Here is a 57671-nt window from a genome sequence, read left to right as displayed (position 1 = left end):
GTCTTACGCATGATGGTGTTCATGGGGGTGTTCCTTTCGTTCCGGGGGGTGCGGCGCCTGTCCTGTCACACGCGGGGGTGCGTGCGCGGGGGCCGCGAACGAGAACAGAGGAAAGAAGAAGGGGGAGCATCCCGGTGTCGTCGTGGCGACTGCTCGGGTGTCCCGGGGGTGTAACGGTCCCGGCCGGGCGGGCATTCCGCCGCGCCGTCGGTGATCTGCCGGGGGGCAGCCGCCGGTGGAGGGGGATGGTGCTGCGGGGGGCTGCTCGGCCGTACGCGATGTACAACCATCGGCGGCGGGCGTGGATTCCGCGGATCCGGGCATCCCGGCGGGTTGATCATGGGGATTCAAGTGACGAACAACCCGAAACCGGACAAATCTTCGGCTACGCGGGTGCTTGTGCCGGCCGGACCCAATGTTCCGGGCAGCCGGTCGAGCTGAGTCGTCCCGGTTGTCACCCCTGCGCATCCACGTGTCGGCTGGTCGGAACCATCGCCGGTGTCTGGCTTCCTTGCCCATTCAGGCGACCACCGCCTCGGTGCGGTGCGGCCCTGACACACCGTGGCTTTTGCACTATCCTTCCGGCAGACCAAACCGGGGATGATTCACCTTCACCTACGTGTCTGTCTGGGTCAGCTCGCTTTCCTACCTGGGGCCACTCTGTGACTGCAAACGGACCGCGGTCTGCGATGCCGGATGAACCGGTGACCACACCCAATGAGCAAACTGTCGTTCCTTACCGCGAAGTGCCCGGTACGGAAATGCCCACGGCGTCGCTGGCCGTACCCGAGGACCATCGGCGGGCGCAGCTCGGCCGCTATGCCGGGTCGATGCGTAATGCGGCAGGCAATGGGGTAGCGGCGGTTCGGCGTACCACGCAGCGGCACAACGTACTTGCCATCGTGGCACTCGGACTGGTGGCGTTCTCGCCGTTGACCGTGGGCATACTCGCTCCGGTCGGCGCGATCCTCGGTCACCTCTCGCTCCGCCAGATCCGGAAGAACACCTCGCAGACCGGTCGCGGGATGGCTCGGGCGGCCGTCATCATCGGCTGGTCGCTCACCTTCATGGCACCCTGCCTGGTTCTCCTCGGCGGGTTGGGAGCGGCCGTGGGCCTGCTCAGCGGCATCCTCCACATCATCGGGTTCTTTCTCTAGCCGTCGTAGCAAAGAGGTCGTCCGGGTTGGAGCAGCAATCAACCCAGGACGGTGCGTACGGCGTGCGCCAGCCGCCCGGCCGCCTCGACCAGCTGTTCCGGTGTCAGGAAGGAGAAGGCCAGTCGGAGATGGTCGTCGCCCTGCTGGCCGGTCGCGTAGAAACGACCACCTTCGACGAACGAGACGCCCAGTTGCTCGGCGGCGGGGCGGAGGGTGCTGGCGCGTACCCCCTGGTCGAGTGGCAACCACACGAACCATCCGCCGGCCGGCGACGGTACGTCGAAATCGGGGAGAGCCGCGCGTAACGTGTCCACCAACACGTCACGACTCCGCAGGTAATGCCCGCGGACCTCGGCGACATGTCGGTGATAGGCCCCGGAAGCGCCGAAGGTCGCCATGGTGAGGGCGGCGTGATGGTTGACTCCGCCCCCACTGTCGACGTAGCCCAGACCGGTGAGCGTACGGACGATCTCGGGTGCCGCGTTGAGCCAACCCAGCCGGAGGCCTGGGGCGACGGTCTTGGAGAAGGACCCGATCCGGACGACGGCTCTCCCGTCGGCGATGCTCCAGAGCGACTGCGGCGCGACCGGCTCATAGGACAGCTCCCGGTACGTGTCGTCCTCCACGATCGTCAGCCCGGACCGCTGGGCCAGCTGTACGAGTTCGTGCCTGCGCCGATCCGGAAGGCTGCGCCCGGTGGGATTGCCGTAGGTGGCAACCAGGTAGAGCAGGGGGATCCGCCGGCCCTGGCTACGCAGTGACGTCATCAGGTCGTCCAGCGCTGCCGGGTCGATGCCCGCACTGTCGACCGGTGCCGGGACCAGCTGCACACCTCGATCGCGGAGGATACGCAGGGCGAAATGGTAGGTCGGCGAGTCGACGAGCACGACGTCACCGGGATCGGTGAGGATCGTGCTCACCAGGGCCAGCGCATGTGATGCGCCGCCGGTCACGAAGAACTGCGACGTCCGGACGCGGACCCGTTCGGTACGGGACAGATGTTCGGCGAGCCACTCGATGAGCGGGCCGGGACCCGCCGCGTACCCGTAGGTCAGGGCCCGCCAGCCGAAGGTCCGCGCCGCCGCCTGCGATGCAGCCGACCACTGTTCGACCGGAAGTAACGACGGGAGTGGGTGACCCCAACCGAGGTCGAGGATGCCGGGTCGCTCCTCGAACTGGATGATCGGTGCCGGTCGCTCCATCAACGAAGGATAGTTGCGCCGGTCCGGATCGGTCAGTCTCGATTCTGTCGGGCCAGGAAGTCCGCCAGCACCTCGGTGTGGGTGGAGAAGGCGAGTTCGGCCGGTTCGGTGAGAACGAGCCATTCGGTGGCCTCGTCGGTGGGGGCCGAGGCGGGCAGTTGGTCGGCCGTCTGGGCCGGGAGGACGCCGAAGATCAGGATGGTATGACCGCTGGGCGCACTGTGTACCGCGAACAGTTGCACCGCTGCGGCATCGCCGATCAGGCCGGTCTCCTCGCGGAGTTCGCGTACCAGGGCATCGCGCCAGTCCTCACCGTGCTCGATGAAGCCGCCCGGTAGGGCCAGCAAACCTCTGCCCGGCTCGATGTCACGCCGCTGTACGACCACACCGATCCCGGTGGGCGTCAGCACCGGAAGTATCGCCACCGCCACCGGCAACGGATTACGCCAGGTGGTCTGGCCGCAGCCGGTGCACAACCGGGGCCATTCGACCTCCGGGTAGGCGTTACCGCAGTATGAGCAGTGGGAGTACGGAGCACCGGTCACGCCGCAGGACGATACCGGTACGGCGCTCCGGAGGTTCGGCAGGCACCGGTGGCACGCTCACTGATACACATTTCGGATGTCGTGATCTGGACAGTGCACCGGCCCGCAGGACCATTTCACCGCTTCCGGCCGTGAACTACGTTGTCCCTACGAAAACTCCCGTCGATGTCTGCGTGGAGCCGAGTGAAGCCTCCGAAAGTGGTAGTTGCGATCGACTTCGGTACCCACGGCACCGGGTACGCGTACGTGGCGGTGAGCCGTGACAACGACGATCCCGAGGTCCGTGACGCGCGGATCGCCTTCCGACCGTCCTGGCCGGACGCGCCGCCCCGGGGTCAGTCGGGGAAGGAGTTGACGGCGATCGCGGTCGACGCCAAGGGCAGGGCCGTCGACTGGGGGTTCACCGCGAAGCTCCGGTGGGCCGACACGTCGCCTGAGCGACGGGCTGCGCTGGGGCTGGGCGGGTTCGCCTACGCCTTCAAGATGGCGCTCAGTCCGATACCGGAAACCCGGTCGGTCGCCCAGGCCGAGGGCACGATCGACCTGACCGACGAGGCGGTGCTGCGTACGCTGATCGCCTCCACCCTGGCCAGGATGCGGGCCGGCGCGTTGGCCGACATCCGTCGGGACATGGGGGAGATCCGGGAACGGGACATCCGGTGGTGCGTCACCGTACCGGCGATCTGGTCGTCGGCCCAGAAACAGTTCATGCGCGAGGCGATCGAAGCCAGCGGCTTCGTCGAGCCGGCACACGTCCTGATCGGGATCGAGCCGGAGGCGGCTGCGCTCTACTGCCTGACCACCCCCGGCCGTGCCCTCGACGGACGCGGCCGGGGCACCCGGCCGCGTACCGACACCGACACCAGGGTGGTGGTGGTCGACTGCGGCGGCGGGACGGTGGACATCTCGGCCTACGAGGCACGTCCGGCCGAGGACGGCCGGCTCGCCCTCGCCGAGATCGGCGAGGGCAGCATCGGTGACGCGCTCGGCTCGCAGTACGTCAACCACGCCCTGCGTCGTCAGGTGCTGGCCGACCGGTTCGGTGCAGAGTTGCTGACGCGGTTGGAGAGCGGCGCACTGCGCGAGTCGATCAACAGCATCGAGGACGAGTGGGAGGGCTGGAAACACCATGTCTCGGTCAACGCCGAGGCCGGCTGCGCCCCGGTGGTCGCCGCCCCGGCGACGCTGACCGTCCCGCAGGAACTGTGGGCGGCGCTGCCCCTACCGGTCTGTGAGCGGTTGACCGAGTTGGCCGACGGCGAGGAGCGCACCATCGTACTGCCGGCCGGTGAGGTCCAGAGGCTGTTCGACACCGTGATCGACCCGATCCTCGACCTGATCGCCGGGAAGCTGGCCGAGGTACGCCGGGAGGTCGGGCCGGCACCGGTGACCATGGTCCTGGTCGGGGGATTCGTCCACAACGAGTACCTGCGCCGACGGATTCGGCACCGGTTCGACGGCGAGGCGGTCGTACTGCGGCCGAACGATCCACGCAAGGCGGTGCTGCGGGGCGGGGTGCACTTCTGCTACGCACCCGAGCAGATCTGGGAGCGGCGCTCGGCCCGTACCTATGGCATCCGGCAGAGCCTGAAGTTCCGGCACGGCGTGGACGACCCACGGCGGATGCACGTCGACCACAGTGGTGAGGGCTGGCGCTGCGCAGACCGGTTCCTCGTGGTGGTGACCCGGGGCCGGGCGGTCAAGGTCGATCAGAGTTTCGTGCACCGGACCCGCCCGACCCTGCGTGACCAGGCCGTACTCGATCTGGAGTTCTTCTGGACCGACCAGCTCGATCCGCAGTACGTCGACGAGCCGGACGTCTTTCCGTTGCAGCGGATGAAGGTGGACATCTCGGCCACCGTCGGCCTGCCGGTGAAGCAGCGTTACGTGCGGGTCGAGATGTTCTTCGGCGAGACGACCATCCGCGCGGTGGCGGTCAACGAAAGGACCGGCAGCCGCGCCGAGGTCGAGATGCAGTTCGACCCGCTGTTCGCCGCGTTGCGGCGTCCGCCCACGAGTCCATCACCCACGAGTCCATCGCCCGCGAGTCCATCGCCCGCGAGTCCATCACCCACGAGTCCATCGCCCGCGAGTCCATCGCCCGCGAGTCCATCACCCACGAGTCCATCGCCCGCGAATCCGTCGACCAGGGAGCGGCAGTGATCAGGTTCATCCGTCGGATCGCCGGGGTCGAACCGCTGGCCCGGGAGGTGTTCCAACTCCGTCGCCAGTTGGCGGCGTTGCAGAGCCGATCCGCTGGCGGAGCGCCGGCCGACCCCGGTACGGCGCAACCCGTGGCCGTCCGTGGTCCCGGCGTGCCGGCTGTGAGCGCGTCCGCACCGGGTGGGGAGGCGGGTCAGGACGACCTGAGGTCCGAGCTGGCGGGCGTACGGGCCGAGCTGGCCGGGGTACGGGCCGAGTTGGCCGGCGTCCGGGGCGAGAACGGGCAGTTGCGGTCCAGGGTTGCCGAGCAGGCGACCGATCTGGCCAACCTCCGCGCTGCCCAGGCGGCCCTGGCCGGCGCCCCCCGCACCGATGCGTTGACCCACGAGCCGTTGGCCGAGATGTACCACGCCCTGGTGACCCAGCAGCTCACCGAGTTGGCCCGGCTGCGGCTGCGTCGTACGCCCGGTGCCGACCAGTTGCCCGACCGGGGCCGGGTGCAGGCCCGGATGGTCCGCGACCTGGTCCGCCTGCTGATCACTTCCGGGCCGGCGGACGAGGATGATGTCGCAGCCTGGCTGGTCGGGGACCAGCCAGCGGCGCGGCTCGACGCACTGGAACAGCAGACCGTGGCCGGCACCTGTGGTCAGGCCCGCCGCCTGCTGGCGGAGCTGGCCCATTCCCGGCAGCAGGTTCGGTTCGTGGACGAGGTGCCGAGGGGCGAGCCGCTCGACGGCAACGGACAGCTGCCGTGGCGTACCTGCCCGCCGGACGGGTTGGCCGAATTCGTGGTCGCCCCGGGCTATCTGGTGGACGGTCGGACGTACGCTCCGGCGCTGGTCCACACCGTGGCCGCCGGCACCGGGCAGGACGGGCTGTGATGACCGAGCCGGTCGTTCCGCGCCGGGCGGACAACGAGGTGGACATCGCCGAGCTGGCCCAACGCGTACCGGTCGTGCAGAGCCAGATGTTCGTCGAGTTGGTCAGCAACATCGGCAAGGTGCAGGCGGTGGTGGCGTCCCGGCGGAGCGAGACCTTCTTCAGCTGGCTGGTCGACCAGATGACCGGGCGGGCCCGGGCGCAGGACCTCGACACCGTACGGTCCCTCGCCCTGACCCAGGCGAACACCCTGGCCTGGGTGAACGAGCTGGCTGCCCGTAGTGCCATCACCGATCTCGCGTTGCGGGAGACAGCGGTCCGCCTGCGGGTGTTGCAGTACGACCTGGCGGCGACCCGCGACGAGGCCCGGTACGCCAGCGAGGTCGCCGAGCGGACCGCAGCCGAGGTCAGTGGCCTGGCCAGGTTGCTCGGTGAAATGGCGACCGTGGTCCATGGCGAACTCGACCGTCAGGAACGGCGGCTCGACCTCCAGCAGCGCCGACTCGACCTCCAGGAGAAGCGGATGGCGCTGTTGGAGGCCCGCCTGGACGACCAGGACCTGTTCCTACAGGCGGTCGCCGACGAACTCGACGGCCAGCGCCGGGTGCTCACGCATCTGCGGCTACGACAGTACGCGTGGGAGGCGTTCAGCCGGTCGATGTCCCGTTACCGGGCCGGCGCGTACCGGTCGTTGCCGTGGATGTACCAGGTGGCGCTGTTGGCACGGGAGGTGGCGGCCGGCGCCTGCGGGTTGCACGAGTTCGTGACCGGTGATCGGATCCACCGGGACTGGCTGGTCGAGTCGATCCTGGACGATCCCGACTCGGTGGTCGCCTGGTCCGGCACCCGGTCGCTGGTCGGGCTGCTCGACGAGGCCTGCGCGGCGCTGCCCGACCGGGACGATCGGCAGATGGTCGCCGAGCTGCTGGGGGCGGGCCCGGACGCTGACGACGGGAGCGCCGCCCGGCCGCTGTCCGCGGTGTTGGCCAGGACGATGCGGTACGCGGCCGGAGTCGACCGGTCCGGGGCGGCCCGCAGTCCGGCGGCCGACGCGTTGGACGAGGTGCGATCGACCGCTGACGGGCTGCTGGAGACCAGCCTGACCGTTCCGGAGTTCGTGCACCGTACCGTCGACGAACAGGCCGACGCGGGTGCCGAGGCGCGGGCCCGGCTGGGCGACGCGGATCGGACGCGGTGATGACCGGGGAGTCGCCACCTCCGGCGGACCGCCTCCTGGGCATCGCCGGGCAGGCGGCCGAACTGGCCGGGCGGCCCATGCCGGTACCGCCGGCTCCCCGGCCCCGGCCACCGGAACCACCCCGGTCCGCCTCGGTGGATCCGCCGCGCCTGCCCCGGCTCGGGCTGCTGCTGGCCGGCGGGGCGGCCAAGGGCGGGTACGAGGTCGGGGTCGTCGAGGCGCTGGCGGCGCACGGGGTCGAGATCGAGGCGATCGCCGGTACCAGCATCGGTGCGCTCAACGGTGTGGTTCTGGCCTGTGCACCGGATCTGACCACCGGGGCGCAGCGCCTCGCCGACCTGTGGAACGACTTCACCGAGCGGCTCGGCACCGGGCCGTTCGGGAAGAACGAGTCAGTCACCGACCAGCACGGTGACGTGTACGAGTCGCTGAATGCCGGGGTCAGCAACCTGTTGCCCCGGATCAGCCGGCTCATTCTCAACCGGGACCACCTGGAGTGGCTGGTCACCCGGGCGATCGACATCGACGCGTTGCGGACCGGCCCACCGATGTGGGTCGCGGCCTTTCCCGTACCGAAGCCACCGGACAACCTGGTCGGCCGGCAGGTACGGCACGCCTTGGACTGGCTCCGCGCCCGGGTGCACAACCGGGCGTCGTTGATGCGGCTCAACGACATGCCGGGCGACGAGGTACGCGACACGGTGCTGGCCAGCGCGGCGCTGCCGTTCCTGTTCCATGCCCGCAGCGTGGGGGGACGACACTTCATCGACGGCGGGCTCGGCGCGGACCGGGTGCCGGTACGGGCGTTCGCCAACCAGGGCTGTGAGGCGATCGTGGTGGTCCACCTCAACGCCCGGGACGTGTTGCACGAGCGGGACCGCGACGGCCTGCGGCTGCTGGAGGTCCGGCCGAGCCGGTCGTTGACCGCAGCCGGGCTGGTCGGCGGGTGGAACGGACTGCTCGACTTCTCGCCGGAGCGCTACCAGCTTCTGCGGGAGCTGGGCTTCCGGGACGCGACCGAGGTGCTGCGCTCGTACGCCGAACTGGTGGGGGTCAGGTGGGTCCGCCGTGAGACACAGCGGCAGATGATCGAGGCGGTGGGCGAGCTCGGCCGACCGGTTCCGCAGGAGAATGACTGACCGTAGGCGATTCGTTCCATCGAGTGTCGCCGGTTCTCGGTTTCGGTTCTGGGCAGGTGCTTTTCGCGCCGTTCGGAACTGCTTTCGCATCTTTCGGGGCGACCCGCTAGAGTCCCCGGCGACATGACGTCCGAGCTGATACCCCCCGGTCCACTGCCCGATGCCGCGAACCCCGCTGTCCATCGTGGACAGGCGGTGACCTCGGTCACCACTACCCCGCCTCGTCAGCGGTCTGCCCTGGAAGGCCCGCCGACCACCTCCGGTGTCGGTCAGGCCCGCCCCAGTAAACTGCCGTCCCTGACCGGTCTGCGGTGGATCGCGGCGATGCTGGTCTTCGGCTTCCACGTCGGGACGATGGGGGTCATCGCCGATCCCGACTACAAGGCGGTGGTCGACCGGCTGTTCACGCTCGGTCTCTCCGGGGTGCAGTTCTTCTTCATCCTCAGCGGGTTCGTGCTGGTCTGGTCGGCCCGGCCGGGCGAGCCCCGGCATGTGTTCTGGCGTCGGCGGATCGCGAAGATCTTCCCGAACCACGTGGTGCTGTGGGCCGCCGTGCTGCTGCTCGGGATCTTCTACTTCGCCGACCCACAGAACCCGAAGGTGGTGCTGACCAACCTGTTCCTGGTGCAGGCCTGGAACCCGACACCGGGTTGGTTCTACAGCGTCAACACGGTGAGCTGGTCGCTCTCCTGCGAGCTGTTCTTCTACCTCTGCCTGCCCCTGGTACTGCCGCTGGTCCGCCGGGCACGGCCGTGGATGCTCTATGCCGTCGTCTTTGCGATGCCGCTGCTCATCCTGTCGATGTGGCCCGCCCAGGCACTGGTGCCGGAGGCCGACCGCTGGTGGTTCACGCAGGTGTTCCCGCTGGTCCGCTCGCTCGAGTTCTGGCTTGGGGTGGCCGCCGCCGAACTGATGCTGCGGGGCAGGTGGCGCGGCCCGAGCCTGCCGGTCGCCAGCGTGATCTTCGTCGTCACCTGGTTCGTCGCTGCGCAGTGGATCCCCGCCCAGTTGTGGACCACACTGCTGGCGATCGCGTACGTACTGGTGATCGCCGCCGCCGCCGACGCGGACGTGCGCGGCACCTGGTCACCGTGGCGCTCCCGACCGATGGTCTGGCTCGGCGAAGTGTCGTTCGCCTACTACCTGGTGCACGTGTTCGTGGTGACCAGCGTGCTACGGGCCACCGACAACATCGGAGGGTTCCCCGGCTGGCAGGGCCCAGCGGCGGCAATCGGCTTTCTCCTGCTCAACCTGCTGCTGGCCGGGCTGCTGTTCCGGTTCGTCGAGACGCCGATGATGCGACTGCTGGCGCCCCGCCGTCGGACGACGCCAGTACCTGCTCCGGCGGCACCGGTCTCTGGCGGCGGCTGACCCGCTTCTCTGGCGGCGGCTGACCCGCGCCCCACCTGGTTCCGGGGATCACCGCCTGCGCCGTCACCGGTACCTCGGTCGACCAGTCCCAGCCCCGGGCGTCGCGGTCGAGCACTGAGAGCCGGCGGTCCAGTTGTGAGAGCCGGCGGTCCAGCTCTGAGAGCCGGCGGTCCGACGCTGGTCTGATCCGTGTCCCCTTCCGTCGTCACGGCGGGAGGGGACACGGTCGGATACTGCGATGGTTGTAGGAACCCCGACAGGTACGGCAAGGGTTTACCTGGATCTCATAACAGCGCGAGACGACGATCCCCGGTCGGTTGAGTAGCGTCGCCGTCGATTCGGGCACCGGCTCCATGTCGGTTACCGGCGTCAATGCGAATTCCGGTGGGCTTTCAGCTTCGCGCGGTTCCGGTCTCGACGGCGAGCACGTCAACCGGTGCCGAGAGGATGTGATGAGATGACGGACCCGTCGCGTGGCACCCCGTGGCCGGGCGAGTCTGCCGAATCGTTGCGACAGTCGGCCCGGGCGGAGCAGATGCCCGAGCCGGACCGGTTGCGGCAGACGCGGACCGGCTGGGACATGACCTTCCCACCTGAGTTCGCCCCCATTACCCGAGCGGCTCTGCCGACGTCTGCCGGGTCGACCAGGCCCGGTCAGCCGCTGGAGCAGCCTGAGCCGGCGTCCACCCGGGCGCAGCGGGGTGCGGTCGTCCGGCGTCGTGCGGCACTGGTCGCCGTAGCCGGCCTTGTCCTGGCCGTAGCTGCGCTGGTGATAGCACCCGTGACCGGCGGCGGCCAGCGGGACGACGTCAGGGCCAGTTCCGATCGGGAGGTGCAGGACAGCCCGGACGATGCGGGGCTGCCCCTGACCGACGACGAGGCGGATGACGGCGACGAGACCGGTCCGGGGGACGGGACCGGAAGCGAAGGCGGAGATGGTTCCGGCGATCAGCCCGGACTGGGGGAGGACACCGCCCCGGACGACGAGGCCGACGCGGGTGACGACACCACGCCGAGCCCCGAGCCGGCCGACCGGGACCGGGACCGGCCCGGACTGGTGGAAGATCCGCCCACCACCCCGGCCGCCCGTAAGCCGACCCCGGAGACGGGCGGGACCAGGCCGGCCGCCCCGGTCGCGTCGCCGACGCAGACTCCGGCACCGCAACGGCTGATCTCGTACAACGTCGTGAACCTGTCCTCCGGTAGGTGCGTCGGGGTGACGGGTGACCCCAGGCGCAAGGGCGCCGACGTGACCCAACAGGCGTGTACGGCGACCGCCAGCCGGTGGATCATCCAACCGACCAGGGACGGCTACTTCCGCCTCACGAACCGGGTCAGCGGCCAGGTGTTGGATCTGGGCGCCTGCCGGGCTGCCAACGGTGCCAACGTCCAGACCTGGCCGTGGCTGGCCAACAACTGCCAACAGTGGAAACTGATCCGTACCAGCGACGGATACTTCCGGCTGATGAACAGGAGCAGCAGCAAGGCGCTGGATGTGGCCGCCTGCGGTGCCGCTGTCGGGGTCGACATCCAACAGTGGGAATGGTTGAACAACAGATGCCAGCAGTTCCGACTGCGCCCGGTCGGCAAGATTGCCATTCTCAACGTACACACCGGCAAGGCGGTCGACGTCGCGGCCTGTCGGACCGGACTCGGGGCGACCGTGCAGCAGTGGAAGTGGCTGGGCAGCAAGTGTCAGAAGTGGATGTTCACCCACGTCAACAGTGGCTACTACCGGATCCATCCGACTTCGGCTCCGGACAAGTGCCTGGTCATCAAGGGCAACGCCAAGGCCGACGGCGGGGTCGCCCAGCAGGGGGCGTGCACCGGCACGAACTCGCAGTGGCGACTCGAGCCGCGCCCGCAGGGCGGGGTACGGCTCGTCGCCCGGCACAGCGGAAAGTCGTTCGACCTGAACGGGTGTCAGGGCGCGAACGGGGCCAGACTCCAGCAGTGGCGCTGGCTGAGCAACCCGTGTCAGCGCTTCTACCTCCGGTACGCCTGAGGCGCTAGACCGGTACCGTGAGCACGACCTCGAATCCGCCGTCGATGCGTTGCCCCGCGGTGAGCGTGCCGCCGTAGAGCATGGCGCGTTCGCGCATGCCGTTGATGCCCTGGCCACCCGATGGGGAGCGGGGTTCCGGGAGGGGCGTGCCGTCGTCGGTGATCCGGGCGGTCAACCTGCCCGCCTCGAAGTGCAGGGCGACGGTCACGTTGGCAGCGGCGGAATGCTTCAACACGTTGGTCAGCCCCTCCTGGATCATCCGGTAGACACAGGTGTCGAGTCCGGGGGCCAGCGGTTGCCGTTCGCCGGTGACGGTCAGCTCAACGGGTACGCCGGCGGTGCGGACCCGGGCCGCCAGGTCGTCGAGCCGGTCCAGGCCCGGTGCGGGTACGGGGGAACCGGACTGCGTCGCCGCCGTACCCGATGCGTCGCTGTCCGATCCCGGCCGGAGCACCGACAGCAGCCGGCGCATCTCGTCGAGGCCCTCGCTGCTGGCCGCCATGACCGTGCTGAGCGCCGCCCGGGCGGTGTCCCGGTCGTCGTCAAGGACATACTGCGCCAGTCCGGCCTGTACTGATATCACCGACATGTGATGGGCGACGACATCGTGCAACTCCCGGGCGATCCGCAGCCGTTCGTCGACCACCGCACGTCGCGCCCGCTCGTCCTGTTCGATCGCCAACCGTTCGGCGAGGTGTGCCAGTTGCGTGTTGCGGGTGGCCAACTGCTGGGCACCGTAACCGAGGCGGCTGACGACGGACATCCAGACGACGCCCTGAGCGGTGGCGACCACGATGGCCTCGGGAGCTGCGTATATCCAGACCGCGCAGCCGAGAACCGCGGTGACCACCGTCACCCGGACGGGTTTCAGCGCGGCGACGGTGTAGAGAGCCAGCAGGAATCCCGGACTGTTCACCACAGCCGAATAGTCGAGCGAGATGTAGGCGATCCAGATGGCGCAGTAGTAGACCATCACCGACACCGGTGACCGCTGTCGGGCCATGAGGGCCAGGTTGGCGAGGCAGGTGAGGGCGAAGCCCAACCCGTCGAAGTCCCGGTCCCCGGCCGGGGTCGGACTGTACACGCCCAGTAACAGGCTGACCGTCATCGTCGCCACGGCCACCACCAGGTCTGTCAGCAGTGGATGGCGTAGCCCCAGCTGCCGAAGCTCCACCAGCGCCCGTACGCGCATCAGTCGCCCGTGGGCCGGTGCATCGACGGCCGGGACGTGTGTTGACGCATGGCGGCACGGTAGCTCACACGGCCGCCAGGTGACCCGCCAGTAGGGGTGCTGCGACCGGGACCACAGCGGGTGGCCGCCGACCAGCCCATGGCGCACCCGTCCAGAGAAATGTCGGCCGCAGCGGCTAACGTACGCGAGCTGTCTGAGGCTGGAGGTCGAGAGTGGTGGACGCGGACAAGGCCGCGTGGGAACAGCGCAGCACGGCGCGGGTGATACCCCCCGTACAGCCGCGCAAACTGGCTAAGGTGCCCTTCGTCGAGCTGGCCGACGGGCGGCTACAGGGCGTCGTATCGAGTGGTTCGGACATCGAGCGGGTCTACGTGTCGTCCATCGCCGCCGCATCCCACGCATACAGTTGCAGCACCAACAACAACCGGCCGTGCGGCGGGGTGAACTACGGGCCGTGCAAGCACCTGGACGCGCTCGTCGTGGAGGCCGTCGTGCAGTACGGCGTCGAGCGGGTCGCCCGCTACCTGCACGTCGAGATCGACGATGAGGTCGAGTCCGGTGCCGATCTGATGAGAAGGCTGCGCGGCCACCGTGAGTCGGCGCCGGCAGCGGTCGTGTTCAGCCGCTTCCTGCGCCACCTGGCCTACCTGGAGCTGCCCGAGACCACCGAACCCGTCGCAGAACTGCACTGGTTCCCGGCCACGAGGGCGGTCCGTTGATGAACGGGGCACAACTCACCGAACTGTTCGAACACGGCATGCCGGGGGTGCGCGAGGCGCTCGACCTGGTGGCCGGCTTCGACGACAGTCTCGTACCCGGCTTCGCCCGCCTCAGCGAGGAACACGCGTCGTCCCTGGCCGCCCTGGCCGCGGCCGTCGGGATCACGCCGCTCGGCGAACGGGTTTCCGAGGCGGTCGAGAAGATCGTCGCCGGTTCCGTCACCGACGAGCGACTGTCCATGCTGGCCGGTGCGCGGGCCGCCCTGCTCGGTGCCGTACACGATGCCCTGCTGGCCGGCTTCGACGCCGCGTCGGGGCGGACCCGGGCGGTGTGGGAACCCTCGCCGGCCACATCCGTGACCGGGGGATCGGACAACCTGCTTGCAGGGTGCCGGTCCTGGCTCAGTGAGGTGGCCCTCGCCGGGTGGCGAGGGGTCGACCACGACCTGGTCGCCGCCTCCGGCCAGATGCTCGAAGCACTACTTGCCGCCCCCGACCATCGGCGGCTGGCGGTCCTCGTCGACGGCCTGACCGCCGAGTTGCGGGCGTCCTGTCCGGTCGGAACGATGCCGCAACTGCCGGTTCGTCGCTGGGCCGACCTGTGGACACGGGCCCTGCTGCTGTCGCAGCCGGGTGGCTGGGCCGGCCGCTCCGGGGCGGTCACGCCGGTCTCCGGGCGGCTGTTGATCCTCGGTGTCGACGTGCACGAGCACAGCACCGCGGTACAGATCCAGGTGCACGGCATCCTCGAACCCGCCGGTGGCGAACCGGCTCGGCTGGTACGCGCCAGCGTCGCCGCCGCGAAGGTGGACACCATCGTCGGGCCCGCGCTGTGGCGGCTGCTGTCGGGTTACCCGGTGCTGCTCGGGGCGTTGGCCGAGCGGCGCAGTGTGACCATCACCGACATGTCCCTGCACAGCAGCGGCGATCTTGTCTGGCGGGAGGAGCAGGCCCGTCCGGACGAGCCGGCCGACCCGTTCACGACCGCCCGGGTCCAGTTGGCCGGTGCGCTCGCGCCGCCGGTGCCGCCCCTGGACCGGCATACGGTGCGCATCGCCGAACCGGTGCTGGTGGAGGGCTACCGGGTGACCACCGTCGGCGACGATCCGGCGACGATCGGGTTCGACCTGGGTGGGAGCAGCCTCGCGGTCGATGTCGACCGGCTGCCCGGTTGCGGCCCGCTCACGTCCGAACTGGTGGCCGCCTCCACGGCCTGCCTCGGCCTGATCCGTTGGGACGGCGGTCGATGGTCGTTGCAGCCGATGGCGGTGCAGGCCACCGTCAAGCGCAAGCCGGTCGTGGTGCACACCGGAGACTGGGCGCTCGGTCCCACGGACCCCAAGGTCGTGAAGGCCGAGGCCAAGGCGGGAGACGCGGTGGCCGTGCTGCGTGAGCGGGCCGGACGGTTGCTGCGGAAATGAGCGATCCCCAGATCAATGCAGACGAGAACCGGCGTCAGGTCCTCTACTGGCGGCTGCTGGCGCGGGTGTTCGACGGTGAGGAACAGCCGTCGTTGGAGGCGGCCAGCATGGCCATCGTCGACGATCTCGGCCTGCCTTCGGCGTTGCTCGACCCGTCGGTCTCGGTGGACACGATCGTGCAGCGGTTCCCCGAGCTGGCCACCGAGTTGCAGGGCCTGCTGACGGCGGACGAGACCGGCGACCGCGAGCCACCACCCTCGCCGGACGGGCACGACACGACGCCGGACGGGCCGGCCGAGACGCCGGCCGAGCATGACACGACCCCGGACGACGATGCCGCGTTGCCGGCCGACCATCGCGCGACACCGGCCGGCAGCGCCGAGGTACGTCGGGCGGCCCTGGTGTCGAAACTCCTGCTCAACGTCTTCTCCACCGGATCGGGCAACGTCACCGCCAGTCAGTTGGCCTGCTGGCAGGCCGACGCCGGCTGGTTCGAGCAGGCGCTCGGGGCACGGCCGGGTGAGCTGCGGTCGCGCCCCGGCGCGAGTGAGATCGGCGGCGTACTGGCCGGTCTGGAGGGGGACCTGGTCAGCCGCATGCGGTTGCGTGAGGTGCTGGCCGATCCCGCGTTGGCCCGCCAGTTGACGCCGAGCATGTCCCTCATCGAGCAACTGTTGCGGGACAAGGACAACCTGTCGGGTGTCGCGTTGGCCAACGCCAAGGCACTGATCCGCCGGTACGTCGACGAGGTCGCCCAGGTGCTGCGTACCCAGGTGGAGAAGACCAGCGTGGGCACCATCGACCGGTCGGTTCCGCCGAAGCGGGTGTTCCGCAACCTCGACATCGAGCGGACCATCTGGAAGAACCTGCCCAACTGGAGCCCGGAGGACCAGCGGCTGTACGTGGACCGGCTCTACTACCGGCACACGGCCCGGCGTACCACCCCGGCCCGGATGATCGTGGTCGTCGACCAGTCCGGCTCGATGGTCGACGCGATGGTGAACTGCACGATCCTCGCATCGATCTTCGCCGGCCTGCCGAAGGTCGACGTACACCTGATCGCGTACGACACCCGCGCCATCGACCTGACCCCGTGGGTGCACGACCCGTTCGAGGTGCTGCTGCGTACGAAACTCGGTGGCGGCACCGACGGCACCGTGGCACTGGCCCTGGCCCAGCCGAAGATCGCCGACCCCGACAACACCGTCGTCGTCTGGATCTCCGACTTCGACGAGTGGCACATGCAGCAGGTCTACGACGGTCTGGCGGCGATCCACCGCTCCGGCGTGCGCCTGATCCCGGTCGGCTCGGTGAACAGCGGCGGCCAGGCGTACGTCAACGCATGGTTCCGCCAGAAATTCAAGGACCTCGGGACACCCGTGCTCTCGGGACACATCCGCAAACTCGTCTTCGAGCTCAAGAACTTCCTCACCTAGGAGACCCGCGAAATGACCAATGAAATGCTGCGTGCCCCCGCTGAGGTCAAGTACGCCGAGGAACTCGACTGGCTGGAGTCCATCGACGACGGCCCCAAGCCGTTCTCGTGGCGGCTGAGCCCACGGATGGTACGGCTCTTCGTGCTCGGCTCCGAGCGCTCGGACGGACTCGACCGGGAGGTCGCCCAGAAGTGGTTCGGTGACCGTAGCTTCGTCGAGCGCAGCATCGTGACGCTGGCGTCGGACCGGGGGCTGCTGCTGATCGGGGATCCGGGCACCGGCAAGAGCTGGCTGGCCGAGTTGCTGGCGGCGGCCATCTGCCGTAACTCGACCCTGGTCGTCCAGGGCACGGCCGGCACCACCGAGGACCACATCAAGTACTCGTGGAACGTCTCCATGGTGATCGGTAAGGGGCAGTCCCGGGAGTCGATGATCCCCTCGCCGATCATGACGGCGATGGAGCAGGGCGTGATCGGCCGGTTCGAGGAGCTGACCCGCTCGACCAGCGACGTGCAGGACGCCCTGATCTCCATCCTCTCCGAGAAGTACGTCTCCATCCCCGAACTCGACGACGACAACATCGTGTTCGCGAAGCCCGGATTCTCGATCATTGCCACGGCCAACAGCCGGGACCGGGGGGTGAACGACCTCTCGTCGGCGCTCAAGCGGCGGTTCAACTTCGTCAAGATTCCCGTGGTGACGAACAAGCGCAGCGAGGCGGAGATCGTCCGGTTCCGTACCACGGAACTGCTGCGCCGGCACCAGATCGAACTGGACGTGCCGCCGACGCTGCTGGACATCCTGTTGCAGAGCTTCGCCGACCTGCGGGCCGCTGCCGCGTCAGCCAAGAGTGACGACGAGAAGCTCGAGTCGGCGCTCTCCACCGCCGAGCAGATCGGTGTGCTGGAGGACGCGATCCTGCACAGCCAGTTCTTCGGCGACCGTACGCTGCGGGCCGAGACACTGGCCAACTCGCTGGTGGGCTCGCTGGCCCGCCGTACCCCGGAGGACCTGGCGATCCTGAACAAGTACTGGCACGGTGTCATCGAGCCCCGCAGCAAGGCCGATGGCGGATCGTGGCCGGCCTTCCTCGAAGGTGGCCGTGAGGCCATCGCCACGCTCTCATGAGTGTGCACACCGGCAACTCGCGGTTGGCGGAGTCCCAGGGCCCGTTCGCTGCCCTTCGCCAGCAGTTGCTCGACGCAGCGGACGCCTTCGTCGACGGGCCCAGCGCCCTGACCGACATCCTGTCGGGCATCGTCGACGACGTCGACCGGGCGTTGCGTGAGGAGCTCGAGGTCTTCCCGGTCTGCCACCACTCGCCGGCTTCCGCGCTGGCCATGGTCCGTCGCCTTCAGGAGAAGCAACCCAAGGTCATCTACCTGGAGCTGTGCGAGGACCTGCAGCCGTTGCTGGACGAGTTGCGCAACTGCCGCCTCCCGGTGGCGTTGCAGGCGTTCGCGACCGAACTGGACGGCTTCCCGTCCAGTTGGGGGCCGCTCAGCGTGGTTGCCCCCATCACCGAGGCGTCAGCTGAATACCAGGCCATCGCCTATGCCCTGGAGACCCCGGGTGTCGAGTTGGTGCTGGTGGACCGGTCGTCGGACCATGTCTTCCAGTGGCACCCCCGGGAGCCGGCGCAGCCGGCGGCGACCGACGACGAGGCCGTCGAACACAGCGACGACACCGTGGACCGTGGTGAGGACGCCGCCCTGCACGGCGACGCGGTGGGCATCGAGATCGGCGATCTCCGTCCCCGCTTCGCCGAACTGGAGGAGCACCTGCTGCACCACGGCAAGGTGCGGCACTGGTCCGAGTGGTGGGACCTGTACGTGGAACAGCCCCTGTCCGGGGCCGACTACGACACCTACCGACAGGTCATGGTGCTGATCGGCAGCCTGTTCCGGCGGCTGAACCCGGGTGACGGTGCGCGGCTGGCCCGGGACGAGGACCGCGAACGCTACATGTGGACCCGGATGCGTCAGCACCTCGCCACCTCCGGTGTCGACCGGTCGGAGTGCCTGTACGTCTGCGGTGCCTTCCACGCGGCCAGCCGGGTCGAGCAGTTCGGGTGGGCCGGGACGGACGACTTCGAGATCACGGCCCGTACCGGCACCCAGTGGTTGTACGGGCTGATCCCGTCCAGCCACTCCGCCATCGAGGCCCAGTTCGGGCTGGCCTCGGGCTCGGTGTCGATCGCCGAGGCCACCTGGAACAAGGCGGTGGCCCGGTGGGGCGTCACGCCATTCCAACTGGCCGGCCAGAAGGGCAGCCGCAAACGGTCGAAGCGGACCAGGGCGGTGGCGGCCGTGCCCCAGGCGCCGGTGGCCGACCGGTTGTCCGGCTTCCTGTCGAACCCGCCCGCCCTGGACGGCCTCGACGAGGCCGAGTTGCTCGGCTGGTCCGTCGACATCGTCCGGCTGGCCCGCCGTAACGGCTACCTGTCCAGCACGGCGGACGCCATCGCGGTGTTCGAGACGTCGATCCTGTTGGCCGGCATGCGCAACCGGGGACGTCCCACGCCGTACGACTTCCAGGACGCCGCGGTCACGTGCATCGAGAAGGACGTGGTGCCCGGCCGGCGGGACGTACGCCGGCTGTGCGAGATCCTGATGGGCGGCGACCGGGTCGGCCAGGTCGGCTACGAGGCGCTGCCGCCGCTGGCCCGTGACGTGTACGACCGGCTGGCCCCGCTCGGGCTCGACCTGGAGAAACGTACGATCCATCGGGCGCTGCTGAACCTCGACGCGAACCCGGAGCTGGTGCCCTGCTCACGTCTGCTCTGGATGCTGCGCTACCTGCTGCCGGACGACGCGGTCCGTCCGATCATGGGCAGCCGGCAGCTGGGCGAGCGGTCGATCCAGGAGAGCTGGGATCTCGCGATCGGCCGCCACCAGCGGTCGATCATCGAGCTGGGCTACGAGGGCGTCACCGTCGAACAGGTGCTGGAACAGCGTCTACGCCGTACCGTCTGGGGCCCACAGGCGACCGCTGCGGTGGCGCTGGCGGCCGTCGAGGACTCGCTGCTGTATCTGGGCAGTCGACGACTCACCGACGACCTCGGTGCCCGAGCCGTGGAGTTGCTGGCCGCCGAGCGGACCGTCGACGACGCACCCGAGGTGCTGCGTAGGATCCGCCGGTTGCTGGCGTACTACCGGGCCGCCGAGCCGGAGTTGCCGGCGTGGTGCGCCTCCTTCGTGACCGTCGGGTACGCGCACTACTGCACCCTGCTGCCGACCGCCTTCGTGGCTGAGGACACCGGTGTGCACCAGGTGGCGGCAATGCTCGGGTTCCTGTTCTCCATGGAGAGTTTCGCGCTGTCACTCGGCTGTGACCGCGCCCAGCTCGAGTTGGCCGTACGGCAGTCGCACCCCGAAGCGCCGGCCAAGGTGGCGTTGTTGTGGGCGGCCCGGTTGCCCCTCGGCCTGTCGTCCCTGGCCGAGTTGCGGTCGAGGTGCGACGAACTGTTGACGAATCCGCTCGTCGTCCCGGCGTTCCCGCAGTATCTGAGTGGGTTCGTCCAGGCCCTGGAGCCGGTGCCGACGTTGACGCCGTTCGTGGTCGAGACGATGTCGAAGGCCTTCGCCTGGTTGCCCGACCCGGTCCTGCTTCCGTGGCTGCCGACGCTGATCACGACGCTGCGTCAGCAGGCGGGTGGCATGGTGCCGGTGCTGGTACGCGAGGCGGGCCGTACGTTCCCGGCCAACCTGACCGCCCTCGACAACTGGACGCCGCCCTGGCAGGCACGGGCGGTACCGGCCGCGCCTGCCAGCCCGGTGCCGGCGATGGCCGGTCCGGTGGCCGAACTGCTGGCCAGCCAGCCGGCGACCTGCGACGCGGTTGCCGCGCTGCTCGGCTGCGAGGCCGGGTGGCAGTCGACGGTCGGTCAGGACGGACCGGACCATCGGGAGGTGGGGGAGTTGCTGGTGGGACATCCGCTGGCTGCTGAGGCGGTTGCCGAACTGCTGGCCGTCTAGGGACCCGGGACCGGCGCCGAGGGGGCCACCGGCCCGGGCCCATCCCCAGGGCTGCCGGGTCCGACCGGTCTACTTGAGTCCGGTCGGGCCCGGCTGGGCGGGCATGCCCGGGAACCGGGGGCCAGAGACGGCGGATCCGGTGAGAATGGGCAGGTGGTAACCCGGTCGAGGAGGTGAGACAGGGTGGCTGAGCGAGCCTCGGGCCATCGCAGTGTCCCGCATACCGCAGACGTACGCATCGAGGCGTGGGCACCGACCCGCGAGCGCTGCGTGGTGGAGGCGGTCGCGGCCATGGTCGACAGCTTCGCTGACCTGTCGGACCGCAGGCCGTCGGCGACGGCCTGCTTCCGGGTCGATCCGGGTACGGATCCGGACATGCTGGTCTCGGTCCTCGACGAAGTGATCTATCTGATGGACACCACGAGCCAGCTCCCGGCAGAGGTGGACGTGACGACCGTGGACGACGGGTTCGATGTGTGGATGCGGATGCTCGACACGGATCAGGTCGAGCTGGTAGGAGCGGTACCGAAGGCGGTGTCACTACACGAGTTGCGTTTCGAGCCGGGGGCCGGGGACTGGTCGTGCAGCGTGACGCTCGACGTGTGACCGTCAACCCTTGACCACGCCGACCGGAACCATGCGGGCCACCCGCCGACACAACCCGGCGCCCTCGGCCGCCTCGACCACCTCCGAGATGTCCTTGTACGCCTCGGGGACCTCCTCGGCCAGGCCACGGCGTGACGCCCCACGTACGGCGATGTCGCGGGCTTCCAGTTGGCGGCGCGGGTCCTGGCCCTGCACCGACTTGGCTGCCTGTTTGCGGCTCTGTGCCCGACCGGCACCGTGACAGGTCGAGGCGAAGGCCGGAGCGCCCGGCACCCCGGTCAACACGTAGGACGGCGCGCCCATCGAGCCCGGGATGAGCACCGGCTGACCCACCCCGGCGAGATCGGCCGGTAGATCCGGGTGGCCAGGAGGCAGCGCCCGGGTCGCACCCTTACGGTGCACGCACAGCTGCCGCTGCTGGCCGTCCACCGCGTGGGTCTCGATCTTTGCGAGGTTGTGCGAGATGTCGTACACCAGATCCAGTCCTCGCCGGGTGACCCGCTCGAAGACCCGCCGGACGGCCTCACCGAGCACCTGACGGTTGGCGCGGGCATAGTTCGCGGCGGCGGCCATCGCCGCGAGATAGGCCTGCCCCTCCGGCGACGACACCGGGGCGCAGGCAAGCTGCCGATCCGGCACCCGGATGTGGTGCTCGACCATGGCACCTTCCATCATCCGGATGTAGTCGGTGCAGATCTGGTGCCCCAATCCGCGTGACCCGCAATGGATCATCACGCAGATCTGGCCGGTCCGGAGCCCGAACGCCTCGGCCGTACGCTCGTCGTACACGTGGTCGACGGCCTGCACCTCGAGGAAGTGGTTGCCGGAGCCGAGGCTGCCGAGTTGACCGCCGCGCTCTATCGCACGGTCGCTGACCCGGTCCGGGTCGGCGTCCCCGACCGCGCCGTAGTCCTCGCAGCGTTCCAGGTCGCGCGCGACGCCATGGCCCTGCTCGACCGCGTACCGGGAGCCGCCCGTCAACACCGCCGCCAGGCCCGAGCGGCCGGACACGTGCCAGAGCCCACCCTTGCCCATGCCGCGTGGCGTGGACATGTCCAACCCGTCCATGAGTTTGTCCAGCACCGGCTGTAGCTCCGAGCGGTCCAGGTCGGCGGCCAGCAGTCGTACCCCGCAGGAAATGTCGAAACCCACCCCACCCGGCGACACCACCCCGCCCGTGTCGATGTCGGTGGCGGCGACACCGCCGATGGGGAATCCGTAGCCCCAGTGCACGTCTGGCATGGCGTACGAAGCGTCGACGATGCCGGGCAGCGTGGCCACGTTCACCACCTGCTCCAGGGACTTGTCCGCGTGGACGTCGGGCAGCAGTGACCGGGATGCGAACACCACGCCCGGTACCCGCATCTCGTCATGTTGATCGATGCGGAAGCGGTACGGCGACTCCTCGACCAACTCCATGGCCACCACCTCTGCTGCCCGCCTCGACCCAGCAAGGCCCGGTGCGAGTGCCATGGCTACCCGTACGGCCGCCGGCTACACCTCTGCCCTCGTTTGATCGTTGACGGTTGAGTGACATGACACGCCGGCAAGAACGCTACCGAGCGGCAAACGCTCCTCGATTGATCTCCGTAGCACATCAGGCTGGCCCCGCGTACGTTGTCCACAACTGGGTTGGTTGTCCACAGCGTTGAGGCGCTGGGGTTGTTGGCTTATGTCATCTCGGGACACGGTCGGCAACGTGAATCCCGTGCTTCGATCACTCGTTGACAGCGGTGGCGGCTTGGTAACCCGGGCGTCGGCCATCCAGGTAGTACCCGCATGGACGTTGTACGCGGCGCACCGGACCGGTGCGCTGCTACGGGTGTTGCCCGAGGTCTACGTAGACGCGGCGCTCATCAACAAGCGTTCCGTTGGGGCCGCTGCCAATCCGTTCACGGCGCTACCGCCGGAGCTTCGCCGTCGGGCCGCGATGGCGTACGCGGATGGACGTGCTGCGCTGAGCCACCTCAGTGCACTCGATGTCTGGGGCCTACGTCAGCAGCCAGCCGATGAGCCGATGCATCTGAGCGTCCCCACCGGAGCTGGGATGCGTACCCGTCCGCACCTGACCGTGCACCAGCGGCGAGCTTTCGTGGTACAGCCGCCGCAGGTCGTGGTACGTCGCGGCATTCCGGTCACCCGACTGGAACTATCGCTGGTCGACGGGTGGCCGCTGCTGTCTGCCGGAGAACGGCGGGCATCGGTGATCCGGGCGGTCAACGATCGGCTCACTACGCCTCAGCGGGTCGGTACGTTGCTGGCAACCATGCCGAACTTGCCCGAGCGGGCCGAATTCTTCGTGCTGCTAAACCGGCTCGACGCCGGCTGCCATAGCCCGTTGGAGATCTGGGGGCACGATCACATATTCAACTGTCCAGGAATGCCGACGTTCCAGCGCCAGGTACGTGTCCAGGTAGGCGGCAGAACCATGTACCTGGACGTCTATGCCGAGCCGGAGCGGGTCAACATCGAACTCGACGGGGCCACCACCCACGGCGATCCACGTCAGCGCGAGATCGACATTCGACGGGACGCGCTGCTGGCCACACTTGGCATCCTGGTGGTCCGGTTCGCGCATCGCCGACTGGTGCACGAACCAACCGAGGTACGCCGCGAGATCCTTGCCATCCTGGCCAACCGTCGTACGGACGGTTGAGATCTAACGGCTGGTGAGGTTCTGGCGCTTGCTACCAGTGACCCTCGTTGGGACGGCGATCCGAGGTCGGCTCGCACTGGCGCTCGTGCATGGCCTGCCAGTCGTGCAGCGTTCGCTTGAGTCGGTCGTCGTCCCGGAGAGCCAGGGACAGTTCCCGTTGCAGGGTTCCAGCTCGTCGGCCATCCGGCGCTGGACGTCACGTGCCTGTTCGGTGTCCACGCCACGTCGTCGGGGGGCGAACTCGTAGGCACGCACCTCGTGCGGAGTCAGACGGTACGGCTGGTCGGACCCGTAGGGCTGACCACTTGAACCGCTGGTTCTGGCGGCTCAACCCCGCAGGCAAGTCATGCCGGACCGGCGTTGAGGTTACGGAGGAAGGCACGTACGTCCGGCTGGTCGCCCCAGCCAGCGGCCAGCCGGGACTGTAGACCCCGCAACTCCTGACTGATGATCGCGGTAGGTTGGGTGACCGCCGCAGTCAGGACCGGCTCGGCAACCGTGAGCGCGGCCTGCGGCTCGCCGGCACAGGCGTATCCGTCGGCCAGCCGGAGGGTGAACAGCACCCTGGCCGGATGCATGAACTCGGGGAGCCGATCGAGGGACCGCTCCACGGCCGCCACCGCCAGCCGTGCCGTCGCCCGGTCGGCCGTACGCGCCGCGATGTCCCGTAACGCGGCACTGGCCCCGGTCTCCACGTACACCTGCCCGGCGCTGCCGAACAGCCACGGCGCTTCCGCGTCGTCGCGCGGCCCCAGGTGTTCCGACAACTTCCGGGCGCTGTCGATGTGGTGCCGTACCTGCGCCGCGTCACCGGTCAGGGCGTGACCGCGCGCTTCGTAGATGTCGGCCAGCATGGCCACCCAGGTACGGTCGGCATCCACCGACCGCAGCGCCCGGGCATAGCCGAGCGTCGAGGCCGCATCGTGTTCGAGGCGCGCCAGCGTGCTCATGTCGCACAACAGCGCCACCCGCATTCCGATGTCGTCGGTCTCGACCGCCCACCGCAGCCCCATGGTGAACCAGGCCATCGCCAACCCGTTCTGTCCCTGCTGTAGCCGCAGCTCACCGGCGAGTTCGGCGTAACTGGCAGCCAGTCGTAACACCGCCCGCCGGGGCCGTCCGGTGAGCACCTCCAGCCAACGGGTCATTCCGTGCAACGCGTGCTCCACCGCTGCGGTGAGCCCTACCGACACCTGCTCCACGCCGGCCCGGTTGTACACCGCCAGCAGTGCGGTGAGGACATGGATGGTGTCCGGGTCCGCATGCGGGGACAGTTGCGCGGTGGGATCGGCGCCGCTCATTGCCTGGTACGTCAGGAGGGCATCCCCGACCGCAGGCACCGAACAGCCCAGCGTGCCGTGCAACGGGCAGTCCAGCCCGTGACTGGGTAGTGACCTGGGCCAGTTCGTGATGCTGACGATCGGCAGGTCCGTCCGGTGATTCTGCCCGTCGCCGGGAAGCGGGGTGAGCCGGATGCCGTCCGAGCGACTGGCGGCGACCTCCGGTGGCAGATACTGCCCGGGGGTCTCCGTACAGGCCGCCAGCAGCTCACCACCGGTTTGCAGCAGCTCGTCCAGGCGGCGTACCAGCCGGGATGGCGGCTCCCGACGCCCACTTTCCAGCTTGCTGATGACCGTGTGGTCGTATCCGACCTGGCGGGCGACCTGCGCCTGGGTCAGGCCCGCCCGTCGCCGCCAGCCACGTAGCCGTCGCCCGAACTCGGCCCAGAGCGTCGGCGCCGACGCATCCGGTTCCCGCTTCCAGCCGTTGAATGCAGCCACCAGAACCTCCCGCCCGCCGCGGACGCCGGCTGTTCTGACGTACGACTTGCCGGGCGGCAGGATGCTAACACGCGTCGATGTCCTGGTTCGGGTGCCGGTGGATCTTGACTGTGATCGTGGAGTTCGTCGAGCGTGCCGTTACCCTCTCCGCTACCGAGCCGGCCAGGACACACCTGGGCTCTGGTCACCGGTCCACCTCGGGTAGTTGTTCCATGGCGTCGGGCGGTCGCGGTTTCCCGCTTCGGCCCACGTCGCCACGGAGTAGGTAGCCGGCTTGGATGGCGTGACTCCGTACCGGCACTTGAGCTTCTGATTTGCTGCGGAGAACCTGATGGAGCACTTTCTCAGGGTCTGGTCTGCCCGGAAACCCTCACGCGCGGTCAGCCAGACGAAGACCGTTGCCGTGTCCACCGGTGCAAGTGCGGTGATGTAGACGTTCATCACGAGCCGATTGCCGTCGACTGTCACGCACGGCGTCAGCCGGATGGCCCCGTCCACCCGGATGATCTGGGTGCTGTCCGAGCACTGTTCCTGACGCCCGGCAGGCACCGGCGGCCACAACTCCGCGGCGCTCTGGGTGCCGGTCCGTTGCGGGTAGCTCTCCCAGGGCGTCGAGTGCTTGAGGCTGCTCGGTTCCGCGTGCGTTGCCGTGACGTAGGTGGCTGGCTTCACCGGACGAACCTCGTAGCTGCAGGTCTTCTTCTGGTTCGCCGCTGAGAAACTGACCACGCACTTTCTCAGCGTCTCCTCCACCCGGAAGCCCTCCTCTGCGACCAGCCACATGAACACCGTCACGTCGCTCACCGGCTTGACGGAGTCGATGTACACGGTCATCACTGCGGTGTCCCGGGTGACTCCGATGCAGGGCTCGATCTTGATGGCCCCATCGAGGTACGGCAGGGCCCCCGATCGGCAGAACTCCTTGGGCTTGGGCGCCTGTGGGGTGTTTGCCGTCGGCTTCGCGGTGGGTGTTGGTGTCGTACGCGGACCGGCTGTGGGGGTGCCGCCAGTGGGGGCGTGGGTGACCAGCGATGCGCTCAGATTCGGCTGCCTGCTGCCCGGGTCACCGTCCTTCGGCCAGAGCACGATGCTGGCCGGCACGATGGCCAACACCACGGCCACGACCGCGCCAGTGATGATCCACCGTCGGCGGCCCGACTTCCGGGCCGGCGGTTGTGCCGGTGGCGTGGGCAGGGCCGGCAGACTGCCGGTCGGGCTGGCGAGGTTGCCGACATGCGCCAGGGCCGACGGGGCCAGCAGGGCGGGCTCGACCGGTGCGGGGCCGGCGGAGGTTGCCGAGTCCGATCGACCGGGGGTAGCCGGTGCTGATGGCCCGCCGTGGGTGCCCGCGACCCGTACCGCGTTGCCGGTCGCGGACTGGAGGGCGTTGCGGACCTGCGTGAGCGCGTCGCGTACCGACTTCGCGTCCGCGAAGCGTTCGGCCGGGTTGTTCTGTAGGCAGCGGTCGATGATCTGACGCAACTCGTCGGGGATGTCGGTACGGCGGATCTGACGGGGACTGCCGTGGATGACCCGGAGGGCATAGCTCGTGTCGTTGTCGGTGGAACCAGGCTCGATCCTGGCGAACGGCGGGGCACCGTCGAGGAGGGTGAACAGGGTGGCGCCGAGTGACCAGATGTCATCGGTGGTGTGTGGGGCAGCTTCCTGAAGTTGCTGTGGCGAGGCGTACGCCCAGGTGCCCTCCCGTACGGACCTGGTCACCTCGGCGTTCAACGGTCGGGCGGTGCCGAAGTCCGCGACGACGTAGGACGTGCTGTCGTCGCCGGCCTCACCACGCACCAGGATGTTGGCCGGCTTGATGTCACGGTGGACCACCTGTCGGCCGTGTGCGTACGCCAGCGCGTTGGCCACGGCGATGCCTGCGGCCAGCACCTCGACGACCGGTGTCGTGCCGACCGGTGCCTCGGCGGTACCCGTTTTGAGGTGGGGTAACCGGTCGGCCAGTGAGCCGTGGGCGCAGTACTCCATGATGATGGATACCGGCTCGTCAGGTGCCGACCGGATGTCGTACACGGTGACGATGTTCGCGTGTTGCCCGAGACTGACGGTCAGTTCGAGTTCGCGACGGGCCCGGGCAGCGTCCACGCCGTTGAGCACCTTGACCGCCACGTCCCGCCGGACTCCGGTATCGAGGATCTGTTGCGCCTTGTACACCTGGACTCCGGTGTGGCCGTTACGCGCGATCTCCGTGAAGTCACTCAGATTTCCCGGAACAGATGTGCCGGGGGACTTTCCCGGATCCGGTGCCCCGTCTTCCTCCCCGACCGGGAACCAGTCGGCCATCGCCGCCTCCTCGATGTGGTCCAAAATGGATCCGGGATTGACCGCGACAGGTTATCGGGAGAGCGGGACGTATGCGAGTGACGGTAAGGACACTGAGTGCGGAGCCCGTTCTGCTCGGGGTCGGTGACACCCTCCTGTTCGGTAGGGCGCCCTCCGAGATGCTCTCCGACGATCTGAAATTCGAGTTGTCCGTCACCACCCTGACACTGGCGCGCTGCGGGACACATGTGTCACGGCTGCTCGGTGAACTCAGTGTCGGGGAGGAGGCCGTCCGGTTGCGCTGGCGGGGCAAGCCCCAGGCGACGCTGTCCAGCCTCTTCGATGCCCCCGGAGGTGCCCGCCGGGGCACCCTGGCCGAGGGAATGACTGCCGTACTGGACACCGGAGAGAACCAGTTGCTCATCCTCCGGGGAGGAACGGACCTGACCGGATACGTCGACATCATGCTGAACGTCGACGTCGCGTTCGACGACACCGGTTCGTCGCCGTACGTGGCTCCGGCTGCCTTCGGCCCGGATTGGGGACTGCTGCCCACCGCCGTCCCGACCGACCTGGAGCCGGACAGCGATACCTGGTTCGTGGCGCTGGCGCTCGCCGAGCCCTGGCTGGCTGGCGCCGACGACTATCCGAGGCCGCCGACCAACCGGGAGATCTCGGAACGGATCAGGACTTGGCGCGGTGACTCCGGGCGGCTCGCCGCGCCCCAGCGGGTACACGACGCGATCCAGCAGATCGCGCGACTGGCGTTCGGATCGGGGGGACACCCGTTCCGGCTGGAGGACGGGCGACGCGTGGAGAACGTTCGCTATGCCGTCGGGCGGCGGGCGGCCGAGGTCGGCCTGGTCACCGAAGACCAGTTGAAGCGGGTCGAGCGGCAGTCCTGGGAGCGTCGGCAGCGTTCCAAGCCCTGACGGCGCGGGCGGTCCGGAACGTTCTGTGGTGGCGGGATCGGCCGGAGAGTTCCGCCCGGCCCACCGTGCCGTCATCTGTCGGCCGCCAGGGGGTCGTCAGCGCGAAGTGTTGGCGGCGGCGTAGTCCTCGCCCGGGGATCGGGATCCGGGCACCGTCAGGGACCTGTTCAGGGAAGCACAGAACAGGTTCTTCCGGTAACGGGGATCCCGGTATCACGCATCAACTGGTGAATACCGGTGCGAGGACCACCGGGCAGGGAAACGGGATCACGCCGTACGACTCTTCGTCAAGGACAGCTGAGGCGGCGACGGAAGTTTCCGGCGATTCTCTCTTCGGAAGCTTCCAGTTGCCGGTCCGCCGCCCCGGTTCGTAGCGTCATTTCCAACGCGGCTCCGGGGGAACGGAACTTCGTCAATCAATTCAAACGCGGAGGGATTGTCATGAGCGCAGGCTTCGTCGGTATGGATCCGGCCCAGGCGCAGGCCCTGGCCACCAAGATGAACAACGCCGTCTCGGCCATCAACCAGCAGATCCAGGCACTCACCACCGCCGTCAACGGAGTGCAGTGGAAGGGTTCCGACGCCGAGCGGTTCAAGCAGAACTGGAGCGGTACCTGCGTACCGTCGCTGAAGAAGGTCGCGGAGACCTTGCGGACGGCCTCCACCAACCTCAAGAAGGAAGCCGCACAGCAGCTGGCGACGAGCAAGTAGTTCCAGACCGGCAGTTACGGGCAGGGCAGGATTGCCCTGCCCGTTCCATTGGAGGCGGGTGCGTCATGTGGACATTGAGTATCCAGGGATCGCAGAACAGCGGCCTTGAACCGGTGGACGTGGTCGTGCAGGCGAAACCGGATGCGACCGTACGCGACTTCGCCGAGGCGCTCGCTGGACATCTCGCCGTACGCCATCCGGAGATCACCCATGTCGCGCCGGTGACCGCCGGGGTGCCTTGGCCAGCCGGGCAGCTGCTGGCCCAGTGCGGTCTGCGCAATGGCGACCTGCTCAGTGTGACTCCGGTACCGCCCGGATGGGCGCACCTGCCGGGCCGGCCGTTGCGGTCCCGGGCGGTGCTGCGGGTGGTCTCCGGCCCAGGCACCGGCCGTACGGTCACCCTGGCTGGCGAGGCCGCCACGATAGGACGCGGACACGGCTGTACGGTCGCGATCGACGACGACACGGTCTCCCGGCAGCACGCACGTGTCCTGCTGTCGGGCCCGCAGCCAGTGGTGATCGACGAAGGGTCCGCCGCCGGTACGTTGATCGACGGCAGACCGGTGAATGTGCCGACCCCGGTGCCGTGGGGGTCGGCCATCACCCTGGGGGCAACGACGGTCGTCCTCGAGCCGGCCAGGGACGGTAGCGAGGCGGAGCGGGACAGCGGCGTGGTCCTGCGGCCACCCCGGTTCGGTGAGCCGCTGGCCGCCGAGACCATGGAGGTGCCTCCAGCGCCGACCAGGCAGCCTCGGCCGCATCTGCCCTGGGCGATGCTGCTGCTGCCGCTGGTGATGGGCGTGGGGCTCTTCTCCACCGGCTGGAACGTCGGTGCCCTGGCCCTCATCGTGGGCTGGCCGGCGGTGATGCTCCTCGACTACTGGTTGCAGCTGCGGCAGGCCGCCAAGGAGTTCGCCCAGGAGCTGGCCGTCTGGCGGGAGGACCTTGCTCAGCAGCTGGACCAACTGGATCGGCACGCGGACGCGCAACTCGAACGCGCCAGAATCGACTCCCCGGCCATCGACGATCTGCGCAGCCGGGTGCTCAGCCGGGCGGCCACGTTGTGGTGCCGGCAACCCGGTACGAACGACTTCCTGACCTGCCGGATCGGTCTCGGCCCGGTTCCGGCGCTGGTGACCGGAACCGTTGCCACGGGCGGTGACCGTACGGCGACCAGCGAAGCCCGGGCCGAGCTGGACCGGCGTCGCCTGTTGCTCGACAGCCCGGTGGCACACCGGCTCGGTGACTCCACCGTGACAGCGGTCACCGGCCCGGCCCAGGCGGTCGACGCTGTCGTCCGTGCCCTGCTCGTCCGGCTGTGCGCCGACCACTCACCGGTCGACGTGTCACTGGCGGCGGTACTCTCGCAGCGCCGGGCCTATCAGGAGACATGGTTGCGCTGGTTGCCGCATACCGTCCGACGGACCGGGGGAAGGTCGCCGGTGGCGATCGACGGCGTCGACGGACAGGCGCTGCTGGACGTGCTGGCGGCCGAGGACCACGGTCACGGCGTGACGATCTGCGTCATCGACGAAGCGGCCGGAGTGTCCCGACGTCGGATCGAGATGCTGGCGGCGGTCGCTGAGCAGCGCCGGCTTTACCTGATCTGGCTGGGTGCCAGCCCGACCTCGGTGCCGTCGTGCACCGACACCGTTCTAGACCTGACCGCCGCCATCCCCGCCGTCGCGGCGGTGGCGGCCACCGCGGTCGCCGGCCAGCCAGCGGTACGACCGGTGGCCTGCCTCGGCAGCCGGGACCGGGGCAGCGTGGCGGTCCTGTCCGAGGTGGACAAGCTCGACCTGGTGACCGCCTGGTTGCTGGCGCGGACGATGCATCCCTACACCGACGGGGTGGCGGTCCGCCCGGCAGAGACCGACCTGCCGGAACGCCTACGCCTGCCCGACCTGTCCGCCGACCTTGCCGACATCGACGATGCGGGGATGGTCCGCGAGCGCTGGGTGGCCAGTCGCGGTCTGCGGGCCCAGCTCGGACGCGGCATCGACGGGGTGGTCACCATCGACCTGCGCGAGGATGGGCCGCACGCCCTCATCGCCGGTACCACCGGTGCGGGGAAGAGCGAGTTGTTGCAGACCCTGCTCTGCTCGTTGGCGGTGAACAGTCCGCCGAGCCGGATCACGTTTCTGCTGGTCGACTACAAGGGCGGGGCGGCGTTCCGGGAATGTGCCCAGCTGCCGCACACCGTCGGATACATCACCGACCTCGACCGGGCCGAGGTGCAACGGGCGTTGGTGTCGCTGCACGCCGAGATCACCGCCCGCGAGGAACTGCTGGCCAGCTACGGCGTGAAGGATCTGGTCCAGATGGAGGCCGAACATCCGGGTGCGGCTCCGCCCAGCCTGCTCGTCTGCGTGGACGAGTTCGCGGCGCTGACCGCGGAGGTGCCGGAGTTCGTCGAGGGCATGGTCAACATCGCCCAGCGTGGCCGATCGCTCGGGGTGCACCTGTTCCTCGCCACCCAGCGACCGGCCGGGGTGGTGACCGCCAACATCCAGGCCAACACCGACCTACGGATCGCGCTGCGGGTGGCGTCACCGGACGACTCGAAGGACGTACTGGACCTGCCGGACGCCGCCGACATCTCCCGCCGTACGCCCGGCCGGGCCTTCCTGCGACGGATCGGCCACGGCACCACCGAGCTCGTCCAGGTGGCCTGGGTCGGGGCCCGTGAGGAGGTCGGCAACGTGGCGGAACCGGTCACCATCCGTCCGTTCGCCGCAACGACCTCGACGCCTGTGGTCGCCACGGGGCTGCTGAACCCGCGAACCGACCTGGACCGGCTGGTCGCCACGGTCACGACCGCGTTCACCTCGGCTGCCAGCAAGCGCCCGAAGCGCCCCTGGCTGCCGCCGTTGCAGACGGTGATTCCGCTGTCCGAACTGCAACGCACGCCGGTATCCGGGGCGGCGACCGGTTCGGTGCCGATCGGCATGGTGGACGAGCCGCGCCAGCAACGGCAGGCGACGTTGGTCGTCGACTATGCCCGGGTCGGGCACCTGCTGGTGTACGGGGCCTCCCGGGCCGGCAAGACGGAACTGCTCCGCGTGGTAGCGGTCGCGAGCGCCCTGGTGGACACCGCCGTACCGCCGCACGTGTACGGGATCGACTTCGCCGGTGGTGCGCTGTCCGGGCTACGCAACTGGCCGTCGGTTGCAACGGTGGTCGGCCAGTCCGAACTGCCCCGGGTGATGCGCCTGCTGCGCTGGTTGGACCGGACCGTACGGCAACGCAACGGTCTGCTGGCCGATCGAAACGTGCGGGATCTGGACCAGCTGCCCGAGGCCGACCGGCCGCCCCGGATACATGTGCTGATCGACAACCTGCCGGCGCTGCTCGGCGCACTGGAGGGCAACCGCATCCACCTGGAGCACGCCGAACTGCTCACCACGGTGTTGCAGGACGGCCGCCGGGCCGGGGTACACGTGACGGCCACCGCACCGAGCCGGGTCGCTCTGCCGACGGATGTCCAGTCCGCCTTCGCCATGCGACTGGTGCTGCGGATGAGCAGCGGCGACGACTACGACCTGCTCGGCGTGCCGGCCAACGTCCTGCACGCCGACAGCCCGCCCGGGCGTGGCCTGCTGGACCGGACGGAGGTCCAGATCGCCGTCGTCGATGCCGGCGTCGAAGGTAACGGGCCGGCGGTCCGGGCCCGGATGCAGGGGCAGCCGCCGGTGGACGTTCCCGCCATGCCCAGCCGGCTGTCGGTGCACGACCTGCCGGCTCCGGTGGGCGGCGGTGTGCCGTTGGCGGTCGATGCCAACCTCGTCGAGCCGGTGACCGCACCACTGCGCGGCAACGTACTGCTCGTCGCCGGGCGGCGGGGCAGCGGCCGTACGAGTGTGCTCAACGGAATCGCGGCACAGGCGAGGCGTTCCAGTGCCCCACCGGACCGGATCGTCATGGTCACGCCCGGCCGGCCGTTGCCGGAGGGCCGGGACAGCGGGTTCGTACCGACCGGGTCGGGCTGGTCGCTGTTGCTGATCGACGATGCGCACCTGCTGGAACGGGACGAGGCTGGCACGCTGTACGAACTCGTCAAGTACGTGGGCGAGGCGGTGGCGGCCGGGTGGGGTGTGGTCGTCGCCAGCGACAGCGACCACGCCCGGATCGAGGCCGGTGAGCTGGTGTCGCTGGCCCGGTCGAACCGTCGGGGAGTGCTGTTGCAGGCGGAGGCGGTCGACGACGGCCTGCTCGGCGCCGAGCTGCCGTTCGCCACGGTCGAGCCGCTGAGCGGGCGGGGTCGCGGTCTGTGGTGCTGGGACGGTCTGGCCCGGGTCGTACACGTGGTCACCGCCTGACGGAACCTGGTCACCGCCTGAGAGAACGTGGTCACCGCCTGAGAGAACGTGGTCACCGCCTGAGAGAACGTGGTCACCGCCTGAGAGAACGTGGTCACCGCCTGAGGAGAGGAAGACGCGTGGACGGTCGTAGGGGACCGAGTGACGGATAGCTGACAGTGGCACCGGCGACGACTCGGAGTTGTCGTACCTGGCCGGCAGACTGGGGATCCTCCTCTCACCCCCGGGAGCTGTGATGCACCGAGTCCGCTCGTACCGGCGTAGGGACGGCACCCGGGTCCGGGGCCACACCCGGAAGGATCCCCGACGCGGCTACGCCAGGGGTGGGCGTGACAACGGGTGGCTCCTCCTGGGCGGAGGCCTGGGCGCACTGGTGGCACTGGCGCTGATCGTCGAGTTCGTCCGACGGCATCCCTACTGGTCCGCCCTCATCGTGTTCGTCATCGTCGGACTGGGCGTCACCGTGCTCTGGCTCCTGAGGCGGATCCGGCTTCGGCAGGCCGCGGAGCGGGCCGAACTGGACCGGGTCATCGAGGCCACCGACACGATGACCGGTTCGGAGTTCGAACGGTGGTTCGCCCGGTTGCTGGCCCGGTCGGGATGTACCGCAGTGGAGGTCAAGGGCGGATCGGGGGATCGCGGGGCCGACATCGTCGCCCGTGCGCCGGATGGCCGGCGGGTGGTGGTGCAGTGCAAGCGGCACAAACCCGGCAACCGGGTGGGTAGCGCGGTGATCCAACGGTTCGCCGGCACCTGCTTCACCACCCACCGTGGCGAAATCTGCATGATCGTCACCAACGGTTCGTTCACCGCCGGGGACGGTCAGATACTGGCCCGGGAACTCGGCATCCAACTGGTCGATCGGACGGTGCTCGAAGTGTGGGCCCATGCCGGGGTGGCTCCGCCGCCGATCGCCCGACTCTGGCACCCGGCCCCGCCGACCTAGGGTCGGCGGGGCAGTCGGATCAGCTCACTGCGGATCCCGCCACCCGACGAGCTGCCCGTCACGACCGGCGAACGCGTCGTACACCCGCCGGGCCCACACGTACGCCATCGGCAGGTAGTCGAACTCGTACGCCGGTCCCATCCGGTCGGCCAGGTCGGCGAACTTGGCCAACTCGACCAGGGCGGCGACCGGCCGGGCGATCCGCCAGGCCTCCATCAGGGTGCCGGGCGACGCGATGTGCCGCCAACCGTCCAGATAGGCCACGACGTGTCGACGGGCCTCCGCCTCCGGTACGGAGTGCAGCCAGCCGGCGAGGTCGAACAGCGGATGGGACACGGCCGCGAAACTCCAGTCGAACAGCAGCGGGCCGTCGTCGCGACTGGCGGCGTTGTGCGGATGGAAGTCGCCGTGGATCAGGCTGAGCGGAAGGTCGAAGTCGTCCAACTCGGCGCACCGGTCCTGCAACCACATCCCGACCCTGGTCAGCTGCCGCTGCTCCAGCCCGCCGGAACGCTGCCACAGTTCGGCGCGACGCATCAGCGCAGGCACCCGGTCGGCAAGGTCGTCCAGGGTGACCTCGGGGCAGCCGAGCTGGCGTAGTCGCGCGGTCTGGTTGACGGTTCCGGCCTGGATCCGGGCCAGCGCCAGCAGGGCAGCGGCGGCGTCCCGTACCGGAGGTTGGGCGCCGAAGTCGGCGGTGAGCCACCAGCCGTCATCGGCCGACCGGGCCAGCACCTCGGGCACCGTACGCGGCCAGGTCGTCGCCAGATGCCCGATGAGCTGCGGCTCGTGCGCCAGGTGCGGCAACACCGCCTTCAGGAAGACCCGTCCCTCGGTGGTCGGGGCGCAGAGTACGGCGGAGGTGGTCCAGTGCCGGATCTGGGTCACCGGGCCGGTCCGCCGGACGTCCCGGTCGGCCAGCGTCGTGTCGATCCAGTCCACGGCGCGGCTGAACCAGCCGGGTCGGTACCAGGCCGGTCGCGTCGCGGGCCCGGTACGACCCAGCCAGTCGCGGACCGTCGCGCCGCCGAACGCCGTCGCGTCGAACCAGGCGTACCCACCGGTCGGGTCCCCGCCGACCGGCTCCGCCACGAACACCGTCGTGTCCAGCGGCTCGATCAGCGCCACGGTGAGACCGGTCTCGGCGGTGACCGCGGCCGGGAGTTGACTGCTCGGGGGTGGCCAACTGCTGGTCAGCCGGATCCGGGGTAGGACCGGGCCGGAACCGGCCGTCCGGCCGAGGATCCGGTCGGCGGCGGTGACGATCACTTCGATCTCGATCGGCCCGGCACCGTCGGCGTCGGCCGATCCTTGCCCGTCCACGGCTGGCACCGCACCGTTCACGGGGTTGGCCGCACCGTCCACGGCTGGCACCGCACCGTTCACGGGGTTGGCCGCTCCGGGCCCGGGGGCGGTCACGACCGGCCTCCGGAGGCGGCGCCACTGGACACCAGCGTCCGCGACTCACCGTCCGGTTCGGCGGGCCGGGCAGCGCGTCGGTCCGCCAGCGACTGCACCCCGACGAGGTCGTCCGGTAGGGCGTCAGGGGTCGCCGTGTCGAAGTGGGCGACCGCAGGAATCCGCGAGGCGACGCCGACGAGGATGGCGATGGCCAGTCCGGCGAGGATGTAGACGAATCCGATGCCCCGACCCTCGCCGACGCCGATGACCCTGCCGACGGTGGAGGCCAGCGCGCCACCGGGCATCAGCATCGGCTCGAACAGCGCAGCCGCACTCGGGGCCAGCACGGCGAAGCCCAGCGGCAGGGTCGACCACGAGATCATCTGGTTGAGCGCCGCCGCCCGGCCGTGGTAGCGCTGCGGGATCTTGATCTGCACGATCGCCCGGTAGATGCCGGTGCTCAGGGTCAGCCCGGCCGCGATACCGCTGGCCCCGGCCGCCACCGTCCCCAGTTGCGGACGGAGACCGACCAGGATGCAGGAGAGAGCGATCATGAAAATCGCCAGCAGCACACCGCGCATCGGCCGGCGGGCCGGACCACCCCAGATCGCCACCACCATGCCGGCCACGGTGGCGCCCACGCCACTGAGCACCGAGACGGTGGCCGCTTCGTTCAGGCCGCCGAACGACAGCACCAGCGGGTTGGTCAGGATCAGCGCCGGTGCCAGGAAGATGTTCATCACCAGGAAGAAGATCAGCATCGCCCGGAAGTTGCGGTGCCCCCAGGAGAACCGGAACCCGTTGGCGATCTCGGCCAGCATCGTCTCCCGCCGGTGCCAGCCCATCATCGCCGGCCAGCGGATGAGGGCGGTGACCCCGATGGCGAAGGTGTAGCTGACGATGTCCAGGATCAGGATGCCGTCCAGGCCGATGCTGTGCAGGACACTCGCGGCGACCAACGGTACGAGCAGTGTGCCGAAGCTGTTGACCAACTCGACCACGCCGATGGCGTGCCGCAGGTAGTGCTTGGGTACGAGTTGCGGCACGGACGCGACGTACGCCAGGCGTTGGAACGCCGCCGCCACCGACAGCGCGACCATCAGGCCGTACAGATGCCAGAGTTGCAGCGTGTCGGTCCAGAGCAGGGTGCCGAGCCCGAGCTGGATGGTGAAGGCGGCGGTGCTGGCGCCGAGCAGCACCAGTTTCCGGTTGGCCCGGTCCACCACGGCACCGGCCAGCGGTGCCACGACCAGACCCGGCAACAGGCCCAGGGTGATGAACAGGGCGAGCTGGGCGACCGAACCGTAGGTCAGGTAGATCCAGATCGGGATCGCCCAGGAGGTGAACGTCGAACCGATCAGGGAGACCAGTTGGCCACCGGCGACCCCGAGGAACCGGCGCATGCTCGGTATGGCCGCGCGGCGTCGCCGGCTCCCGGTCGACGGGTCGGCGGGGTCGTCACCGTCGCCACGGTGTATGCCGTGCAGCCACCACGGGCTGTCCTCACCCCTTGCCGTCCGGGTGAGAACCGCGCCGTCGTCCTCGTCCAGCACCCGGTGGGTGTTGGTGACGATCTCGGCCAGTTCGGTGGCCCGGTAGCGGTTGAAGTAGTGACCGCCCTCGTCGAGCACCACCAGGGCGCAGGTGTCGGAGAGGAAGTCCCACTCGCGGTAACGCTCCTCGTAGTGGTCGGTGGCCGGGTCCTGCTCGCCGATGACCGAGATGACCGGAGCGTTGATCCTGGCGATCCGCCGGTCGAGCAGTCCGCCGTAGTAGTCCTCCGCGCTACGGGTGTCGTGGCGCATGTTGCGGATGATCCGGTTGACCTCGTCGAGGCCGAGTTCCTCGATGTCCACCCCCCGCCCGATCAGGCGGTTGATGAAGGTGCGATTGCTGCGTAGCGACTCCATCTCGGCGAACCGCGACAACCCGCTCAGGATGCCCTTGGGGCGGGCGAACGGGAAGATTCCGCCGATGTAGACGGCCACCAGGTCCCGGCCAGCCTGCTCCAGTCGTCGGGCCGTCTCCACCACGGTCGCGCTGCCGATGCCGCAGTGGCCGTAGAGCACCAGCGGACCGTGCACGTCGCGGAGGATCTCGGCGACGACACCGTCGACCAGGGCGTCGAACTCCATGGTGTCCTGTGAGCCGCCGGCCTCCTCGTTGTGGATGGCCACCGAGTACAGCCGGTGCCCGGCCGGCATCGCCTCGGAGAGCGCCTGGTAGACGGCGGCGCTGCCGCCGCCGTACGGCACGCAGACCAGGGACAGCACGTGCTTGTCGTCCGGCACCGGTCGGGTCATCTCGTGCAGCAGCCGGGCCGTACGTTCGGCGTCGGCCGGCTCGTCGAGCAGCCGGGCGAGTTCCCGGACGGTACGGCAGCGGAACAGGTCCATCAGGGAGACCGAGCCACCGCTGCCGCCGGTGTCGATGCTGTTGCGGATCCGGGTGACGACCCGGGTGGCCAGCAGGGAGTGTCCACCGATGTTGAAGAAGTCGTCGTCGATGCCGACCCGTTCGACGTTCAGCAGTTCGGCCCAGATCCCGGCGATGAGGCGTTCGTGCTCGGTACGTGGCTCGGCGAACTCCTGCTCCGACTGCGCGGTCACGTCCGGATCCGGCAGCGCACGGTGGTCCAGCTTGCCGTTCGGGGTCAGCGGAAACGCGTCGAGGAGTACGAACGCCGCCGGCACCATGTAGTCGGCCAGGCTCTGCGCGACGTGGTCCCGCAGCTGGCCCGGCGTCGGCCGGGAGTCGGCGTCGGCCGGTACGACGTAGGCGACCAGTCGCCGTTCACCGCCGGCGTCCTCGTTGACCAGCACCGCTGCGGAACGTACCTCGGGATTGCGGTGCAGCGCGGCCTCGATCTCGCCGAGTTCGATCCGGTATCCCCGGATCTTGACCTGCCGGTCCACCCGGCCCAGGTATTCCAGCGTCCCGTCGGCCAGCCAACGGACCCGGTCCCCGGTCCGGTACATCCGCGCGCCGGCCTCGCCGCTGAACGGCTCCGGCAGGAACCGCTCAGCGGTCAGCGACGCCCGGTTGAGGTAACCCCGGGCGAGACCGGCACCGGCGACGTACAGCTCGCCGGGCACCCCGGGCGGTACCGGGTTGAGGTGCCGGTCCAGCACGTACGCCCGCAGGTCGTCCAGTTGCCGGCCGATCGGCGAGGACACCTTCCGGCGTATGTCCGCTCGACGGATCCGCCCGGCGGTGACGTGCACCGTCGTCTCGGTGATGCCGTACATGTTGACCAGGGCGGGCTTCTGGTCGCCGTACTGGCTCATCCAGTGCCGTAGGTCGCGCAGGTGGAGCGCGTCGCCGCCGAAGACGATGGTCCGCACGTCCAGGTCGGCGAAGGACCGGTCGGTCTCGGTGAGCGTGGCCCGCAGCCCCCGGAACGCCGCCGGGGTCTGGTTGAGTACGGTCACCCGCTGCTGGGCCAGGACGTCCAGCAGCCGTTCCTGGTCGCGGATGGCGTCGGTGGGCACGATGACGAGCCGACCGCCGTACGCCAACGCGCCCCAGACCTCCCAGACGGAGAAGTCGAAGGCGTACGAGTGCAGCATCGCCCAGACGTCGTTCTCGTCGAAGTCGAAGTGCTCCTCGGTCGCGGTCAGCAGGCGTACCACCTGGCGGTGCTCGACCAGGACGCCCTTGGGCAGGCCGGTCGAGCCGGAGGTGTAGATGACGTAGGCCAGGTTGCCGGGGGTGACCGGCACCCCGGTCACGTTGTCGGCCGACGGTTCGGGATCGTCCCGGTCGTCGTCCACGCAGATCACCTGGCCCGAGTGGTCGGGCAGCCCGTCGCGCGACTCCCGGTCGGTGATCAGGATCGACGCCCCGGTGTCGGCGAGGATGAACTCCAGCCGCTCCCGGGGGTAGGCCAGGTTGAGCGGTACGTAGGCACCGCCGGCCTTGAGGACACCGAGGATCGCCTCGACGGTCGCCGTGCTCGGTTGTAGGTGCAGGGCGACCAGCGTGTCCGGTCCCACCCCGAGTCGGCGGAGCCGGCGGGCCAGCCGCTCGGCCCTACGGTCGAGTTCGGCGTAGCTGACCTCGGTGTCGCCGTACACCAGCGCGGTGGCGTCCGGACGGCGGGCCACCTGCGCCTCGAAGAGCGAATGCAGGGTCCGCTCGACCGGGTGGTGCGCGGTGTGCGCCGACCACTGGCCGACCACCTGCGCCCGGTCCTCGTCGGTGAGCAGGGCGAGACTGCGCAGCGGGGTGTCGGCCCGGGCGGTCACCGTCCGCAGCAGCTGCGTGAAGTGGCGACCCATCCGCTCGACCGTCGTACCGTCGAAGAGCCCGGTGTTGTAGGTGAACTCGCACCACAGGCCGCCGGAGCGGGTCTCGACGGTGAGCAGTTCCAGGTCGAACCGGGTGGCGGACAGGTCGAGGATCTCCCAGCGGGCGGCCAGACCGTCGGTGTCGGCACCGGCGGCGTGGTCGCGCATCTGGTAGTTCTGTAGGGCGAAGGTGGCCTGGAACAGCGGGGGCCGGCTGATGTCGCGTTCCACCCCCAGCTCCGCCACCAGGTGTTCGAACTGGACCCGCTGGTGGGTGAGACCGTCCAGTACGGCCTGCCGGGTACGGGTGAGGAACTGTCCGAAGGACTCGTCGTCGTCCACCCGGGCCCGCATCGGCAGCATGTTGACGAACATGCCGACCAGGCCCTCCAACTCCGGATGGTCGCGTCCGGCGACCGGGGAGCCGACCGCGAAGTCGGTCTGCTCGCTGTACCGGGCCAGCAGGAGCTGGTACGTGGTCAGCAGCGTCATGTAGAGGGTCGCGTCGTGCCGGCGGGCCAGTTCCGTGACGGCGGCGGCGAGTTCGCCGTCGATCTCGAACTGGTGGGTCGCGCCGTCGAAGCGCTGGGTCGGTGGCCGGGGCCGGTCGGTGGGCAGCTCCAGGGCGGGTACGCCGTCGAGCTGACCGGTCCAGTAGTCCAGGCCCCGGTCGACGCCGGCCCGATGGCGCTGCCAGTGGGCGTAGTCGCTGTACTGCGTGGGCAGCGCGGGCCAGGCCGGTGCGGTCGAGTCCCGCCGGGCCCGGTAGGCGGTCAGCAGGTCACCGACCAGCACGTCGATGGACCAGCCGTCGCTGACGATGTGGTGCGTCTCCAGCGACAGCAGGTGGGCCCGGTCGCCGTACCGGATCAGCTGGGCACGGATCAGCGGGCCGTTGGTGAGGTCGAACGGCAGGCCCGCCTCGATCCGGGCCAGGTCCAGTGCCTGCCGCTGCCCCTGCGCCGGGTCGTCGGCGGTCACGCTGTCCAGCCGCAGCGGCACGGACAGGGTCTCGGCCACCACCACGGACGGCTGGCCGTCCTCGACGGGAGGGAAGCTCATCCGTAGGCTCTCGTGCCGCGCCGCCAGGTCGTCGAGCGCGCCCTGTAGCACGGTGGCGTCGACCGGACCCTCCAGCCAGACCGCCACCGAGACGTGGTAGGCGGCTCCGCCGGTGCCGAGCTGCTCCACGAACCACAGACGTTCCTGGGCGTACGACAGCATCCTGGGCGTGTCCGGTGGGCGGGGGCCGATCCGCGGTGCCAGGTTGGCCCGGGGCCGGAGCATCCGTTCGAGGAGCGCCTTCTTGGTGTCGGACAGCGGTGCTTCCCGGGTGGTCGAATCCGGGGCTGCGGACATTTGCGGTTACCTCTCCTGCGTGGCGAGTAGCTCGGCGGCCTCGTCCTCGGAAAGCTGGTCCAGTCGGGCGATCAGCAGCCGTTCGACCTCGGTGGCGAGTTCGGCCACCGTGGGATGGGCGAACAGCAGGTGGATCGGCAGGTCCAGGTCGACCGTGTCGGCCAGCCGGGCCATCACCCGACCGGCCAGCAGGGAGTGCCCGCCGAGGTCGAAGAAGCTGGTGTGTACGTCGACCGTCTCGACGTCGAGTACCTCGGCCCAGACGTCGGCGACCAGTTCCTCGGCGGTGGTACTGGCCGTCGTGGCGGCGGCCGGCGGGGTCTGCTCGGTCGGGGTGGGCAGGGCGGCGGTGTCCAGCTTGCCGCTGGGCAGCATCGGCAGTGCCTCGACCCCGATGATGGCGGCCGGGATCACGGCGGCCGGCAGGACCGAGCGCAGGGCCAGCCGCAGGTCGGTCGGTTCGGCCGGGTCGTCGTCGGCACCGACGACGTACGCCACCAGGCGTTTGTCACCCTGCCGGTCGGCGTGGACCACGACGGCCGCCTCGCGTACGCCCGGTTGGGCGTGCAGGGCCGCCTCGATCTCGCCGAGTTCCACCCGTACGCCGTTGACCTTCACCTGCCGGTCGAGTCGTTCCAGGAACTCCAGTGTTTCGTCCGGTCGCCAGCGGCACCGGTCCCCGGTGCGGTAGAGCCGGGAACCGGGTGGGCCGAACGGGTCCGGGACGAACGCCGCCGCCGTCTGTGCCGGTCGACGCAGATAGCCCCGGCCGAGCGGGACACCGCCGATGTGGAGATGCCCGGGTACGCCGACCGGGGTCGGTGCACCGTCGTCGTCGAGTACGTAGAACCGGGCACCGACCATCGGGCCACCGAGTGGGATCGGGCCGGTGACCCTGGTGTCCGGCGCGACCGGGTGCGAGGAGACCGCGATGGTGGCCTCGGTCGGTCCGTACAGGTTGTGCAGCGGCACCGGCAGGATGGCGTGCAGGGCGGCGGCGAGGTCCCCGGTGAGCTGCTCGCCGATGCACGTCACGTTGCGGACGTGCCGGCAGGTGTCCAGGCCGGGGTGGGACACCAGGTGCCGGAGCACGGTCGGTACGCAGGACAGGAGGGTGACCTCCTCCTGACGTGCCGTCTCGAACAGCTGGGTCGGGTTCAGCGCTCCGTCCGGCGGGGCGATCACCAGGGTCGCTCCGGCGACCAGGCCCGGGTAGACCTCCTGCCCGAAGACGTCGAAGTTGGGGGAGGTGAGGACCAGGAGCCGGTCTGCGGCGGTGACGCCGATCTGGTCGACGAACCAGGTGGCGTGGGCGGCGAGGGCCCGGTGCTCGACCATCGCCCCCTTGGGCTGGCCGGTCGAGCCGGAGGTGTGGATGACGTAGGCCAGGGCGTGCGGGTGCGGGTGCGTGGCGATCGACTGCCCATCGGGGTTCTGCACGTCGTCGGTGCTGTCCGCGTGGACGACGGTGTAGTCACCGGGCGGCAGGGTCTCCCGCAGGGCTGCCGTGGTGACCACCACTGACGTTCCGGCGTCGGCCATCAGGTAGGCCAGCCGCTGCGGTGGTTGGGCGGGGTCCAGCGGGACGTACGCCGCGCCCGACTTGAGGACCGCCAGCATCGCGACCACCACCTCGGCGGAGCGCGGCAGGGCGATGCCGACGAGGTGCTCCGGCCCGGCACCGAGCGTACGCAGCCGCTGTGCCAGCAGATCGGTGCGTCGGTCGAGTTCGGCGTAGCTGATCGAGGTGCCGCCGTCGCGGATGGCGACCGCGTCGGGTCGACCGACGGCCTGACGGCGGAACAGTTCGACGATGCCGGGGCCGTCCTGCCCGGTCGGGCCGGTGGCCCAGTCCGTCACGACCAGCTGTCGTTCCGCTCCGGCCATGACGGGCAGCGCCGACAGCCGGGTGTCCGGGCTGGCCAGTGCGGTCTCCAGCAGATGCAGGTAACGCTGGACGATGCGTTCGGCGGTACGGGCGTCGAACAGGTCGCGGCGGTATTCCAGCCGTCCCTCGGTCTCGAGCAGCTCCAGCAGCAGCTCCTCGTGGGCCACCCCGTTGCTGGTGCTGAGGCCACCCACCTTGCCGAGGTAGTTGAAGCCGAGTTGGTAGAGCGGCTGGACACCGGGGGTCCGGGGTGGTGCCAGTGCCTCGACCAGCCGGGGGAGGGGGAGTTCCTGGTGTTCCCAGGCCGCCAGCATGGTGTCGCGGACCCGGTCGACGAGCTGGCCGAAGGTCGGATCGCCGGTCAGGTCGACCTTGAGGACCAGGGTGTTGACGAACATTCCGATCAGCGGTGTGAGTTCCGGCCGGTCACGCCCCCCGACCGGGAGTCCGATCAGCAGCGTCCGGTCGCCGCTGAGCCGGTGCAGCAGGGTCGCGTAGGCGGCCAGCAGCACCATCGCGGGACTCGCTCCCTGCCACAGGCCGAGCGCCGTACGCAGCTGCTCGGGCACCGGGAACACGATCTCGGCCCCGGGGCGCTGCGGATCCGTGGTCCGGGGGCGGTCGGTGGGCAGCCCGTGCACCGGTGGTGGGTCGGACAGCTGCTTCTGCCAGTAGGCCAGGTCCGCGTCGAGACCGCCATCCTTGATCTTCTGCTGTTGCCAGGCGGCGTAGTCGGCGTACTGGATGTCGAGCGGGGTCAGGCGGGGCGGCCGGCCCTCGATGGCAGCCTGGCACAGCTCGCGCAGCTCGGTGTCGAATATCGGCTGCGAGTTGCCGTCGAAGATCGTGTGATGGATGGCGATCCTGACCAGGGCCCGGTCCTCCGACCAGCGGACGAACCGGGCCCGCCACAGGGGAGCCTGGTCGAGTTGGAACGGCTCGGCGAGGTCGACCCGCTCGGCCTCGGTGAGCCGCTGGTGCCGTTCCTCCTCGGAGAGGTCGGACAGGTCCAGGTGGCGCAGCTCGATAGGTACCTCGGAGTGCACGACCTGGGTCAGCGTTCCGTCCTGCACCCGCAGTGTGGTGCGCAGCGGCTCGTGCCGTCGAACCAGTTCGGTGAGGGCGGAGCGGACGATGTCGGCGTCGACCGTCGGGGGGAGGTGGGACCTTCCGCGCAGGTTGTAGGCGGCGGCGTCGGTGCCGATCTGGCTGGCCAGCCAGATCCACTCCTGGGCGGAGGAAGCAGGGAAGGTGTACTCGCCGGATCCCTGCACCACTTTTCCTCCCCATGGTGGACCACCGGTGCCGGCGGCCTCGGTCGGTGGTGATGCTAGCCGTACATCCACCGTCGACCTTCAGTTAAACCTCCATATATAAATGCCTGACCGACCCTGGATCACTGGACGATCTCCGACTATGTCCACTTAGGACGCTTCTGCCGCCGGCCATCGGGTTGACCGGATTGTCGTAGCTGACCTGCATCGTCTCCACCGCGACCGTGGGTTGCGTCGGGCCGGCCACCCGCAGGTAGATCCGGGCGGCGATCCGGTCGACGTTGACCTGCTGGCCGTTGGCGGCGACCTGTACCTGCGGGATGGAGGTGATCACGCCACCGGCATGGTCCCCCGGGGTGGCGTTGGTCGGCACCGAGAGACGGAACGGGATGTCCAGGCGTTTGCCGGCGGGCACGGTGTAGCTGCGTTGGTCGAAGTGGACCCAGGTGCCGATGTCGGTGGCCAGTTGGCTGGCCGGCAGGAGGGCGAACGCGCCATCGCTGGTGGTGAAGCCGTCGGTGCCGCACACGGTGAAGGCCTGCGGGCGGTCGCTGCGGTTGCTGATGCCGACGTAGTCGGTGATCTGGCTGCCCGGTGTGAGGTTGTATACGAAGTGGTCGCGGCCGGTCGTCGGTCCGTTGGGACCCGAAGACCCGCGCGACTACAAGAACGCCTACCGGGACCGGCTCGACCAGATGCCGATCGACGAGCCGACCCGGGGCGAGCTGATCGACGAGGTGGTGCGGATGTACCGGCAGGCGTGTGCCGTACTCGGGGTTCCGCCACGTAGTACCTGACCGCTCCCGGTGGGCGCACCGGCCCACCGGGAGTCGTACGTCGGGCTACCGGCCGGGTCGGGTCAGCGGAGTGGCCGAACCGGACGGCGACGCCAGAGTGCGGCGACCGTGACGAGGCCGGCACCGGTGGCCAGCAGGATGCCACCCACCGTGGCGACCGAGGTCGTGGAACTGCCGGTGACCGGCAGGCCCGTGCAGGTCACCCGGTTGGTGATGGTGTAGCTCGTGCTCGGCTGGGTCAGCGTGGCGGTGTGCGGCACCGGCAGGTCGACCGGCTCGCCGTCGCGCCCGGTGATGCGCCTGCTGTCGATCCGGCAGTTCGGGTTCCGCAGGGTGGTCGACTCGTCGATGGTGGTGCTGGATCCGATCACGTAGCCGGAGCGGGGGCTGCCGAACTCCTGCTGCATCGGACCGGCGGAGCCGGGACCGGTGAGGGTCAGTCGGGCGGTGAAGCCGTCGGGCTGGTTGCCGTTCTCGTACGTGGTGCCGTCGATGATCCACCGCTTCTGTACGGTGATGGTGGCGGCCGGCAGTGGTCGGTTGTAGACGGTGCAGCTGACCGCTGCGGTGCTGGCCACGTCGATGGTGAAGCCGGGGCTACCGGCATCGCCGGTGTTGGTGACGGCCACCGGTGCGCCGTTCTCGAGGTTGACGCAGACCGCGTTGTTGCCGCCCGGGGTGACCAGGGTGTGACCGGTCTGCTGGGTCTCGGTGACGGTCACCTCCGCAGTCGGGGTCCCGGCGGGGTACTCCAGTTCGAACGCGACCGAACCGGTGCCGTCCGAGGTCGTCGGCTGGCTGTCGGGTAGTCCGCCGATGCCGGGGGTCGTCGTGGTGGCGGTGAACTCCCAACCCGGGCCGGCCGGGGTGGCGCCGGTGACGTCCTCACCGGTGTTGGTCGCCGGGACGATCTGCTTGACGACGGAGACGCCGCCGGTGCACCGGGTCAGGGCGAGTTCGCGCAACGCCTCCCCGGCCTGTGCGTAGTCGCTCGTCTGGTAGTAGTCGGCGGTGGCGGTGTTGCTGCCGTCGAAGGCGACGGGACCGGAGATGGCGGCCAGGTTGAGCGCCGTGATGCCGGTGACGCCGGCTCCCACCCCGACGGCCAGCACCCGGGTGCCCTCGGCCTTGACGGCGTTGGCCGAGAAGATACCGGTTTCGACGTCCCGGAAGTGGGTGTTCGAACCGTCACCCTGGAGCGGGTTGGCGCCGTAGCGGGTCGGGTTCCCGTCGGTGAGGACGACCAGCACCTCGTAGTGGGGTTGCGCCTGGGCCACCTGGAAGAGTCCCTGGTCCCAGTTGGTGCCGGGGGCGATCTGCCAGTTGGCGTACTGGGCCTTGAACGTGTCCGCTCCGGACTGGGTCGACACCGAGACCAGGTCGGGGTGGTTGGCGTCCGCCCCGGCACTGGGCGAGGTGGCGGAGAAGGAGAAGACGGCCATCCGGGACGGGGTGCCCACCAGCGAGTCGGCGAAGGTGTCGGCCGCTGCCTTGAGGTTGGGCAGGTTGCTGCCGACCGAGGCGGAGAGGTCCAGCAGCAACGCCACGTCCAGGCCACAGTTGCCGTCCAACGTCGGGTTGACCCGGGACTGCTGCCAGATGCCGATGGAGGAACTGCGCAGCACGTTGTCCGTACTGAACATGAAGTCGCTGGTGGAGGAGTACGTGTTGCCACCCTGTAGCGGCGGGGTCTGGAACTGGTACGGCGTGGCCTGCGAGCCGGAACCGCTGCCGGGGCCGGTCCGTAGCGCCGGGTTCATGAACCAGCCGGCCGGTACGGCGATCTGCTTGACGAACGGTTGCAGGTTCCGGTTCGCACCCTCGACCCCGGTGGCGGGGACGACGAAGTTGCAGTCCCCGTCCGCGTCGGAGGTACACAGCGCCCAGGTGCCGTTGATCGGTGTGGCGGCGTCGGCGGTGGCGAACAGGCCGAGTTGGACACCGGGCAGCGGGGAGACGTCGCTGTTCTGTGTACCCGTGCGGTCGGCACCGACCTTCACCGTAACCACGGAGGTGTCCGCGGTCGGTGGTGGCACGCTGGCTGTTGCTGCCGTCGCGCCGGTCAGTACGGCGGTGAGCCCGAGCAGGGACAGTGCACCGGCTGCCTGGATCCGCCTATGTCCCATGTCGATGCGCCGCATGCCGCCTCCCGCTGCTTCAGCCGTGAAATAGCTCTAAAAGCACTGGATCGGACGATACAACGCTAAAAGGTGCAGGGTTGGATAAATTGCCAGGGTGGTCATCGGCCCCGTGACGCGGCTTCGTGGAGAACGGACCGGTCGGTCATGACCGGTCAGCGGCAGGCCCCGACGGCCACCGGACTGCGGCGGTTGACCGGCGCCTACCGGCGGCTGTACAGCCGGATGCCGCCCGCCATGCAGCTCGTCGGCCTGCAACTGTGGTTGCCCGCAGTGTTCATCATCCTGTTCTGCCTCTGCTACATCGCGGCATTCCACTCGCCGGTGCCCCGGGAGGTCCCGATCGGGGTGGTGGCCCCGGCGGACGCCCCGATCCTGTCCGCCCTGCGGCAGGTGACCGGTCAGACCGTCGACTACCGGCCGTACGACAGCGTGACCGCCGCCCGGGATGCGGTCCGCGACGGTACGGTCATCGGTGCACTGGTCGACCCGACCGGCCCGGATACGACGCTGTACGTCGCCAGCGCCCACCAGTTCCAGGCGGCGAACCTCGCCTCCACCATCGTGACGCCGGCCTACGCGGCGCGGCGACAACACCTGACCGTCACCGACCTCGCCCCGTTGCCGCCGCACGACTCGTTCGGCATGACCACGATGTACCTGATGCTGGCCTGGTGCATCGGCGGGTACATGGTCGCCATGTTCATCGGGATGCTGGGCGCGCCGCTGCGGCAACGTACCCGGGTCGCGGTCATCGTCGGGGGCGCGGTCGTCGCCTCGCTGTTGGCGAACATCCTCGCTGGGCCGCTGATCGGCGCGGTCAGGGGGCACTTCTGGCAGTTGGTGCTGATCGCCATCGGCTGGATCGTCGCGATCGGTCTTACGGTCAACGGGCTGAGCTACTTCGTCGGGCGGTTCATCGCGCTGCCGGCGATCCTGATCTTCGTGTTCCTGTCCGTGCCGGCGTCCGGTGCGGCGTACCCGACCTGGATGCTGCCCGCCTTCTTCCAGACGCTCCAGCCCTTCGTGGTGGGCTTCGGCATGACGGAGATGATCAAGCGCACGCTGTACGGGGTGGGGGAGCCGTACTCCCGGGCGTTGCTGCTGATGGCGGGCTACGTGGTCGTGGGGCTGCTGCTGATGGCGGTGGGTAAACCGTGGCACCAGCGTCGCGAGGTGCGGCGGATCCTCGCCGGCCGGACCACCATGATGGCCGACGCGCAGACCGCCAACCGCGAGCACACGATCGCCGACCGGGAGCGGGTGCTGGCCCGCTACGGGGTGCAGGGTACGGCTGCGGCCGAGGCGACCCAGGACGAGGACGAGTTGGCCGGGGACGCCCTGACCAACTACGGCCGGTCGATGTCCGATGCCGTCGCCGACCTGCCGCCGCGCGGGGGCCGTGACTCGGGTAGGGGCCGTGACTCGGGTGGGGACCGCGACTCGGGTAGGGGCCGTGACTCGGGTAGGGGCCGTGACTCGGGTGGGGACCGCGACCCGGGTGGGGACCGCGACACCCGCGACTGAGTTCCCGCTGCTCTGGCAACCCGTTGGCGGGTCGCGCCCGAACCTTCCTTTTCCTTAGGCTAGCCTGGCCTAACAGGCGCGTCATGTCGTGATCGGAGGGTCCACTGTGCGGCTGTACCTGACCGCGCTCAACCCCACCGACGCCGTCCTCGACGGCTTCCTGCCGGCCGCCAGCCGACTCGGGCTGCCGGTCACCGTACTCACCGACCAGCCGGAGAACTGGCCGCCACACGTACCGGTGCAACGCTGTGCGGTGCGGGACCCGGCGGCCGTCGTGGCGGCGACCACCGCAGGCGAACGACCCGCCGCGTTGCTGTCCAACAGCGACCACCTCCAGGCCGTCACCGCACTGGCGGCACACTGCATTGGACTGCCCGGCAAGGACCCCGAGGCCGCCCGGCGGTGCAAGGACAAGGCACTGACCCGGCAGACGGTGGCCGCCGCCGGACTGGACACCGTACTCAGCGTCATCATCGGGCCGGGTGACGATCCCGGCCGTACCGCGTCACGACTGCCCTACCCGGTGGTGGTCAAGCCCCGTGCCGGGGTCGCCAGCGAGGACGCCTACCTGGTCGGTGACGCCGACGAACTGGTTGCCCGGATCACCGAGATCCGCCGCCGTCGACCGGACCCGGCGCTGGTGGTCGAGGAGTACCTGGCCGGCGAGCTACGCACCTATGACACCCTGGGCGACAGCACGAACATCGTCCCGGTCGGCGGGTGGCGGACCGGGCTCGGGCCACCGCCAACCTTCACCGAGCAGACGTTGGAGTGGGCACCGCCAGCCGCCGACCCGGCCGCCGAGCAGGTACGGGCACAACTGGACGCGCTCGGTGTCTCGTTCGGTGCCAGCCACACCGAGTACGTCGTCCAGGACGACGGCCGGGTGCGACTGATCGAGGTGAACTACCGGCTGATCGGGGACCGGATGGACCTGATCCTGGCGGAACTGCTGGACATCCCGATCTTCGAGTACGTCATCCGGCTGCACCTCGGCGAGCCGCTGACCGCGCTGGCCGTACCCGATCCGGGCTCCGTGCCCCGGCATGCCCTCGTCGAGTACGTCTGCGCGGACCGGTCCGGGACACTCGTCGCCGCCCCCGGCGCGGTCGACGACCACCGGGACGGGGTACGACTGCACTGTCGCCCGTTGAGTCGACCCGGCAGCAGCATCCACCGGACCGGTACGAACCGCGACTACCTGGCGGTCCTGCACGCCATCGGTCCCGGCCCGGCCGCCGTCCGCGACACCCTGAACGCCTTCCGGGCCGACCTGCGCTGGGAGATCAGCTAAGTGACCGACGTGCTTGAGGGACAGGTCTTCGTCCGGGTGCTCGACGCGCTGCTGCGGGAGGACCACCTCGGCCTGGACAGTGTCGGCGAACCCGCCGGGGACGGCTGGTGGCAGGTGCGGATCCCGGCCGGGCTGCTGCGGATACCGATCCGCCCGGACGGCTTCCAGCACACCGTCCGCGTCGTACGACCGGTGGTTTACCTGCACCCGGACAGTGGGCAGCCCTACCAGGTGGATCGGCTCGAATCGTTGCTGGCCCTGCTGGCCCCGCAGGAGGACCCGGAAGCCGAGGCCGGCTGGGCGGACCTGGTCGACGAGTGCCGGGCCGACCTGCTGGCCCGCCGGCTGGCCGAGCAGGCACGACCACGGGTGTACGCCTCGATCGCCGCCCGCCGGGCCATCGACCCGACCGGCATGCCCGGGGCACTGCTGGACGAGGTGGTCGCCGCGTATGCCGGCCACCCGGTCTACCCCACCGACCGGTGCCGGCACGGACTCGACGCCGGGCAACTGCGGGCGTACGCGCCGGAGCACGCCCCCACCTTCCAGCTGCGCTGGCTGCCGACACCCCGGTCCGGGACCCGGCTACCCGAACGGTTGCCCCCCTGGTGGCCGGTGCCGGACGACCCGGACACCGTGCTGCTGCCGGTGCATCCGCTCACCGCCGAACAGGCTGGCCTGCCGGTGATCGACCGGCCGGCCGTCGAGGTGCGTCCCACCCTGTCGATGCGGACAGTGGCGCTGGCGGACGACCCGTACACGCACCTGAAGCTGCCGCTGCCCACCGCGACGTTGGGTGTGCGCAACCGGCGGACGCTCAAGCCCGACACCCTGGCCGACGGCGCGATCATGGCCGGGCTGCTGGATCGGATCGCCGCCGCCGAACCGGCGTTCCACGGCCGCGTGCTGCACACCGACGAGAGCCGGTACGGCCACCACGACGGCGACGAACTGCGGGCGTTCCTGCTCCGGGGCTATCCACCCGACCTGGCGGACACGGTGGTGATCCCGGTGGCGGCGCTGGCCGCCCGTGACGAGACCGGGGTGACGGTGGCCGAGCGGGTGACCGGCGGTGATCCGGTTCCACTCGTCGAGTCCTACCTGGACCTGCTGCTCGACTGGCACGTACACCTGTGGCTGCGCCACGGCATCGCCCTGGAGGCCCATCCGCAGAACCTGCACCTGGTCGTCGGCCCCGGCGGTCGGCTTCGGCTGCTCTACAAGGACAACGACGGTGCCCGGCTCGACCTGCGGCACTCGACGCTGCCCGTACGCGACCGGCGGATGCTGGTGCACGACCCGGGGGAGTTGGCCGACGTGTTCACCACGATCACGTTGCACCTGGCGGCGGCAGCGCCGCTGCTGGCCCTCGCCGGGGAGGGCGTCGACGTTCCGTCCCCCGCCGCCGCGCTACGGCCCCGGCTGGTCGCCGCCCGGGACCGGTGGGGTGGTGACCAGGGCCGGTGGGCTGGTGGCCGGGACCGACCGGGTGGTGACCAGAGCCGGTGGGGTGGCGGCCCGGCCGCCGAACTGCTGACCGAACGACTGCTGGCCACCGACCGCTTGCCGGTCAAGGCGATGCTCACCGCCGGCACCCTGCTGCCGAAGCAGCGCCTCGGCTGCACCGACATCAACAAGTGCTACCGGCGTACCGGACCGAACTATCTGCGAGTCACCGTATGACCGTCGCTGTCTCCGCCGCCGACCTTGCCTCGGCACACGCTCTCTTCGGCTGCCTCGTCCGTGAGGTCGCCGGACCGGACGGTACCGCCACCGTCGACGCCGACGAGATGCTGGCCTGGCTGCCCCGTACCGGGGTGTTGTTGAGCTGCGCCGTCGACCGGGTGTCGCCGGTTGGGGCGCACCGCTACACCGGGCCGGTCCGGCAGTTGGCCGACCGGCGGTGGACCCCGGTCGAGGTGCCCGAACTCGCCGAGCTGATCGCCGCCGAACTCGACCGGCGTACCGGGATCGGCAACGACGAGTTCGTCGGGCAGGTGGTGGCCAGCCGGGACGCGGTGCGTGGGCTGCTCGACGGCCGACCGGACCAGGATCCGACGCCGGTCGGCGATCCGGCCATCGACGCGTACGTGGACTCCGAGCAGTCCCTGCTCTATGGCCACCCGCACCACCCCGCCCCGAAGTGGCGCAGCGGTGATCCGGCCGCCTGGGAGGCGTACGCCCCGGAACTGCGGGTGGCGGTACGACTGCACTGGATCGGGGTGCCTCGGGAACTGGTCGCCGAGGACGGGCCGTTCGACGAGCTGATCGCGGCGTTGGACCCACCGGCCACGCCGGCCGGGCACGTGGCGTTGCCGGTGCACCCGTGGCAGTTGGCGCTGACCGGGCCGCTCGACGCTCGGCTGCGTGATCTCGGCCCGGCCGGTGTCCCGCTGCGGCCGACGGCCAGCGTACGGACCCTGTACGCCCCGACGGCCGACCTGTTCGTCAAGGCCAGCCTGCACGTACGGATCACGAACTGCCTACGCAAGAACGCCCGGTACGAGTTGACCGGGGCGGTCGCCCTGACCCGGCTGCTGGCCGACGTTCCCCTGCCGGCGGGGGTGGCGCTGCTGGCCGAGCCGGCCTACCGCACGGTCGACCTGCCCGGTCCGGACGAGGCGTACGGCACGATCCTGCGTACCGGGCTGCGGCCACACCTGCGGCCCGGTGAGACACCGCTGCTGGCGGCGGCGCTGGCCACCGGGCCGCTGGCCGTACCCGATCCGGTCGGTTGGTGGCGGGCCTACACCGGGCTGCTCGTTCCAGCGGTGCTGCGGTTGTGGGTGGAGCACGGCATCGTGCACGAGGCGCATCCGCAGAACGTGGTGGTGGTGCTGGACGCGGCACGACAGCCGGTCCGGATGCTGCTGCGGGACCTGGAGGGGGTCAAGCTGGACGTCGAACGGATCGGCGACTGGCCGGCCGGGCTGCCGAGGTCGATCGCCTACGACGCCCAGCGCGCCTATCGGCGGATCGCCTACTGTCTGCTGGTCAACCATCTGGCCAGCCTCGCCGGCGCGTTGGCCGACGCCCGGCCGGGGATCGAACCGACGCTCTGGGCCACGTTGCGGGACATCATCGCCGGAACCTCCGCCCAACTCGGCGATCCGCCGGCGCTGCGTCCCCTGCTGACCGGCGAGCCGCTGGTCGCCAAGGCCAATCTCCTGGTCCGTTGGCACCGGGCCGCCGACCGGCAGGCCGGATACGTGCCGGTGCCCAACCCGTTGTGGAGGGCTGCCCGATGACCCGTCCCGTCTACGTCTACGACCTGGCCGCGCTGACCGGGCACGCCACGGCCATCCGGGCCGCGCTACCGGACCGGGTCGAGCTGCTGTACGCGATGAAGGCCAACCCGGATCCGGCGATCCTGCGTACCCTCGCCCCGCTGGTGGACGGGTTCGAGGTCGCCAGTCGCGGCGAACTGCGCCATCTGGCCGCCGTACTGCCCGGGCACCGGGCGGCTGCCTTCGGCGGACCGGGCAAGACGGTCGCGGATCTGTCCGCCGGGCTGGCTGCAGGGGTACGCCGGTTCCACGTCGAGTCGATCACGGAGCTGCACCGGCTCGACCGGTTGGCCAGTGCCGCCGACCGCCGGGCCGAGGTGATGCTGCGGGTGAACCTGCCGGTGGCGGTGCCCGGCGCGAGCCTGGTGATGGGCGGCGGACCCAGCCCGTTCGGGATGGCTCCGGACGAGGCACTGGCCTGCGTCCGGGCGGCCCTGCCCGGGGTACGCATCCGCGGGATGCACGCGCACCTGGCCAGTGGCCTGGCCGCGCCGGTCGCCGCCGAGGTGGCCCGGCAGGTCGTCGACTGGGCGGTGACGCGGCTCGGGGTCACCGAGGTCAACGTGGGCGGTGGGATGGCGGTGGACTACTCCGATCCCGATGCCCGATTCGACTGGGTCGGATACGGGACTGCGCTGGCCGGCGTCCTCGACGCGTACCCGGAGGTGGTGTTACGGGTCGAGCCGGGCCGGGCGGTGACCGTCTACTGCGGCTCGTACGTGACCGAGGTGATCGACGTCAAGCGGTCACACGGCGAGTGGTTCGTGGTGGTGGCCGGCGGCACCCATCACCTGCGTACCCCGGCGGCCAAGGGGCACGCCCAGCCGTTCACCGTACATCCCCGGTCCGGAGCGGACCGGCAGCCACCGGCGACCGACGGTGGCCCGGTGACCGTGGTCGGTCAGCTCTGCACCCCGAAGGACGTGCTGTCCCGATCGGACCAGCCCGGGCGGATAGCGGTGGGGGACACCATCGTGTTCGCCATGGCGGGCGCGTACGCCTGGAACATCAGCCACCACGACTTCCTGATGCACGACCCACCGGTGTTCCGGACCTCATCCGGGCCGGCGACCGTCCGGCAGGGCGTGGACGGATTCGGGGTTGACCGCCCAGTCGAGGGCGAAGTCGGCGACCTGTTCCCAGCCGTTCTGGCCGATGGTGAAATGTGAGCGGTCGGGAAACTCGACGTAGGCGGTGATCGCCTTCGACTGCTGGTAGTGGCCGGCGTCCTCCTTGGTCATGTTCGGCGGGACGAGGTGGTCGTCGCCACTGGCGATCAGCAGCAGCGGAGCGCGATCCTCCCGGGTGAAGTTCACCCGGTCGGCGGTGAACGGGTTGAGGTTGGTCACCGCCGCCTCGAAGACGATGTGTCCGGCGCCCGGTACGTGGTAGCGGTCGTACGCCTCCTGTGACTCCTCCGGGGTCATGGTGTTGGTGAACGTGTAGTGGAACTGTTCCGGGGTGAGGGGTATCGCCCGACGCCGGTTGGCCGGGTTGTGGAGTACGGGAAAGGTCGCCTTGAGGGTGGACGGGGGCATCCGCAGCACGCCCTTGACCGGCGCGGCGTCGATGGCCACCCCGGCACTGCCGAGGCCCCGGTCCAGCAGCAGTTGCACGAACGTCCCGCCGAACGAATGACCCATGATGATCGGGGGCTGCTCCAGGTCGTAGATGATCTGCTCGTAGTGGTCGACCACCTGGGAGATGTCGAGGCGGGCGATCGGGGAGGGATCGCGGCGCAGCTCCTCCACCTCGCCCTCCATGCCGGGCCAGGCGGGGGCGAGGACCCGGTAGCCGGCCCGCATGTAGCGGTCGATCCAGTGTTCCCAGCTGCGGGGAGTCAGCCACAGGCCGTGGATCAGGACGATGGTGTCCGGAGCTGCCGAACTCGCGGCTGAGCTGCTCATAACTTCTCCCCGGTGATCGTCAGGCGGGTTGTTCAGCGACACGACCCCACCTGCGCTCCCTTCCCGGTCGGATCGAACCTATGCCCGGTGCGGCCCACGAACAGCGGGTAGCGGCCGACGGCAGTGCGAAGTCCCGGGTACGCCGGACGCGGCACGCGGTGTCGTTCGTACACATGTGCTACGTGCGAGCGCGTGGAAATCCACCTATCGTCCCTGATGACCGCCGCCGCGAACCGGTACGGCGGCGGTCTATTGCGCCATCCAGGGATCCGGAAAGGAGCAACATGACAATCCTAGTGACCGGCGCGTCCGGGAACACCGGCCGTCACGTGGTGGACCTGTTGGTGCGGGCCGTGACCCGCCAGCCGCAGGCGCTCGCACCACGAGCCGGCGTCGACGTCGTCGAGGGTGACTTCCAACGTCCCGAAACCTGGCCGACCGTTCTGGACAGAGTCGAGCAGGTACGGCTGATTGGTGCCGCCCTCGAGGAGGACGTCGGGACCCATCCCGGCTACAGCGTGTTCGAACCCTCAAGATAGTCGGCAACGACACGCTGGCCACGATGTGCAGCCAACCTGTCATGAAGCTCTCTGAGCCGGAGGTTGAGTCGCTGGGATTTTAGGTCGTGAGCAGCTCGTCTCGCCTTGGCCGCGATCTCAACGGCACCATCCAAATCACCGTGCCCCGTCAGGACGGAGGCGTGCAGCACAGCGTGTAGCGCGCGGGTGCGAATGTTCGCGGAGGGCAGGTTCATCGCGGCTACAGCATGGCGCTCGGCCGCACCGTAATCACCAAGGTCACGCAGGGCGTGCATCACCGATCCCGCGTAATGGGCTGGGCTGAACGTTCCCAGCCAGTTGGGATCGTCGGACGGGTTGGCTTGCGCCATCGCTTGATCGGCCAACCGTAACGCCCGGTAGGTTTCGTGCTTGTCGCCGCCGAGGGCGTGGGCGCGGGCTTCCGTGGTGAGGATCCTGGCGGCAAGGGTTGCGGTGACGGCGCGTCCTCCACCGTTCCGGGCTGTGCGGGCGAGCCGCACTGCGGTGCGGGCTTGCCCAACCAGCAGGGCCTGGGTGGCGAGGTTGCCGATGGTGTAGGCGCTGTAGGCGGTGTCTCCGGCGTGCCGGGCCAGCGCTGCCGCTTGGGTGTAGTTGCGTTGCGCCAGGCCCTGGGAGCCGGCGTCCATCGCCATCCAGCCGGCCATGTCCGTCAGGGTGGCAGCTGCCTGGAACAGGTCACGGCCGACAGGATCGGTGTAGCGGCCACGCAGTAGCGGGGTCACCTCGGCGTCGAGATATTGCTGTAGCCAGTTGAGCGCGTACCCGCCGCCGTGCAGGTGGTCAAGCCGGGCGAACTCGCCGTATGCCTGGTGTAGACGGGCAACGTCGGCGGTGGTGACTTGTAGTGTGCCGCCAGTCTTCGTCAACGGTGCACTGTCGGGCAGGTCGCGCCAGTCTATTGCCGCTTCGACCGCAAAAATTGAGGCGAATGTGCTGCCCTGCAAGAATCGGCGTCGCTCCACGGTGGCTCTCCATAGCTCGGTAGCCGCATCGACGCTGATGGCGGGGCTGGTCGGGAAGATGAGGCTGCGTTGGGTCATGTCACCGTGATCGAATCCGAGATCCTGGACGGTGATCTGCCGGTTCAGCAGTCTCCTGAACACCATGGCGAGCACGTCGGGAGCTGGCGGTTCGGGCACAGCCCCTTGTAGCCATCGGCCGATTGACCTGTAGTCGTAGCAGAACCGGACGCCGTGCTCGGTTTGGCCCATGTGTACGACCTGCCGGGCAATCGCCGCACGCGTACGACCAGATTCGGCTATCAGCTCCGCCAACGCGTGGTTCTTGTAGCCGCCCATTCGACTCCCTTGGC

At 69.5% G+C, this 57671-nt stretch carries 38 protein-coding genes; 25 read left to right on the top strand and 13 right to left on the bottom strand.

The window, feature by feature from the left end:
• The first annotated feature begins 704 nt into the window (after positions 1 to 704).
• Positions 705 to 1157 carry a DUF4190 domain-containing protein gene (locus ACFQ4H_RS08570; protein ID WP_377569008.1) on the top strand — a complete coding sequence of 151 codons (453 nt, stop codon included), beginning with the start codon at positions 705 to 707 and terminating at the stop codon, positions 1155 to 1157.
• Positions 1158 to 1195: 38 nt separating this feature from the next.
• Here ACFQ4H_RS08570 and ACFQ4H_RS08565 read toward each other — a convergent pair whose 3' ends face one another.
• On the bottom strand, positions 1196 to 2359 hold the full coding sequence (locus tag ACFQ4H_RS08565; protein WP_377569005.1) for an aminotransferase-like domain-containing protein: 1164 nt from the start codon (positions 2357 to 2359) through the stop codon (positions 1196 to 1198).
• A gap of 32 nt (positions 2360 to 2391) precedes the next feature.
• A complete protein-coding gene (locus tag ACFQ4H_RS08560) occupies positions 2392 to 2904 on the bottom strand; it encodes an NUDIX domain-containing protein (RefSeq protein ID WP_377569002.1) in 513 nt (170 codons plus the stop codon).
• Between the two features lie 198 nt (positions 2905 to 3102).
• Here ACFQ4H_RS08560 and ACFQ4H_RS08555 point away from each other — a divergent pair, with 198 nt between their 5' ends.
• The 6 genes from ACFQ4H_RS08555 (at position 3103) to ACFQ4H_RS08530 (ending at position 11659) form a co-directional block, all read left to right on the top strand.
• A complete protein-coding gene (locus ACFQ4H_RS08555; RefSeq protein WP_377568999.1) occupies positions 3103 to 5067 on the top strand; it encodes an Hsp70 family protein in 1965 nt (654 codons plus the stop codon).
• Entirely contained in the window at positions 5064 to 5948 is an 885-nt protein-coding gene (locus ACFQ4H_RS08550; protein ID WP_377568996.1) for a hypothetical protein, read from the top strand. Before ACFQ4H_RS08555 ends, ACFQ4H_RS08550 begins: the two co-directional genes overlap by 4 nt.
• A complete protein-coding gene (locus ACFQ4H_RS08545; RefSeq protein WP_377568993.1) occupies positions 5948 to 7144 on the top strand; it encodes a hypothetical protein in 1197 nt (398 codons plus the stop codon). Before ACFQ4H_RS08550 ends, ACFQ4H_RS08545 begins: the two co-directional genes overlap by 1 nt.
• Complete coding sequence (locus ACFQ4H_RS08540; RefSeq protein WP_377568991.1) at positions 7144 to 8283, top strand: patatin-like phospholipase family protein; 1140 nt, start codon at positions 7144 to 7146, stop codon at positions 8281 to 8283. Before ACFQ4H_RS08545 ends, ACFQ4H_RS08540 begins: the two co-directional genes overlap by 1 nt.
• Before the next feature lie 123 nt (positions 8284 to 8406).
• Positions 8407 to 9654, top strand: coding sequence for an acyltransferase family protein (locus ACFQ4H_RS08535; RefSeq protein ID WP_377568988.1), 1248 nt, complete (start codon positions 8407 to 8409; stop codon positions 9652 to 9654).
• A gap of 457 nt (positions 9655 to 10111) precedes the next feature.
• A complete protein-coding gene (locus tag ACFQ4H_RS08530; protein WP_377568985.1) occupies positions 10112 to 11659 on the top strand; it encodes an RICIN domain-containing protein in 1548 nt (515 codons plus the stop codon).
• A 4-nt stretch (positions 11660 to 11663) separates the two neighbouring features.
• On the opposite strand, the gene ACFQ4H_RS08525 is transcribed toward ACFQ4H_RS08530, so the two are convergent.
• On the bottom strand, positions 11664 to 12851 hold the full coding sequence (locus tag ACFQ4H_RS08525) for a sensor histidine kinase (protein WP_377568982.1): 1188 nt from the start codon (positions 12849 to 12851) through the stop codon (positions 11664 to 11666).
• 212 nt (positions 12852 to 13063) lie between these two features.
• Between ACFQ4H_RS08525 and ACFQ4H_RS08520 the strand changes: the two genes are divergently transcribed.
• The 6 genes from ACFQ4H_RS08520 (at position 13064) to ACFQ4H_RS08495 (ending at position 21010) form a co-directional block, all read left to right on the top strand.
• A complete protein-coding gene (locus tag ACFQ4H_RS08520) occupies positions 13064 to 13570 on the top strand; it encodes a hypothetical protein (RefSeq protein ID WP_377568980.1) in 507 nt (168 codons plus the stop codon).
• Positions 13570 to 14991, top strand: a complete 1422-nt coding sequence (locus ACFQ4H_RS08515) for a hypothetical protein (protein ID WP_377568977.1) — start codon at positions 13570 to 13572, stop codon at positions 14989 to 14991. The genes ACFQ4H_RS08520 and ACFQ4H_RS08515 overlap by 1 nt, the downstream gene beginning before the upstream one ends.
• Positions 14988 to 16427 carry a VWA domain-containing protein gene (locus ACFQ4H_RS08510; RefSeq protein ID WP_377568975.1) on the top strand — a complete coding sequence of 480 codons (1440 nt, stop codon included), beginning with the start codon at positions 14988 to 14990 and terminating at the stop codon, positions 16425 to 16427. The genes ACFQ4H_RS08515 and ACFQ4H_RS08510 overlap by 4 nt, the downstream gene beginning before the upstream one ends.
• A 12-nt stretch (positions 16428 to 16439) precedes the next feature.
• Positions 16440 to 17555, top strand: a complete 1116-nt coding sequence (locus ACFQ4H_RS08505) for an ATP-binding protein (RefSeq protein ID WP_377568972.1) — start codon at positions 16440 to 16442, stop codon at positions 17553 to 17555.
• Positions 17552 to 20404: a DUF5682 family protein gene (locus tag ACFQ4H_RS08500; protein ID WP_377568969.1), complete on the top strand. Its 2853-nt coding sequence runs from the start codon at positions 17552 to 17554 to the stop codon at positions 20402 to 20404. Before ACFQ4H_RS08505 ends, ACFQ4H_RS08500 begins: the two co-directional genes overlap by 4 nt.
• Positions 20405 to 20587: 183 nt before the next feature.
• Positions 20588 to 21010, top strand: a complete 423-nt coding sequence (locus tag ACFQ4H_RS08495; protein ID WP_377568967.1) for an archease — start codon at positions 20588 to 20590, stop codon at positions 21008 to 21010.
• A 3-nt stretch (positions 21011 to 21013) separates the two neighbouring features.
• Here ACFQ4H_RS08495 and ACFQ4H_RS08490 read toward each other — a convergent pair whose 3' ends face one another.
• A complete protein-coding gene (locus ACFQ4H_RS08490) occupies positions 21014 to 22429 on the bottom strand; it encodes an RtcB family protein (protein ID WP_377568965.1) in 1416 nt (471 codons plus the stop codon).
• Positions 22430 to 22709: 280 nt separating this feature from the next.
• On the opposite strand from ACFQ4H_RS08490, the gene ACFQ4H_RS08485 reads away from it, so the two are divergent.
• Positions 22710 to 23666: an endonuclease domain-containing protein gene (locus ACFQ4H_RS08485; RefSeq protein ID WP_377568961.1), complete on the top strand. Its 957-nt coding sequence runs from the start codon at positions 22710 to 22712 to the stop codon at positions 23664 to 23666.
• A 344-nt stretch (positions 23667 to 24010) separates the two neighbouring features.
• Here the strand turns inward: ACFQ4H_RS08485 and ACFQ4H_RS08480 are convergent, their stop codons facing one another.
• On the bottom strand, positions 24011 to 25447 hold the full coding sequence (locus tag ACFQ4H_RS08480) for a helix-turn-helix domain-containing protein (RefSeq protein ID WP_377568958.1): 1437 nt from the start codon (positions 25445 to 25447) through the stop codon (positions 24011 to 24013).
• A 150-nt stretch (positions 25448 to 25597) separates the two neighbouring features.
• On the bottom strand, positions 25598 to 27751 hold the full coding sequence (locus tag ACFQ4H_RS08475; protein ID WP_377568955.1) for a serine/threonine-protein kinase: 2154 nt from the start codon (positions 27749 to 27751) through the stop codon (positions 25598 to 25600).
• 71 nt (positions 27752 to 27822) lie between these two features.
• On the opposite strand from ACFQ4H_RS08475, the gene ACFQ4H_RS08470 reads away from it, so the two are divergent.
• The 4 genes from ACFQ4H_RS08470 to ACFQ4H_RS08455 all read left to right on the top strand — a co-directional run bounded on the left by ACFQ4H_RS08470 (position 27823) and on the right by ACFQ4H_RS08455 (position 34638).
• Positions 27823 to 28662, top strand: a complete 840-nt coding sequence (locus ACFQ4H_RS08470; RefSeq protein ID WP_377568953.1) for a hypothetical protein — start codon at positions 27823 to 27825, stop codon at positions 28660 to 28662.
• Positions 28663 to 29103: 441 nt separating this feature from the next.
• Positions 29104 to 29373: a WXG100 family type VII secretion target gene (locus ACFQ4H_RS08465; protein WP_377568950.1), complete on the top strand. Its 270-nt coding sequence runs from the start codon at positions 29104 to 29106 to the stop codon at positions 29371 to 29373.
• A 65-nt stretch (positions 29374 to 29438) separates the two neighbouring features.
• Complete coding sequence (locus tag ACFQ4H_RS08460; protein WP_377568948.1) at positions 29439 to 33692, top strand: FtsK/SpoIIIE domain-containing protein; 4254 nt, start codon at positions 29439 to 29441, stop codon at positions 33690 to 33692.
• A 235-nt stretch (positions 33693 to 33927) separates the two neighbouring features.
• A complete protein-coding gene (locus ACFQ4H_RS08455; RefSeq protein WP_377568945.1) occupies positions 33928 to 34638 on the top strand; it encodes a restriction endonuclease in 711 nt (236 codons plus the stop codon).
• A 24-nt stretch (positions 34639 to 34662) separates the two neighbouring features.
• On the opposite strand, the gene ACFQ4H_RS08450 is transcribed toward ACFQ4H_RS08455, so the two are convergent.
• From ACFQ4H_RS08450 to ACFQ4H_RS08435, 4 genes are all read right to left on the bottom strand, one after another.
• Entirely contained in the window at positions 34663 to 36057 is a 1395-nt protein-coding gene (locus tag ACFQ4H_RS08450) for a phosphotransferase family protein (protein WP_377568943.1), read from the bottom strand.
• A complete protein-coding gene (locus tag ACFQ4H_RS08445) occupies positions 36054 to 41687 on the bottom strand; it encodes a non-ribosomal peptide synthetase/MFS transporter (protein WP_377568941.1) in 5634 nt (1877 codons plus the stop codon). The genes ACFQ4H_RS08450 and ACFQ4H_RS08445 overlap by 4 nt, the downstream gene beginning before the upstream one ends.
• Positions 41688 to 41693: 6 nt before the next feature.
• Positions 41694 to 44852, bottom strand: a complete 3159-nt coding sequence (locus tag ACFQ4H_RS08440) for a non-ribosomal peptide synthetase (protein ID WP_377568938.1) — start codon at positions 44850 to 44852, stop codon at positions 41694 to 41696.
• 82 nt (positions 44853 to 44934) lie between these two features.
• On the bottom strand, positions 44935 to 45414 hold the full coding sequence (locus ACFQ4H_RS08435; protein WP_377569022.1) for a hypothetical protein: 480 nt from the start codon (positions 45412 to 45414) through the stop codon (positions 44935 to 44937).
• Between the two features lie 31 nt (positions 45415 to 45445).
• On the opposite strand from ACFQ4H_RS08435, the gene ACFQ4H_RS08430 reads away from it, so the two are divergent.
• The gene (locus ACFQ4H_RS08430) at positions 45446 to 45646 is read left to right on the top strand and encodes a hypothetical protein (RefSeq protein ID WP_377568936.1); all 201 of its coding nucleotides are present in this window, start codon (positions 45446 to 45448) and stop codon (positions 45644 to 45646) included.
• A gap of 62 nt (positions 45647 to 45708) precedes the next feature.
• On the opposite strand, the gene ACFQ4H_RS08425 is transcribed toward ACFQ4H_RS08430, so the two are convergent.
• Positions 45709 to 47787: a hypothetical protein gene (locus ACFQ4H_RS08425; protein ID WP_377568933.1), complete on the bottom strand. Its 2079-nt coding sequence runs from the start codon at positions 47785 to 47787 to the stop codon at positions 45709 to 45711.
• 144 nt (positions 47788 to 47931) lie between these two features.
• Between ACFQ4H_RS08425 and ACFQ4H_RS08420 the strand changes: the two genes are divergently transcribed.
• The 5 genes from ACFQ4H_RS08420 to ACFQ4H_RS08400 all read left to right on the top strand — a co-directional run bounded on the left by ACFQ4H_RS08420 (position 47932) and on the right by ACFQ4H_RS08400 (position 55061).
• The gene (locus ACFQ4H_RS08420; RefSeq protein ID WP_377568932.1) at positions 47932 to 49311 is read left to right on the top strand and encodes an ABC transporter permease; all 1380 of its coding nucleotides are present in this window, start codon (positions 47932 to 47934) and stop codon (positions 49309 to 49311) included.
• A gap of 106 nt (positions 49312 to 49417) precedes the next feature.
• On the top strand, positions 49418 to 50605 hold the full coding sequence (locus tag ACFQ4H_RS08415; RefSeq protein WP_377568930.1) for an ATP-grasp domain-containing protein: 1188 nt from the start codon (positions 49418 to 49420) through the stop codon (positions 50603 to 50605).
• Entirely contained in the window at positions 50606 to 52288 is a 1683-nt protein-coding gene (locus ACFQ4H_RS08410; protein ID WP_377568927.1) for an IucA/IucC family protein, read from the top strand.
• The gene (locus ACFQ4H_RS08405; protein ID WP_377568925.1) at positions 52285 to 53853 is read left to right on the top strand and encodes an IucA/IucC family protein; all 1569 of its coding nucleotides are present in this window, start codon (positions 52285 to 52287) and stop codon (positions 53851 to 53853) included. Before ACFQ4H_RS08410 ends, ACFQ4H_RS08405 begins: the two co-directional genes overlap by 4 nt.
• A complete protein-coding gene (locus ACFQ4H_RS08400) occupies positions 53850 to 55061 on the top strand; it encodes an alanine racemase (RefSeq protein ID WP_377568922.1) in 1212 nt (403 codons plus the stop codon). Before ACFQ4H_RS08405 ends, ACFQ4H_RS08400 begins: the two co-directional genes overlap by 4 nt.
• Here the strand turns inward: ACFQ4H_RS08400 and ACFQ4H_RS08395 are convergent.
• A complete protein-coding gene (locus ACFQ4H_RS08395) occupies positions 54948 to 55799 on the bottom strand; it encodes an alpha/beta hydrolase (protein ID WP_377568920.1) in 852 nt (283 codons plus the stop codon). The two genes, ACFQ4H_RS08400 and ACFQ4H_RS08395, sit on opposite strands and share 114 nt — an antisense overlap.
• Positions 55800 to 56083: 284 nt before the next feature.
• Between ACFQ4H_RS08395 and ACFQ4H_RS08390 the strand changes: the two genes are divergently transcribed.
• A complete protein-coding gene (locus tag ACFQ4H_RS08390; protein WP_377568917.1) occupies positions 56084 to 56338 on the top strand; it encodes a hypothetical protein in 255 nt (84 codons plus the stop codon).
• Here ACFQ4H_RS08390 and ACFQ4H_RS08385 read toward each other — a convergent pair.
• Positions 56311 to 57657 (bottom strand): hypothetical protein, encoded by a 1347-nt coding sequence (locus tag ACFQ4H_RS08385; protein WP_377568915.1) that lies wholly within the window; start codon positions 57655 to 57657, stop codon positions 56311 to 56313. The two genes, ACFQ4H_RS08390 and ACFQ4H_RS08385, sit on opposite strands and share 28 nt — an antisense overlap.
• Positions 57658 to 57671: the final 14 nt, after the last annotated feature.

Source organism: Micromonospora sonneratiae (genome assembly GCF_042679305.1).
Classification (GTDB): domain Bacteria; phylum Actinomycetota; class Actinomycetes; order Mycobacteriales; family Micromonosporaceae; genus Micromonospora_H; species Micromonospora_H sonneratiae.
This window is presented reverse-complemented; position numbering and strand designations above follow the sequence as displayed.

Coding starts and splice junctions, on each gene's coding strand:
- ACFQ4H_RS08500 (WP_377568969.1), top strand. CDS start 17,552: ATGAGTGTGCACACCGGCAACTCGCGGTTGGCGGAGTCCCAGGGCCCG.
- ACFQ4H_RS08490 (WP_377568965.1), bottom strand. CDS start 22,429: ATGGAGTTGGTCGAGGAGTCGCCGTACCGCTTCCGCATCGATCAACAT.
- ACFQ4H_RS08385 (WP_377568915.1), bottom strand. CDS start 57,657: ATGGGCGGCTACAAGAACCACGCGTTGGCGGAGCTGATAGCCGAATCT.
- ACFQ4H_RS08515 (WP_377568977.1), top strand. CDS start 13,570: ATGAACGGGGCACAACTCACCGAACTGTTCGAACACGGCATGCCGGGG.
- ACFQ4H_RS08525 (WP_377568982.1), bottom strand. CDS start 12,851: ATGCGCGTACGGGCGCTGGTGGAGCTTCGGCAGCTGGGGCTACGCCAT.
- ACFQ4H_RS08460 (WP_377568948.1), top strand. CDS start 29,439: ATGTGGACATTGAGTATCCAGGGATCGCAGAACAGCGGCCTTGAACCG.
- ACFQ4H_RS08540 (WP_377568991.1), top strand. CDS start 7,144: ATGACCGGGGAGTCGCCACCTCCGGCGGACCGCCTCCTGGGCATCGCC.
- ACFQ4H_RS08545 (WP_377568993.1), top strand. CDS start 5,948: ATGACCGAGCCGGTCGTTCCGCGCCGGGCGGACAACGAGGTGGACATC.
- ACFQ4H_RS08475 (WP_377568955.1), bottom strand. CDS start 27,751: ATGGCCGACTGGTTCCCGGTCGGGGAGGAAGACGGGGCACCGGATCCG.
- ACFQ4H_RS08405 (WP_377568925.1), top strand. CDS start 52,285: ATGACCGTCGCTGTCTCCGCCGCCGACCTTGCCTCGGCACACGCTCTC.
- ACFQ4H_RS08470 (WP_377568953.1), top strand. CDS start 27,823: ATGCGAGTGACGGTAAGGACACTGAGTGCGGAGCCCGTTCTGCTCGGG.
- ACFQ4H_RS08425 (WP_377568933.1), bottom strand. CDS start 47,787: ATGCGGCGCATCGACATGGGACATAGGCGGATCCAGGCAGCCGGTGCA.
- ACFQ4H_RS08465 (WP_377568950.1), top strand. CDS start 29,104: ATGAGCGCAGGCTTCGTCGGTATGGATCCGGCCCAGGCGCAGGCCCTG.
- ACFQ4H_RS08510 (WP_377568975.1), top strand. CDS start 14,988: ATGAGCGATCCCCAGATCAATGCAGACGAGAACCGGCGTCAGGTCCTC.
- ACFQ4H_RS08530 (WP_377568985.1), top strand. CDS start 10,112: ATGACGGACCCGTCGCGTGGCACCCCGTGGCCGGGCGAGTCTGCCGAA.
- ACFQ4H_RS08445 (WP_377568941.1), bottom strand. CDS start 41,687: ATGTCCGCAGCCCCGGATTCGACCACCCGGGAAGCACCGCTGTCCGAC.
- ACFQ4H_RS08535 (WP_377568988.1), top strand. CDS start 8,407: ATGACGTCCGAGCTGATACCCCCCGGTCCACTGCCCGATGCCGCGAAC.
- ACFQ4H_RS08390 (WP_377568917.1), top strand. CDS start 56,084: ATGACAATCCTAGTGACCGGCGCGTCCGGGAACACCGGCCGTCACGTG.
- ACFQ4H_RS08400 (WP_377568922.1), top strand. CDS start 53,850: ATGACCCGTCCCGTCTACGTCTACGACCTGGCCGCGCTGACCGGGCAC.
- ACFQ4H_RS08505 (WP_377568972.1), top strand. CDS start 16,440: ATGACCAATGAAATGCTGCGTGCCCCCGCTGAGGTCAAGTACGCCGAG.
- ACFQ4H_RS08565 (WP_377569005.1), bottom strand. CDS start 2,359: ATGGAGCGACCGGCACCGATCATCCAGTTCGAGGAGCGACCCGGCATC.
- ACFQ4H_RS08420 (WP_377568932.1), top strand. CDS start 47,932: ATGACCGGTCAGCGGCAGGCCCCGACGGCCACCGGACTGCGGCGGTTG.
- ACFQ4H_RS08395 (WP_377568920.1), bottom strand. CDS start 55,799: ATGAGCAGCTCAGCCGCGAGTTCGGCAGCTCCGGACACCATCGTCCTG.
- ACFQ4H_RS08455 (WP_377568945.1), top strand. CDS start 33,928: ATGCACCGAGTCCGCTCGTACCGGCGTAGGGACGGCACCCGGGTCCGG.